Source organism: Shewanella sp. 8A, from assembly GCF_023475945.1.
GTDB classification, from domain to species: Bacteria; Pseudomonadota; Gammaproteobacteria; order Enterobacterales; family Shewanellaceae; genus Shewanella; species Shewanella xiamenensis.
The window spans coordinates 1-57671 of sequence record NZ_JAMDJP010000018.1; the positions used below are offsets into that span (position 1 = coordinate 1).

Consider the following 57671-nt stretch of genomic DNA (forward strand, 5'->3'; position numbering starts at 1 on the left):
CCCTTGCCATTCGCTAGTAGTTAACGTTTAATAACAGGATGTTATTGAACGGTGACCTTCCTACAGAGGACTTTCACCTCATTAGTTCATGCCCATGCTGGGCGTACACAAAGCAATCAAACGGATGGCTTTTAAGTTGCACTTTTGCCATTCCGCTTCGCTCCATTTTATGGCAAAAGTGCAACTTAAAAACCACCGTTTATCGCGGCGTTAGGTGCTTACGTGTTATGCCAAATATCTCCGTAAAAATCTTGCGGTTCATCAACAGTGAGTTTCCAGGCTGGGTCGAATGCGTTTTGTTTGACGCAAATGGGCAATCTCACTTTTTCATCGAAAAAGCACCAGTAGTCAGCAGCGAGAATCTCTCAGCTTCATCTAATTATCCGCGTCACGGAGTTATCGGGTGTGAACTAGAATCGCAGTGGGCAAACGGCGCAGGCCAAATGCTGGCTTGCGTTTGCACTGATCTCCCATGGGGCATTGAGTCAACAGCAGGAGCTACACGCTTTGTTGTTCTTTCATCACAAATTATTTGCAGTGAGCCAAGCACCTAACTATATGTTCAAATCGTTCGCTTCGCTCTCTGGGACGGCGTGCCGCCGCCCCTTAACATAAACGTTAAACCCATAGAAATTTTAATCCGAAACTCAAAAATTAGTGTTGGGGATCTAACACGCTTTTGTCCCAAAACGAGACAAGTACCTTCTTTCAAACCGACAGATTACGCCAATACTAAAAAGGTGAGCCATGGAGATTAGCGAGACGACCGTCCGCCCCATGGACGGGGCGGTCGAGCATCCAAGGACGGACTTGCTGCGCGTCGGGGAGCAAGTGCCATGGCTCATCCATCAATCTTCCGCAGCTTTCAATTGACCAAATAAGTGATTTAGCCGTATAGGTATTAGCACTCCTATTTTAACGCTTTTACCCTACAAACTCCCAAATACAAAAAAGCGGTAGTGCTTTATGCCCTACCGCCTTTTACAACCGATAACCATTGGAGTCGAGAATTACAATCTGCGCGCTTCTATCACGCTATCGACTTGGGAGAGCTTAGATAACACCCGCGATAAGCCATCGAGGTTGTATAGCTCTAATTCCAGCTCGATGGCTGCCGTCTGATTCTTAATATCCGATGACGAGCTCATGGCGAGCACATTGGATTTTTCGGCGGCAAGTACTGAGGTGAGATCCCGCAATAATCCGCTGCGATCATGGGCCAAGACGCGCAGGCGCATGCGATAACCACCTGAATAGTTCTCGCCCCAAACCACATCGACGCCACGTTCTGGATGAACGCGCATTAACTCTTTCACCTGCTCACAGTCGGAGCGATGCACCGAAATACCGCGCCCTTTGGTGATGAATCCTAAAATCTCATCCCCAGGCACGGGCTGGCAGCAACGGGCGATATGACTGAGTAAGTTACCCACGCCATTCACCTCAACCTGCCCACGGCTGTTGGTACCAGATTTAGATTGGCTCTTTTTAACTAATTCTTCTACCGCATCTTCTTCGCTCGCCTCATCGAGGCGCAACTTACTTTGAATATGGTTAACGACCTGATGTAAACGCACATCCCCGCCGCCGATGGCCGCAAGCAAGTCGTCCATACTCGCCATATTAAAACGCTCAACGGCGATGGCAGCATCTTTGATTTTAAGGCTCACTCGCGCCAACTCGGCTTCGAGCATTTCTTTACCGGCGATAATGTTTTTATCGCGGTCCTGCTGCTTAAACCAATGCTGAATTTTCGAGCGCGCCCGCGAGGTGCGGATATAGCCTAAGTTTGGATTGAGCCAATCGCGCTTAGGATTAGGGTGCTTCGAGGTAATGATCTCGATACGCTCACCCGTTTCAACCTGATAAGTAAACGGCACAATGCGGCCATCAACCTTAGCGCCGATGCACTTATGGCCGACCTGCGAGTGAATATAGTAGGCAAAGTCGAGCACGGTTGAGCCGAGTGGTAAATCGACCACTTCACCGCTTGGGGTAAACACATAGACTCGGTCTTCAAACACTTGGCTGCGGACTTCTTCGACCAAGTTGCCGCTTTCGACCACGTCTTCCTGCCATTGCAGAATTTTACGCAGCCAATTGATTTTTTCTTCGTAACCGCTTTGCTTACCGGAGTGATTACCCTCTTTGTATTTCCAGTGCGCGGCAACCCCAAGCTCTGCATCTTCATGCATATCTTGGGTACGAATTTGAATTTCAACGGTTTTACCCTCAGGCCCCACCACAACCGTATGGATGGATTGATAACCGTTAGGTTTAGGGTTGGCCACGTAGTCGTCGAACTCGCGTGGAATATGATGCCAAAGAGTGTGCACTACGCCTAAGGCGCCATAACAGTCCTGCAAACGCTCTGTGACAATCCGCACGGCGCGCACGTCAAACAACTCATCAAACTTGAGGTGTTTGCCCTTCATCTTGCGCCAGATGCTGTAGATATGTTTTGGACGACCATACACCTTAGCGCGGATATGATCCTCATCGAGGCGCTGCTGCAACTGTTCAACAAATTTTTCGATATAGACTTCGCGGTCTAACCGTTTACCATCAAGCTGTTTGGCAATGTCCTTGTAGGTATCTGGATGCAGATAACGGAAGGAAATATCTTCTAATTCCCACTTTAACTGACCAATCCCCAAACGGTTAGCGAGCGGCGCATAGATATCGGCAATTTCGCGGGCCAGCAAGACGCGGGTTTCTTCGTCGGCATTTTTCACGGCGCGCAGCAAACAAACACGCTCGGCCAGTTTTATCACCACGGCGCGCACGTCTTCGACCATCGCCAGCAACATGCGGCGGATATTGTCGATTTGCGGCTCGGTTGAGCGGCTATTGGGATTGATTTTTAACGCGCCAATGGCATCCATGGTCACCACGCTGGCGACTAACCGCGCCAGCGGCTCACCAAACTTTTCTTTGATCGCTTCTTCGTCTAATAAACCGGCATCAAACACCACAAACAGGATGGCCGCTTGCAGCGTCTCAATGTCCATATTCAGCGGCGCGAGGATTTCAATCATCTCGCGGGCACGTTCAAGCAGTTCTCTTTTCGCGGCAGGACTCTTAGCGGGTAAAGCATCGACCTGCTCAATCAGGGCGAGTAAGGTTTGCGCCTCATCGACATGACTAACATAGCGAGCCACCCACTCTTCAAGATGAAAATCGGGATCATTAAAGTGCGCTTCGCGAACAGAGACCATCTAATTTATTTCCTTATTCGTGCTCAAAGAAAAGTGGCACCACCTCGGCACTCCTATCTTCAGCATTGGCACGGACTTGTCAAACCCAACGAGACGAAACTTCACATTTTTTACGTTATTCAAACGCTTTGCTTACTTTACACACGAATAACGCGGGCAAATGAGAAAACCTTGCCCGACATACAAGACTTATTTTGCAAGCTCAAACAACGCCATGGCTTCGATATGATGTGTCTGCGGGAACATATCGATTAAGCCTAACTTTTGTAACTTGTAGCCACGTTCGAGCAACACCGCACTGTCGCGGGCTAAGCTCGCCGGATTACAAGACACATACACCACTCGGCGAGGTTTCATTTTCTTAAGCCATTGCAAACTCTCAAATGCACCCGCGCGCGCAGGATCGAGTAGCAATTTATCAATCTTGCCCATCCAAGGCTCGCAGGATAAATCGGCACTTAAGTCGCCATGGTAAAAGGTTAAATTGCTTAAGCCATTTGCCGCCGCGTTTTCACGGGCTTGGCTAACCATTTCTGGCACCCCTTCAACCCCAATCACTTCGGCGCCCAGTTTAGCTAAAGGCAAACTGAAGTTCCCCATACCACAGAAGAGATCGAGAATGCGCTCACCCGGCTGCGGTGCTAACCAGTCTAACGCCTGCGCCACCATGGCCTTGTTAATTTGCGCATTGACTTGCACAAAGTTGCCAGGGGTAAAGGTTAAGCTCACAGGTGTTGCATCGGCTTTATCATCGAGCAGCTGATAGACGGGCAATAACAGCGTGCCATTCACCCCATGGAACTCGCCGTTGTTGTCTTGCAAACAAATATGGATTTGATGCTGCTCGGCAAACTGCACAAGCTTAGCCATGTCCTTATCATTTAAGGATTTAGTGATTCGAATTACCGCAAAATGACCATTGTCGGCGTCAATCAATTCTAAGTGCCCAAGACTCGATTTGGCCGCAAGTTGATTAAGTAACTTAGCAAAGGGCGTGATTAAATCAGCTAAGGGCTTAGCCAAGACTAAACAGCTATCAATAGGCACCACTTGGTTGCTGCTCGATGCACGAAACCCTAAGCTCAACTGCTTGGTATTTTTATCAAATAACGTTGCAAGGCGTGCGCGGCGGCGATAGTGCCAGCCATCGCCGGTCAATGCGGGCACTGAGTTGCCTTCGGCGCCGGCAAATTTGGCCATAATATCAATCAAGGCCGCCGACTTATGCTCACGCTGACCCGTTAATGACATATGCTGCAAATCACAGCCACCACAGCTTTGGTAGTGTGGACATAACGGCGTGACTCGCTCAGCGCTTGGCGTCTCGACTTTAATCAGCTTGGCTCGGGCATAGTTTTTCTTTTGTTCGGTCAGCTGCGCCTGCACGGTTTCACTGGGCAAGGCGCCGGGGATAAATACGACTTTTCCCTGATGTTGTGCTATACCTGCCCCAAGGTGATCGAGCTGTTGCACGCTAAAGGATTGCTTCGCGGACAATTGCTTGGAACTATTTGGTTTTGCTTTAAAAAATTGTGCCATTTCGGCCTCTAAATCAATAAAAAACTGGTCAAGACCGCCCTTTTTCTGGCAGTCTTATAAAATTATATCGTCCCTAGAACTTAGGAAACTGCGCTGCGGCTATGAACCCTGTCAACAACATGACCAAATACAGCTTACGTTCCTGGGTTCTGGTGCTTGCGCTTGCGCCGACGATCTTAGTCGGTATTCTGCTGGGCAGCTACTTTACCATAAATCGCTTCTATGAACTCGAAGATACGCTGATTGAACAGGGCAGTAATATTATCGAGCCTTTAGCGATTGCCAGCGAAGTGGGACTGGTCGGTAATGATAGGGAAGCAACAAAAAGACTCCTTGCCGCAGCCCAACTCAATAAATCCACGCTGGTTAAATCGATTGCGATTTTTGATATCCATAATCAACTCTTTGTTACATCGCACTACCATAAAGATTTCGAGATCATGCGCTACAAAGAGGCGCTAACCAATCTGCATAAAACCGAAATTGAACATGTAGGCGACAGCCTTATTCTACGCACACCGATCTTTGCAACCGCTCAGCCTACGGGCGGCGAGCCTGCAAATTTTGATATCCAAACCGATAATGGCGAGCTGCTCGGCTATATTTCGGTCATTATCAATAAAGAACGCGCCTTGCTCGAGCAACACAGGGCCGCAGTGGCCGCCTTTATTATTGTGTTGATTGGGGTGCAATTGAACCTGTTGTTTACCTTTCGTCTGGTTAAAAACGTCACCCAGCCGATTACCGAAATGGTGCGGGTGGTCGCCAAAATCCGTGAGGGTAAACTGGATGCGCGGCTCGAAGGCAATCTTATTGGCGAGCTGGATCTGCTGAAACGCGGCATTAATGCCATGGCAGGATCATTATCGGAATACCACGATGAGATGCAGCAAAATATCGATCAGGCGACATCGGATCTGCGGGAAACCTTAGAGCAGATTGAGATCCAAAACGTTGAGCTCGACTTAGCCAAAAAACGCGCGCTGGAGGCCAGTCGTATTAAGTCGGAATTCTTGGCGAACATGTCCCACGAGCTGCGCACCCCATTAAACGGCGTGATAGGATTTGCCCGTCAGCTCGTTAAAACCCCGCTGCACTCGAGCCAAGTCGATTACATTAACACCATCGAGCGTAGCGCCACCAACCTACTGGCGATTATCAACGATATCCTCGACTTCTCGAAACTTGAAGCCGGTAAAATGGTGCTAGAAAGCATGCCATTTGGCTTAAGGGAAACCTTGGGTGAAACCATCACCTTAATCTCCGGCAGTGCGCAGGCCAAAGGGCTGGAATTGGTCGTCGATATTGCGCCCAACGTCCCCGACAACGTTAATGGCGATGCGATGCGTGTGTGCCAAATTATCAATAACTTAGTGGGCAATGCTATTAAGTTTACCGACTCAGGCAGCGTACTGGTTAAATTAGAATTACAAGCGCAGACCGAAGAACAAGTGGTGCTGCGCTGTGATGTTATCGATACCGGGATTGGGATTGATGAAAGTCAGCAAGACTTCCTGTTCCAAGCTTTTGGTCAAGCGGACTCCTCGATTTCCCGCCGCTTTGGCGGAACAGGGCTTGGATTAGTCATCACCAAACGCCTCGTCAATCAAATGGGCGGCCAAATTGGCTTTACCTCTTCGGTGGATAAGGGCTCTAACTTCTGGTTCACCCTACCATTAGGCCTTGGTCAATTCCAAATTGGTGATTCACTACCGCTTGAAAAACTGAAAGATAAAACCGTGCTCTTTTATGAGCCCAGAGTACTCACCCATTCAGTGATTAGTCGCCAACTAACACAGTGGGATACTAAGGTCACTCATCATCAACATATTCCTAGTTTGCAGACAACCCTATCAACGACTGAGCATCCGTTTGATTATGTGTTATTGAGTTGCCATGGATTTAGCAATCCCAATCAATTGGTGAGTACGTTAAATCTAGCCAAGACAAAAACAGATTGTTTAGTCGTGCTATTCGACTGCCAAGAGCAAGACATGTTAAGTCAGTTTATTCGCCCCAATGCTGACGTGGTATTGTCTCTGCCAGTAAGCGAGCACCAACTGGCGCGTAATATGCTCTATCCACCAATGGAATATGACCTATTACCACCCGCAAGTATTACAGTTCCAGCGGCGCGCCAATCGCTTACCGTATTAGCGGTGGACGATAACTTCGCCAATTTAAAACTGATTGATACGCTGCTTAACGAACTAGTCACTACCGTTATCGCCGTCAATAGCGGTGAAGAAGCGGTAAAACAGGCGAAGACTCGCACTTTTGATCTTATCTTTATGGATATCCAGATGCCAGGCACCGATGGCATCAGCGCGACCAAGCAAATTCGCCAAGGGTCGATGAACCGCAATACGCCGATTATTGCCGTGACCGCCCATGCAATTGCCGAGGAACGTGAGCTAATTTTAGGTAGTGGCATGGATGGTTATTTGCCCAAACCCATAGATGAAGCCGCACTTAAAGCAGAGATTAACCGCTGGATTACTCGGCCCAAATTCACTCACTTTGATTTACATACCCTCAACTGGGATCTTTGCTTAACCCAAGCTAACCATAAGTCTGACCTAGCATTAGATATGCTACGCATGTTATTGGAATCGTTACCTCAAACGGTCTCGGCGATAGAGACGGCACTGAGTCAAAACGATCAAACCACGATGCTCAGCACTATCCATAAACTTCATGGCGCCAGTTGCTATTGCGGGGTGCCGACCACACAGCGATTATGCCAAGAGATTGAATCGGCATTGAAACGTGATGCCCGTGTCGAAGATCTCGAACCGGAAATACTAGAGTTACTTGATGAGCTAACTAAGGTAGAATCGGCGGCAAAACAAGTGCTATCACAGCTATCAGCGGAAATAACAGATGACCAAAAAAACGGGCTTCTTTAAGCGTTTAAAAGCGCTAGAACTACCACAGAAAAAACTCTTTGCCATTGCCCTTTGCCAACGAATGTTGCCTAACTATCAACTGTTTTCAGAGGTTTGTGAGTTTGGTGATCCTGCGGTATTAAGCACTGTGCTCGAGCTTCTTTGGCAATCCCAGTACGACAATAAGCTGAAATTCAACATCGATGTGCATCTGCAACGCTTAGAAGATAACACCCCAGATCCTGCCGATTTTGATAGCTATGGCGTATACCCAGCAATGGATGCCGTGGTTGCGCTTTCCACTTTGCTTGGGGCGATTCAAACCAACCTTGAGGAAGATATCACCAATATCAGCAAGTTATCCTCAAGCACCGTGGCGAACTATATCGAGACCATCAGCGATGTGGATTTAACCGATGATGCCTTAGATGACTACGTCTTCGCCCATGAAGTGATGGAAGAAGAGCGCGCGCTACAAAATACCCTGCTGGAAATTATCGAAGAAAATCCTAAGATTACTGCCGAATTAGTGAAGGGTTTACGCAAAGAGATTATCGAAGCGGGTGTATCGAATATCGGGATCAGCGTCGCATAATAAACCCTTTTAAGGTCTAGGGTTTATCTCTTCAGTTGCCTTGAAAATCCGGTGATGTTACCTAACATTTTTACTGCTTAGGTAGCATCAGCTACGGGTTTGAATCACCGGAGGATAGAGTTAACTCTATAACCCATTCAATATGAAAAAAATTGTTTATCAAGGTTTTATTTTAACCAATAGCGAAGGCCTTACCGATACCTGGAAACTCACTATAGGCGGGCAAAACCGTATTGGTTCTCTATTTGAATTACGCCGTTTAGTGAATTATTACCGTGAGCTTGGGATTGTGCCAGCCACCCGCGCGAGCCTGCAAGATGCTAAGCAAACGCAAAACTCCATGAGCCAAAATACTTTAAAACCCCGTAAACGTTAATCTTAAGCCATTGAAAAAAGTTCAGGCGCTTTGGATTGCATAAACTCGATAAACACCTTCACTTTCAGCGGTTGCTGACTACGCTGGTGATAAAGAATCGAAATTCTACGTTGTTCGCCAATCCATTCCGGTAAGAGCACTTTTAAACGCCCTTCTTTAATCTGTTGTTTTACGAATAATTCTGGCCCATACAGAATACCACCATGATCTAAGGTCGCCTGAATCGCGCCATGGAGATCCGTGAGCGTGAGTTTTGTTGGGCCATTAAAATAGAAAGACTCGCCATTAGGATGCTTTAAATGCCAATTAAACAGCGGCCAAACTTTGATCAACTGATGGTTTTCAAGATCATCGGGATGGATCAATTCAGGGGCATGGGCTAAATATTCCGGCGTCGCAAACAAACGATAATCAAGCTCACCTAAAGTACTCGACACCCAAGAAGAATCAGGCTGTGCACCACCGACAATCGCGACATCAATCCCTTTATCAATTAAATCCACTAACTCATTGCTTTGGGAAATGTGTAAACGAATATCGGGATATAAACGGCCAAACTCGTTTAATGCGTGAATAAAGATAATTGAAATAATTGAGATTGGCGCAGCTATCCGCAATGTGCCTTCAGGTTTATCGCTGCCAATGCCACTGAGTTCATCGAACTGCGCAATCACACTCTGATATCGCTGAAATAACGCTAAACCTTCCTCGGTTAATCGCAGCTTGCGGGTACTTCGCATAAACAATTGCTTATCGAGTTTTTCTTCAAGCTTGGCCAGCTTACGGCTCACAGTAGCGATAGGCATATCGAGCACTTTCGCGGCTTGAGAAAAACTGCCCGCATTCACCAAATGCACAAACAGATAAATTAACTGCAGCTCAGCGCCAACATCATCAGCCATGTTCAATCCCATCGTTTAGCGTGAGTGCCGCTCACAGGTATAAGGCACTAACTCATTGTGTTTTAAACGTAGAATTATTCATTTCTACGACCATAGCGCAATAGCTTCCAAGGTTAATCCTATGCTATTTTGCCAATAAGTTTACTGCGCTAACACCGATTATCGTCAATTACCCTAGGTATTATTCCCTGCTAGCGCACCCACAACGTCTTCTTGCGGGAAAGCAAAAACACAAAAGGATGAGTGAGGGATATGACCATTTTAACCCCTCTGTTTGCCGTCTTCGGGATCATGCTGCTCGGCACACTTGTACAAAAACTGCGTTTTCTCCCAGTAGAAACCGACCAAGTGCTCAATCAATATGTCTACTATATTGCGTTTCCTGCCATTCTCCTGATTGCACTGGCCCAGCAACCGATTGAAGAAATTCTGCAATGGGGATTTATTGCAGGCTATAGCGCCGCCATGCTGATGATTTATCTGATTTGTGTTGGTATATCCTTACTTTTCAATCCCAAACAGCATGCAATTGCCGCCGTGCGCGCCTTAAATGCCACCTTTGGCAATACCGCATTTATTGGAATTCCGCTGCTGGTGATTATATTTCCTGAACAACAAAGCGCCCTAGTTGCCGCCGCCATAGCCAGTTTATTGTCCGTGCTTATGTTTGCCGTGGCCTTGGTCTCGCTGGAGCTTACGACAAATACCCACAGACAACACCACGCCGTAGTGATCATGTGTTTAGCTGTGGTTAAAAATCCCATCGTTATCGGCTGCTTTATCGGCATTGCAATTTCGGCATTGGGGATAACACTGCCCTCTGGCGTAGCCATGATGATCCAACAAATTGGCAATACCTCAAGCCCCTGCGCTTTATTTGCCGTTGGCATGGTATTAGCCAAAGCCATGCGCTACCAAAAAGATAGCAAGGTATTTAGCCTGACGAATCTTATCGAACTTAGCCTTATCAACCTCTTTAAATTAATCCTACAACCCGCATTGGTTTTCTTCATGCTTAAAAGCGTTGGCGTTAGTGGAGATTACTTAGTGATGGGTGTAATCCTCAGTGCCTTACCTACGGCGGCCAGCGTCTATTTACTTGCTCAGCGCTATAACACCCAAGCCTCAACCAGTGCGCAGGGGATATTATTTGGCACTATAGTGACTTTTTTTAGCTTACCTATTTTAGAACAACTTGTTAAAACCTATTCATAAACAAGCGATTAAACTCTAGCTTATTGCAATGTGTCGAATATTTACCCAAAGCCACTTTACTGTATATAAAATCAGTATATACTGTTTATCAATACAGTGATTTGGTAAGTTTTGCGACAGGAACTCATTATGCTTTGCCAACTCAGCATCAATAATTTCGCTATCGTCCGTTTTCTCGAACTGGATTTTCGTCCCGGTATGACCAGCATTACTGGTGAAACTGGCGCAGGTAAATCCATCGCTATCGACGCCTTAGGTTTGTGCCTAGGTAATCGTGCCGATGCCAGTAGTGTTCGCCCTGGTGCAAGTAAAACCGAAGTCAGTGCTCGATTTTCACTACACGATGTTCCCCTTGCCAAACGTTGGCTCGAAGATAACGATCTCGAACTTGATGATGAGTGTATTCTGCGTCGAACTATTGGCAGTGATGGCCGCTCACGCGCCTACATTAATGGCAATCCTGTGCCGTTAACTCAACTGAAATTACTCGGGCAATTGCTGGTCGGTATCCATGGTCAGCACGCCCACCACGCTATGCTAAAGAGTGAGCATCAACTCACCTTGCTCGACAGCTACGCCAATCACAGACTACTGATAGACACAGTGGCAGCAAGCTATCAACGCTGCAAACAAATCGAAGCCGAACTCAAGCAATTAGAAGCCTCACAGCATGAACGTATTGCCCGAAAACAGCTGGTGCAATATCAAGTTGAAGAGCTAGATGAATTCGACCTCAAGGTCGGTGAATTTGAGGACATTGAGCAAGAGCATAAACGCCTCGCCAATGGCACTGAACTGGTGGATAGCTGCCAAGCCAGCCTATATTTACTCACAGATGGCGAAGAGAGCAATATTGAGTCACTGCTTAACAAAACTGTAAGCCTTGCTGAAAATTTGCAAAGCTATGATCCCGCATTAACCAATGTCAGTACTATGTTGAATGAAGCCCTTATTCAAGTACAAGAGAGCGCGGGAGAATTACAGCATTACCTGAGTAAACTCGAACTCGATCCCGCGCATTTTGCCTATTTAGAGGAACGACTCTCAAAGGCTATGCAACTGGCCCGTAAGCATCATGTTAGCCCTGACAAATTAGCCGAACATCATTTGGCACTCAAAGCGGAACTCACAACCCTCGATGACGATGAAACTAAGTTAGAGGAAATCCAACTCCAAGTTGAAGCGAGTAAAACCGCTTACTTAGCGAACGCACAAAAACTGAGCCAGAGCCGCGCCCGTTATGCGAAAGAACTGGATAAGTTAGTGACTCAATCTATCCACGAACTCAACATGCCCAAGGGTAAGTTCACCATTGAAGTGAATTTTAATCCCGAGATTATGTCGGTAAATGGCAGCGATAATATAGAGTTTATGGTCACAACCAACCCTGGACAGCCTTTACAACCGATTTCACGGGTTGCCTCTGGCGGTGAATTATCGCGTATCGGTTTAGGCATCCAAGTGATTACTGCAAAAAAGGTTGCCACTCCTACCCTGATTTTCGACGAGGTGGATGTGGGAATTTCAGGCCCGACCGCTGCTGTGGTTGGCAGAATGCTGCGTAGTCTAGGAGAATCGACTCAAGTACTTTGTGTAACCCATTTACCTCAAGTTGCTGGTAATGGCCATCAACATATGTTTGTGAATAAATTCAACAAGGCGGGCAGTACAGAAACCACTATGATGCCTTTGGATAGGGAGCAACGTATCCAAGAATTAGCCAGACTTCTTGGTGGCGATACAATTACTTCTAACACTCTCGCCAATGCACGAGAACTATTACAGTAAAAATACAGTAAGCCACCGCAACGAAAATAAAGCTTTATAACCAATGCCTTATCTACAGCAGATAAGGCATTGGCATTTATAGGGTAACGAACTTTAGTTTGGGTTAACTAAAGATATTATTGGCTAATAAAGACAATTACTTGCAGACAAATAAGTGCAAAAATACCAGCTAACACATCGTCTATCATAATGCCAAAACCACCTTCAACTTTGGCATCAAGCCATCGAATCGGCCAAGGTTTTAGGATGTCGAATAGCCGAAACAGCACAAAACCGACAGCGAGCCACAGAATACCAGCGGGGGCGGCAATCATAGTGATCAATAAACCTGCAACTTCATCCCATACAATCGCGCCATGGTCATGTACGCCCATGTCCTTAGCGGCCTTATCGCAGATATAAATCCCCGCGAGTACGCACACTAAGGTCAGGGCTAAATACCAACTCAAGGGCAACTGGGCCAATAATAAATAGAGCGGGACTGCCGCCAAGGTACCAAAAGTACCTGGAGCCTTAGCCGCTAAACCACTGCCAAAACCGAGGGCTAAAAAATGAATAGGATTTTTAAGGGACAGGCGCGACAGCGCCTGATCTTGGGATAACAACTTCATTAAAAATGCTCAAAACCGTGGTACGGTGGCGTAAATAGCTCACCATTAAGTTGCAACTTAAGCTTACTGCCCGCACAGATTTGCCCAACACGGACAAACTTAGTACCAGCATGGCTGAGGGCGGTTTCTAACGCACCTTTTTGTGCCTCAGGCACGGTAAAGAGCAGTTCATAATCCTCGCCCCCCGTCAGCGCATAGCCTAATGCATGTTCTTCGCTCACGGTATCTTGCATCGCGCGCGACAAAGGAATCGCCCCCACATCGACTACAGCGCCAACCTTTGATGCCTTGAGGATATGCCCAATATCCGAGATAAAACCATCGGATAAATCGATGGCACTGGATGCCAAAGAGCGCAATGATTGCCCAGCCAATACTCGAGGAGTGGGTCGATAATGGCGATTAATCAAAAACTCTTTATGCTCCGCTCGCGCATGTTGCACGCCGCGGATCAAGTCCAGCCCTAACGCAGAATCACCAAGCGTACCCGTTACATAAATCCAGTCACCGGCCTTAGCGCCATGACGGGTCAAGGCTTTACCATGGGGGACTTGCCCGTGCACTGTGATATTAATCGCCCTAGGCCCGCGAGTTGTGTCACCACCTATCAAGGCGATGCCATAATATTCTGCCGCTTCAAACAGGCCTTCACTAAAACCACTCAGCCAGGTCTCGTTAACCTCTGGCAAAGTGAGTGCAAGCGTCATCCACGCAGGCTCGGCCCCCATTGCCGCTAAATCAGAAAGATTTACAGCTAAGGCTTTGTAACCTAAGGCTTGAGGTGGAATATCGGGGAAGAAGTGAACATTTTCGACTAAGGTATCGCAGGAAATGGCGATCGACTTATTTTCGGCGGGCTGCACAAGGGCGCAATCGTCGCCAATACTCAATTTGACATCACGGCGTGCTGGGCCGCGGTGATTGAAATAACATTCAATAAGCTGGAATTCTTTCACTGTACAGTTTGGCGCGACTCACATCGGCCACCTTTGTTAGCAATGAAAAACGGTATCCTAAGATACCGTTTGTCCTTATTACTTACGTGCAACCAGTTTGTCGAGTAATCCATTAACAAACTTATGGCTTTCATCCGCACCGAAAGCTTTAGCCAATTCAATCGCCTCGTTAATGGCAACTTTAAATGGCACATCTTTACGGAAAGTCAGCTCATAGGCCGCTAGGCGTACTATGGCTTTCTCCACTGGAGACACCTCATCAATAGGGCGATCTAAGTGTGGAATGATCAACTCATCCAATTGGGTTTTCTTAGTTGCTACGCCTGCAAATAGCTCACGAAAATAAGCTACGTCTACACCATCGAGACTCTGTTCAGTTAAAAACTCATGCTCGACATCGGCAATATTATTCCCGCTTAGTTGCCATGAATAAATGGCTTGAACGGCTAAACGGCGGGCCTTGCGGCGCTCAGAAGGCTTCATTATTTTTCCTACTATTACAACTGTTGTTCAAGCTGTTGCAAAACGTTGACCATTTCAAGCAAGCTTAGCGCAGCTTCGCCGCCCTTGTTACCCGCTTTAGTACCTGAACGCTCAATAGCTTGTTCAATGGTATCTGTAGTCAATACACCGAAAGCAACCGGCAGATCGAACTCTAATGCAATTTGAGCTAGACCTTTGTTACATTCGCCTGCAACAAAATCAAAGTGAGGGGTACCACCTCGGATTACCGCACCAAGTGCAATAATGCCGTCAAACTTACCACTTGCAGCAACACGACGTGCCGCCAGCGGTAACTCAACCGCACCAGGTACACGGACGACAGTGATGTTTTCATCACTGACTTGGCCAAAACGTTTCAGCGTGTCAAGTGCACCTTCAAGCAGGCTTTCTACTAAAAAGCTGTTAAAACGCGAAATTACAATCGCAACTTTGGCATTCTTCGCTTCGATATTACCTTGAACTACGTTCATTTTCTTACCTAATTTAGCTAAAGCACCCGGCTCGGGGCGAAAAGTGGCGACATGATACCACAGTCAATTGCCCACGGCCTTATGCAAATGATAGAAATGGTGAATTTTACCTTAGTGGAACCTATTAAAAGCTTAGCCTGTTACTCAGCCACGTACTCTGTCACTTCTAGGCCAAAGCCTGATAGTGAATGGTAACGCTTAGGCGAGCTTAAGAGTCGCATTTTGGTCACGCCTAAACTGGCCAGAATTTGTGAACCTACACCGACACGGCGTGAAGTACCTTGCCATTTGGCTGACACGGGCGTCTGACCTTGATCTTCCGCCTCAAAGGCTTTGACCTTGGCGAGGATTTCACTGGGATGTTCTTGATTGCCAAGCAATACTAACACACCACCTTCGGCAGAAATCCGCGCCATCGCTTTTTCGAGCGGCCAGCTGCGTTGCTGATCGCGCTCAGAATGGAGTAGATCGTTAAACGTATTCTGTAAATGCACCCGCACTAAACAGTCTGGTTTCACCTCACCCTTCACTAAGGCAAAGTGTAATTGGTTGTCAATAGTATCCCTAAAGGTCACCATATCGAACTCACCAAAACGGGTTGGCAGTTTGCATTTTGCTTCACGCACAACGGTCGTTTCTTTGGTGTTACGGTATTCAATCAGCGCCGCAATAGTGCCGATTTTAACGCCGTGTTTTTCAGAGAAAATCTCTAAATCTGGGCGGCGAGCCATGGTACCGTCTTCATTAAGGATCTCAACAATCACGCCCGACGGCTCAAGCCCCGCTAAACGGGCTAAATCACAACCTGCTTCTGTGTGGCCAGCGCGGGTTAACACGCCGCCGTCCTGCGCCATTAATGGGAAGATATGCCCAGGCTGGACTAAATCCGACGCTTTGGCATCTTTAGCCACGGCAGCTTTTACCGTTACGGCGCGATCATGGGCCGAAATCCCGGTGGTTACGCCTTCGGCAGCTTCAATCGATACCGTAAAGTTAGTCGAGAACTGCGCATTGTTATTGGTTACCATCAAGGGCAGATTTAGCTGCTGGCAACGGGCCTTGGTCATGGTTTGACAGATTAACCCGCGACCGTATTTCGCCATAAAGTTAATCGCTTCTGGCGTCACCATTTCGGCCGCCATAATCAGGTCGCCTTCGTTCTCTCTGTCTTCGTCATCCATCAAAATAACCATTTTGCCTTGACGAATATCCTCGATGATCTCTTCTATACTGTGCAGCGCCATTGTAGGACCTTTATGATTTTACTGTTGTTATGAAATTCTATACCTAAGTGAGCTAAGTGCCAGTGCCCTAACGCACAAAGCCAGCACGGGCTAACATTTCCATGGTCACCCCACCGCCTTGGGTTTCTTTAGTATCAAAGCGCATTAAACGCTCTAAATAGCGGGCGATTAAATCCACTTCAATATTCACCTTATCGCCGGCTTTCAAATCCACCAATGTGGTTTCACCCGCGGTATGGGGCACTATGGTTAATCTGAAACGATGGCCATCGACTTCGTTTACCGTGAGGCTCACACCATCGATGGTGATAGAACCTTTATGAGCAATATAACGTGCCAGCTCCGCAGGCGCCGCTAACCAAAACTCAATCGCTTGGCCCCGCGCCAAACGCTGCTCAACGGTGGCAATGCCATCCACATGGCCGCTGACCATATGGCCGCCTAAACGTGTGGTTGGGGTGACGGCCTTTTCAAGATTGACCTTAGTGCCCACTTTATAGTCGGCAAAGCCTGTAAGGCTGACGGTTTCTGCTGACACATCCGCCACATAGCCATCGGCTAATTGTTGCACCACAGTCAAACACACACCATTGGTGGCGATACTGTCGCCTAAACGCACATCGCTTAAATCCAGTTTGCCACTGGCGACCGTCAAACGAATATCATCGCCTTTGCGTTCAAGCTTTCGCAGCGTGCCAACGGCCTCAATAATCCCAGTAAACATGGTTAACTCACTTATTCGCTAAAGATGGATTGGACTTGAGCCTCAAGGTGAAACGCGTATCCGCGCCCACTTTACGCTCATCGACCAGTTTGAGGGTCGGAATATCGGCCATCATTTGATAATCGGGTAGTTCGAGTAGATTACGTCCCTGTGCCCCAAGGATTTTCATCGCTTGATATAGCACTAACTCATCAGCTAATCCCGCACCGATAAAGGCACCCGCTAAGGTCGCGCCCGCTTCGATAAGCACCTGATTACAGCTTTTGCCTAAATAGCTTAATAGTGCAGCTAAGGAGATTCGACCATCAATCGCCGGTAATTGAAGACAAGTCACATGGGCGGGTAATTGCGCCGTAAAGTCTGACGAATAGCTCACTGTCGAGACTAATAAAATCGGTGATTCAATTGTAAACAAGGCTGCCGTAATCGGCATACGGGCACGACTGTCTAAAACCACTCGCAGCGGTTGTAAAACCTGCGCTTCACTCAATTGCGAGGTAAGACTACCAAGCTCTGAGTAGCGCACATTTAGGGATGGGTCATCGGCCAATATGGTTTCAATCCCAGTCACTATGGCGCAGGCGCGCAAACGTAAACGCTGCACATCGCGGCGCGCTTCGGGGCCTGTAATCCATTTGGACACCCCGTTTGATAACGCGGTTTTACCATCGAGACTCGCGGCCAGTTTGACCGTCACCCAAGGTAGACCCGACTCCATGCGCTTCATAAAACCAAGATTTAAGGCATAGGCCTCATCGCGATGTAATCCCACATCCACTTGAATACCCGCATCGCGCAGCATTTGAATACCGCGCCCGCCGACCTGCGGATTAGGATCTTCCACCGCAACGACTACACGTTTAATACCGATATTGATCAACGCTAAGGCGCACGGCGGTGTGCGGCCATAATGGCTACAAGGTTCTAAGGTGACATAAGCGGTCGCGCCACGGGCAAGCTCGCCAGCCATGCGCAGTGCATGCACCTCGGCGTGGGGCTCGCCAGCTTTTTGATGATAACCTTCACCGACAATCTGGTTATCTTTTATGATAACGCAGCCCACACTGGGATTGGGGCGAGTGGTATAAAATCCTTTGTGAGCCAGTTGTATGGCTCGGCTCATCATCTGGTTGTCGAGTTCTGACCAATTCATATAAACCCTATGAAATCTTGAGGAAGCGTGCCGAATGCGGCGCAAAACGAGGCACTAACCTAAGCACGAACCTAAGCACTAACTTAAGAGAACCCACGTTACTTTTGCAGTTTCGCAATCGCCTCACCAAATTCGGAGACGTCTTCAAAGGCGCGATAAACCGAGGCAAAACGAATATAGGCAACCTTGTCTAGGCTCATTAACTGTTCCATCATCAAATTGCCTATCATCTCGGATGGCACTTCACGCTCGCCAGTCGCCCGCAGCGTTGACTTGATTTTACTTAAGGCCTGCTCGATTTCATCCATGGACACGGGGCGTTTTTCGACCGCGCGTAACATACCTGCTTGCAGCTTTTCTTCATCAAAGGGTTGACGCGTGCCATCACGTTTAATCACCCGTGGCATCACTAATTCGGCCCCTTCGAAAGTGGTAAATCGTTCGTGGCATTCGGTGCATTCTCGGCGACGACGCACTTGATGGCCTTCCGCCACTAATCGGGAATCGATCACCTTAGTATCTGTCGCGCTGCAAAATGGACAATGCATTGAGCCTCCTGCCGTGAATGGAATAAAGCCTATGGCTTTCGCTGTTTCTCGCTTAAACCGAGCGGGTTTAAGTCTACGATTTTAGCAATAAAAATGGCCGCTTAATGCGGCCATGGGATTTTATCCTATTTATCGGCTGAGGTTAACCACCTAAGAGTGACACCCTAAGCAGTTGTGAACTCAGCCGCCATATCTGGATAAATTAACTAATTAACCGTAAACAGGGAAACGGGCGCACAGAGCCAATACTTGGCCTTTTACGCGCTCGATGACCGCTGGATTGTGGGCATCGTCGAGGATGTCACAGATCCAACTGGTTAACTCTTTCGCTTCAGCTTCTTTAAAGCCACGGCGAGTGATCGCAGGCGTACCGATACGTACACCAGAGGTCACGAATGGAGAGCGTGGATCGTTTGGCACAGAGTTTTTGTTTACTGTGATGTTCGCGCTACCTAACGCGGCATCGGCTTCTTTACCGGTTAAGTCGCGACCAATTAAGTCCACCAGCATTAAGTGGTTGTCAGTACCGCCTGAAACGATTTTGTAACCGCGTTCTAAGAACACTTCAACCATGGCTTTAGCGTTCTTAACCACTTGTTGTTGGTAAGCTTTAAACTCTGGCTCTAAAGCTTCTTTGAAGGCGACCGCTTTACCCGCGATAACGTGCATCAAAGGACCGCCTTGACCGCCTGGGAATACCGCAGAGTTCAGCTTTTTGTATAACTCTTCATCATCGGCAGCAGACAGAATAATACCACCACGAGGGCCAGCTAAGGTCTTGTGAGTGGTTGAGGTCACAACGTGCGCGTGTGGCACTGGGTTTGGATACACGCCAGCGGCGATAAGACCCGCAACGTGTGCCATGTCGACAAACAGATAAGCACCGATTTTGTCTGCGATTTCGCGCATTCTTGCCCAGTCAACGATACCTGAATAAGCAGAGAAACCACCGATCATCATCTTAGGCTTATGTTCAACCGCCAGACGTTCCATTTCGTCGTAGTCAATTTTGCCTGATTCATCGATGCCGTAAGGAATGATGTTGTACAGTCTACCGGAGAAGTTAACAGGTGAACCGTGGGTCAAGTGACCACCGTGAGCGAGGTTCATACCTAAAACGGTATCGCCTGGTTTTAACAATGCCATGTAAACGGCGCTGTTTGCTTGAGAACCTGAGTGAGGTTGCACGTTTGCGTAGGTCGCACCAAACAGTTGTTTTGCACGCTCAATCGCTAAGGTTTCAACTACGTCCACATACTCACAACCACCGTAGTAACGCTTGCCTGGATAGCCTTCGGCGTACTTATTGGTTAGTTGTGAACCTTGCGCTTCCATCACGCGTGGACTGGTGTAGTTTTCAGAAGCAATCAGCTCAATATGCTCTTCTTGACGCAGAGTTTCGTTCTGAATCGCGTTAAACAGTTCCGGATCATAATCTGCGATATTCATATCTTTTTTCAGCATTGCTTACTCCAGCTGCCAATTCTTGTAGGTAGGGTTGCGCGGTATTCTACTCGTAACGAGCCGACAATCCCAGTCTCTGAAACATGAAAATCCTACAGTTTTAGCTTGAATGCGCCTCAATGCCGAGTTGAGTTCGGCGCGCAATCGAGTAGAATTAGCCGCATCATTAGTCACTTATAGATGCAGAAAAATGGCTCAGTTTGTTTACAGCATGTTGCGGGTGGGCAAGGTTGTTCCGCCTAAGAAGCAGATCCTTAAAGACATTTCCTTAAGCTTTTTCCCCGGCGCCAAGATCGGTGTGTTAGGTCTTAACGGTTCAGGTAAATCCACCCTACTGCGCATTATGGCCGGTATCGATACCGAGATTGAGGGTGAAGCGCGCCCAATGCCAGGGCTGAAGATTGGTTACCTGCCACAGGAACCCAAACTCGACCCAACGCAAACCGTGCGTGAAGCGATTGAAGAAGCGGTTTCTGAAGCCAAAAATGCTCTCAAACGCTTAGACGAAGTCTATGCCGCTTATGCAGAGCCTGATGCTGACTTCGATGCGCTTGCCAAAGAGCAAGGTGAACTTGAAGCGATTATTCAGGCACAGGACGCGCACAATCTGGACAACATCCTCGAGCGCGCGGCGAATGCGCTGCGTCTGCCAGATTGGGATGAAAAAATCGAAGTGCTATCGGGTGGTGAGCGCCGCCGAGTAGCGATTTGTCGTCTGCTGCTGGAAAAACCAGAAATGCTGCTGCTCGACGAACCAACCAACCACTTGGACGCTGAATCCGTCGCGTGGCTCGAGCACTTCCTGCAGGAATACTCGGGCACCGTTGTGGCGATTACCCACGACCGTTACTTCCTCGACAATGCTGCGGGCTGGATTTTAGAACTTGACCGTGGTGAGGGTATCCCATGGGAAGGTAACTACTCTTCATGGCTAGAACAAAAAGATGCCCGTTTGAAGCAGGAATCTGCCGCGGAAAGCGCGCGTCAAAAAACCATTGCGAAAGAATTAGAATGGGTTCGCCAAGGCGCGAAAGGCCGTCAGTCTAAAGGTAAAGCCCGTATGGCGCGCTTTGAAGAGCTGAACACTAACGATTACCAAAAACGTAACGAAACCAACGAGCTGTTTATTCCGCCCGGACCGCGTTTAGGTGACAAAGTGATTGAGGTTAAAAACTTAACCAAATCCTATGGTGACCGCGTCCTTATCGACAACCTGTCGTTCTCTGTACCTAAAGGCGCTATCGTCGGTATTATTGGTGCTAACGGTGCAGGTAAATCGACCCTGTTCCGTATGTTATCTGGCGCAGAAACCCCTGACAGCGGCAGCATTGAGATAGGTGAAACGGTGCAATTGGCGTCGGTTGAACAGTTCCGCGATTCGATGAATGACAAAAACACCATTTGGCAAGAAATCTCCGGTGGTCAAGACATCATGCGCATCAACAACATGGAAATTCCAAGTCGCGCCTATGTGGGCCGCTTTAACTTCCGTGGTGCAGATCAGCAAAAGATTATCGGTACTCTATCGGGCGGTGAGCGCAACCGTGTTCACTTAGCTAAACTGTTGCAGGCTGGCGGTAACGTACTGCTCCTCGACGAGCCGACCAACGACTTAGACGTTGAAACCCTGCGCGCACTGGAAGAAGCGATTCTCGAATTCCCAGGTTGCGCTATGGTGATCTCGCACGACCGTTGGTTCTTAGACCGTATCGCGACCCATATTCTGGATTATCGCGACGAAGGCCAAGTTAACTTCTACGAAGGTAACTACACCGAATACTCGGCGTGGTTGAAGAACACCTATGGTGCCGATGTGGTTGAGCCACACCGCCTGAAATACAAGCGCATGACTAAATAGATCGAGAATCTAGAATCTAGAATCTAGAATCTAGAATCTAGAATCTAGGCAAGCGTGTATCTGAGGAGGTTAACTCGAAAGGGTTAAGCTCCTTTTTATTGCATTGAATTTAGGGTGAGGATTTTCCGTTATTTCAGGCTGGCACAATGTTCATGCTGGTTCATGCTAGCAAAGTAGGCCACTAGCATATCCATCATCACTCTTAAGGCGGGCTGCATATGTTTACGGGATTGATACACCCCATATACGCCCAAGGATTGAGGTTTAAACTCCTGCAGCAGTGGCACTAATGCCCCCGAGTCGAGATGCGGTTTAACCGCCCACAAGGGCTGCATAGCAATCCCCTCGCCGGCCAAGGTGGCGTTTAGTACCACCATAGAATCATTGGCACTTAAGTTACCTCTTACGGGAATATTAAAAAGCTGCCCCGCCTCGATACCATCTGGATGAATAATTTGGGTAAACCGCCACATCACATCGCCAAAATAGGAATAGGTTAAACAGTTATGCCGAGTTAAATCCTCGGGATGGCTAATAAGTGAATGGGTGGCAAGATAACGCGGCGCAGCGCAGACCACGGACTCACATTCCCCTAAACGTCTGGCGATTAGACTAGGATCGAGCTCATTAGTGATACGTATGGCAAGATCAATACGTTCGGCAACTAAATCAACGGTTTGACTGCTAACATGAAAGTTCACACTCGCCTGCGGGTGTTGGGCTAAGTAAGGACGCACGACCGTGGGAAGGAGTAAATGGGCCATAAATTGCGAACAACTGATCCGCAATAATCCTCGCGGTTGGGCGCTTTGTACATGGCTGACCGCGGGGACTTCCTGCGCTAATTCAAGCAAGCGCTGGCAATAATCGAGCACTTGCTCGCCCGCGCTGGTCAGGCTCAAACGTCTTGTCGAACGGTGCAGTAAGCGTGCACCTGACCATTCTTCCATCTCACTTAAATAGCGGGTTACCATAGAGCGAGACATATCCAACGCTTCGGCGGCGCCAATCATGCTGCCCCGCTCAACGATAGTCACAAATACCTTTGCCGCTTCGAGTCTATCCATGGTTTATCCGCCCCTTGTGTTGATTGCCTTGCACTAAATAATCAGTTTCAAACGTTGATTCATCCGAATTATGCAACAAATAAGCGCAATTATCCGTGTTTATCTAACGTTTTTTGCAACCTAAACTAAGCTCACTTTTGCAGCAGTGCAAATCACCGAATCCTATTTGAATGAATAAGTGAGAACAGAAATGACACTATTGAATGCTCTAAAATTAACCTCTTTGAAACCCCAGTTAGCCGCAACCATGCTGGTGGCGGGAATGGCTACTGCTCAGGCAGCACCTTTGCAAGTGAGCCATTTTAATCCGGGCGAAAACAGTATTTTTGCGGTGTCTTCAAGCTTTATCAGCGGCGAGCATGAAATGATGCTGGTCGATGCTCAATTTCAAAAAAATGATGCCCAGACCTTAGTGGATACCATTAAAGCCAGCGGTAAAAAGCTTACCTTGGTGTATATCAGCCATAGCGATCCGGATTTTTACTTTGGGTTGGATGTGATTAAACAAAACTTCCCCGAGGTCGAAATCGTCGCCACTCAAACTACGGTCGATGACATTAAAGCCTCGATGGACGGCAAGCTCGCCTACTGGGGACCGATTTTAAAGGACAATGCTCCGAGCCAATTAGTGCTGCCAAAAGTGGTCACCACCAATCGCTTTAGTATCGACGGTGAACAAGTGCTGATAGAAGGGCTAGAGGATGCTCACCCTAAGCATACCTTCCTGTGGGTACCGTCGGCTAAAACCATCACTGGTGGCGTTGAAGTGTTTGATAACACCCATGTTTGGATGGCAGATACCCAAAGTGTTGAGTCGCGTAAAGCCTGGTTAACCCATTTAGAAAAGATGGAAGCCTTATCTCCCAAAGAGGTTATCCCTGGACATTATCTCGGTGATGCCAGATTTGATAAGCGCGCCATCGCTTTTACTCGCGATTATATTAATGCCTTTGAAAAGGCAGCCAAAACAGCAAAAGATTCTGCGGACTTAATCGCCAAGATGCTCAAGCTCTACCCACAAATTCCTTTAGATGCAGGGCTTGAGATCAGTGCCAAAGTCATCATGGGTGAAATGCGCTGGCCAATGTAAGGGAATAGGGGCATGGATATCTCCATGCCCCATTCAATCTGACATTCGCGCTTAGGCTAGCCCTTAAGCCAAAAAGCCAGAACAAAAGACTGTTTTTTGTAGGAATAATTGCGATGAACCCAACTATCAATACCACCATGAAAGCGAAGGCCGTGTTACATGCCATTATCGATCCCTTGTGCGGTTGGTGTTACGCAGCCGCACCGCTGTTTGATGCAGCAGCCGCTGCCGGATTTACCATCAAACTCCACGCAGGTGGCATGCTCACAGGACCAAGGCGCAAACAGATTGATAACCAATGGCGCGATTATGTGATGCCCCATGATCAACGGATTGCCGCGATAACCGGACAAGCCTTTGGTGAAAACTATTATGAAGGCTTATTACGTGATACCAGCATTGTACTGGATTCTGCGCCCCCCATTAGAGCTATGCTTGCCGTTGCAGCCTTAGGGGGCAATGAGCTAGCTTACCTACATGCAGTGCAACTCGCCCATTATCGCGATGGCAAAAGCGCCAGCGATGAACAGAATCTACATCTTTTAGCGGAAAAAATGGGAATAGATGGCGCTGCCTTTACGAAGGAATTTGCCCAAAATGAAGACGCGTTTTACCAGCACATTTTGGCATCACGGGCGCTGATGAATCAGCTGGGTGCCCAAGGTTTCCCTTCAGTAGCACTCACAACAAGTGAGGGAAATCTGCATTTACTCAATCACAGCCGTTTTTACGGTCATCCGAGCAAGTGGCTTGAGTATCTGAATGAACAAGTGTCTTAACACGCCACTTTCTTGAAAGTGTGCCAGTCTTACGTTTTACGTATGAAGACTCAAACCTTGGCTTTTTGAGTTTGGGGTTTCCCCCTTAAACGATGGGATAAGTCACTATAGGATTTATCCCATCGGCATTTTCAATGTTGATACCACAGGCCAAGTTAACCCTGATTCTCGAGCGCAAGCTCGGCTTGTTTTGCCTCTTCAAGCGTAAAAGGCTCACTCATTTTTACACACTCAAGTACCGCTTTCGCATAGAGTGGAATCGGCTTATCCCGAGGTAAACGCGGTAGCAGTGTACCGGGTAAGGTAAGCTGATACTCATTGACTTTGGATTCAAACCATGAGAAACGCATCAACTTAAACCCTTGATTAGTTTCTAAATAGCATTTGTAATCCTGTCGCTTCTCTGTTTCTGTCGCCAGCGCTGACCATTGGAATCCCGCTAGCAGCAACAAACCAAGAGTACCGTATTTCATCATAAGGCTATTACTCATCTCGACTCGTTAACTCTTTACATCATTGACTGATGTAATAATAAATTTTGTTCGTTGTTGGCCCGCCCCCAATACACTTAGGGTTACCACTTTCACATGTCGCCTCATCTGGCACCGCATTACCGATACCAATCAAAAACATATCTGGCGTTGGTACTTTAGCATCCGGGTCCTTAGGCTGCTCGGCGGGCGGGATCACCAGCTGCGGCGTATCCAGTACCAGCTCACCTGCATACAAATAATCCGTTTTGTAACCACGAGTGCCCCTGTGTAAATTCTTTTTATAGAGATACCCCTTACCCGAACTCAAGCATTGATTTACCGAGCCATCACTACCGGGCACAAAACTGGTGAAATACACTTCCCCCCCGACTATGGTCGCGGACGCAAGGCTCTTTTCGCCTTTACGAGGGAAGTTATAATACCAACCGCGTTTTTGACCAAAGGCTATCTCGCCGGCTTGATCGCTTGGCGCCGTTGCCGTGACATCATATAAGTCAGTTAGTTGCAGCGTTTTAGGCACAGGCTTTTGATTCGACTTACCTTGGAATGATTGGGTTACAATGTTTCTATCTTGCAATGTAAAAAACATATCCGAGCGAGACACATCACTTGGTTTTGCCCTATGACCACTGCCTATAACAATTGCGTCGTAAGGAATATTCTGTGACGTGACCACTTTGGTCGATTTTCCATTAACGACTTTAGTCAGCTCAAAGGTATTGGAAATCAAGGTTTGCGCCACTATTGGCCCTGAAAAGAATCGCCGATCGCCCGCTACTGAACTCTTATCCCCTAATGCGGCAAACTTAAATCCTGACCAAGTCGCAGTATTCGCAGAAGGCATATCCATTCGCCACACATTACCTTGTATATCAGTGGCATAAATCCTATCAGTACGACCATCGCCATTGCCGTCTAATACAGCAACACTGCTTGGAATACTGTTGGCAATACCTGGCAATGGCGTGTTAGCCCCACTGCCGCCGAATTGATGGATTAACGCCCCCGTTTGCGCATCGACAATAAACACGCCACGGCCACTGCTGTCATCAGTACCAATCTCAGCGCCATCTTTAGTTGAAGGGGAATATCCACCACCAAAAATCAATACAGGCTTATCGCCAGTCGCACTCGGAATTGTCGTCACCACAGGCGTCGACCAAGATTGCCCTAACTCGCCCATACCGGGTGAGCTGGCATCTATCTTCCACATAAAACTGGGGTTATCAGGTGTGGTCACATCGAGGGCGTAATACGCATTGCCGCCTCGGCGCATTCCCACAAATACCCATGCCTTTTCAATCCGTTTGCCCTGCATTTTGGTGTAGGCAACTGGCGAGCCATCAATACCGTATACCGAGTGTACGCCCGTCGGCGCGTTAGCCTTGAGATCGCGAAAATTCGGCAGTAGCTCATAGGGGATAAATCCCCAAGTCTCAGACACGCTATCACCTTCATCCTTAAACATATGCAGGAACCCATGGTTCGTCCCGACAAGAATTCGAATATCAGGTTTAGCTTCAGAACCAAAATTGAGTGCTAAGGGCTTGGAATGTAGAGCATCTCCCATTATATCGGCGCGCCAATTTGGGGTTGCGCCACTGGCAGTACTTAAGTCCTGATTTTTATCGTTATCAACATCGATTCCCTTCGCCCAGTCAAATAGCCCAGTGAGTTCTGTTTCATCGACCCCCATATAGGTGGCTAAACGCACATTATCCCCAGCTTTTCGAGCTGCATTTGACAGAGTAAAAGCGCTCAATCCACTGCCAAAATTACTGTATAAAGTGCGACTAGTCGCCTGCTGCATCGCGGCGAGCACCCCGCCACGCTTAACATCGTTACCATCACCGCTGCTTCCGCATTCTTCAGCTGATGTCCAATAGGAGCAAGCATCGGCTTTGATATTGCCATCTTCGCCTATCACATTTTTGCCTTTGCTATCAACGATATCACCGTCACTGGTCACCTTGAACTTTTTAATATTCCCTAGCCATCTTGGTCCCTTATTAGGCAAGAACATAGAATAATATGCTGAATCAAAGGTTTGAGTACGATTGAAGTTATTGCTCGCTACCGAGGGGGAAGTAAAGCTGGCATTTTTTTCGAGGATATTATTTAAAGCCGTTTGCAATGAAGAACGTAATTGACTGGCATCGGTGGCATCAAAATACTTACCACCGCCATTATCGGCGGTTTGCTTCAGTAGGTGCTCGGCACTGGCTGCACCTTCACTAAACCCAATGGTAAAGGTTCTAACGGTTTGTTTTCCGGCTAAATTAGGATTCACATCCTCAGTTCGCATCCAGCCAGAAAGCGCACTGAGATAACTTTTCGGGTTGGAGGTATGCTTACCTACACCATTGGTTAAACGCTCAATAATGCCATCGGCCGCGTTATCAAGCGTCGGCTCGCCGTCGGTGATGTAGACGATATACGCTTCATTTTGGCAAGGCTTAAACGGCGAATTGTACGTATTACTTCCAATAATAAGCGCAGCTGGGTCAGTAAAGGGATTAGAACTGGCGTTGTAGGTACCTTGGTAACGCCCCCTATTATCGTAGTAATTATAATCGCTATCATCATCACCAAAATACTGTTCCTGCCCACCAAAATAACGATAGGCTTCGTAGAGCGTTTCGCATAGCGGCGTATTTTGGGCATAACTAATAAGATTGACCCTTTTCAATAAATCAATTTTGGCTTGGGCGGACATAGTCTTAATCCCAGAGATAATCCGCCCACCGTCACGCGCACCATCACGTGGCCCATTCATATTAAAAATAGCTAAACCAAAATCCACCCCCGGCGTAGTTAAAACCACACTTTCAATCGCATCTTGCGCCAGCTCTAGACGGGTTTTATTGACCTTCTTTTTAGTACCATGGTGCCATTTTAAATAATCTTCGGTATAAACTGTGACCACTTTGCCGGAGCCAAAACCTGTTTTCTGCGCCTTTGCCTTCGCGCTTGCCTTAGCACTCTCGGATGAGTGAATATTGACTGCCGTGTACCGAACGGGTTTAGCCGCAGAGCCTAAACTGTCAACGGGTAAACCGTTAGCCTCTCCTGCTGCATTACCGAGTCTTTCCTCTTGGATATCTTCAAAGCAATCGACAGCAGCTATCGAGCTACCATTTAGTTCAGAAAATTCTTTCCACGCACCAGTCCCCCCCGAAAAACCATACTCACGAAAGAAACCAGTGAAGGTGCCATACCTATTGAGGTAATCCCACGAGCTTTCACAGCCATTGAGTGCGGCATTAAACTGACGCATTTCACGCTGAGAGGCAGGATTAGGTAACTCAGCATTATCAGCCGAACCTCGGCTATAAAATAGCTTTCCCGACTGGGCATAGTTAGCATTACGTTTATTCTCGTAAGGAGCATCGACCCCATAGGCAAGATTACTCATACTGCCGGAGTTATCGAAAATGATCAGCACCTGCGGGCGCGAGCCATTACGGGCGGACGCTTCGAACACATAAAGCTCTGTATCATCAGCAACGCTTGACGCGGTAAATAAACTCGCCGCGCCGACAACGAGGCTCGAAATAATAAAAGCGACTATTGATGTTAACGTCTGGCGGACGTTTTGAAGGCGAGATTGACAAATATGTTTCAATAAAACGTAATTAAGCGAAAAGATCATCAACGACTTTTTCTGACATTTAAATAAAAACTGACTCATACAGTATGCGCATCTGTTATTAAGGAATAATAAAAGCACCTGCATTTACAAAACTAGGATTTAAATTGTTTAAAAAGGCCAAGTTAACCGCACAACAAACAGTAAGTTAACCGAACGTAAAACAGTAAAATCATAAACTTAGGCTACTTTCAGCAATTATTACCATTATGCACACCGAATTGACAACAAATAAATAAAAAATGTAACCAATAAAAATATCACCATCATAGTAATGAGCTAAAAATAAAAAACAGTGACACTTATGATATTGAGAATGCGCTATTACGTTATAGGAAATAAAGGAGAACACCTGCCAAAAAAATATAAAAAAATGCTATACCATTAATTTAACTTGCCAAAACAAAACAGGCTGAACAACAAACATAGAGATAAAGCGTTCTCACCATGAAAATATCCCAACATAGGATCCCTTGCCCTACCAAGTTATTAACATTATGCTAACCAACCCCACATAAGCCACGTTTAATAACTCAGGAGCTTTGAATGCACGCGCTCTTCCGCCATGGTTTCGGTCACTCGACACCTCAACCACAGAATATATCTTCGCTCACATTGAAGAAGAGACTCACTTCAGCTCAGGCTACACTGTTTACTTTGCTAAGTTTATTTTCTGTTGGCGCATTTAGCACTGAGCTTACGCCATCATCCGTGACCGATGGTCCTTATGTTTTCCTCGACCAAGGTAACCAAAATACCGCCTACTGGATCTGCCAGAGTCAGTTAAAACAAACCCCTATCGCAAACAATCAATTGGCTCGCCCAAATGATTGTGGCAACTTGCCACAGCCCAGACGCCATACCGATGCTCCCAAAGTTGAAGCTGATACCTACACTCATACAGGCAAGATAGTGGCCTTAAGCGATGTGCATGGGCAATTCGATGTGATGATTAACCTGCTGAAAGCCCATCAGATTATCGATGAAAATAATCACTGGGCCTTTGGTGACGGCCATATGGTCATGACGGGAGATATGTTCGACCGTGGTCACCAAGTTAACGAAGTTCTGTGGTTTTTATATGAGTTAGATAAGCAAGCCCAAGCCGCAGGTGGTCGATTACATTTACTTATGGGCAACCACGAGCAAATGGTGTTTCGCGGCGACTTACGTTATGTGAATGAGCGTTATCAAACCTCGGCGGAATTACTCAATCGCCGCTATGATGCACTGTACAACAAAGACACCGAAATCGGCCGTTGGCTTCGCAGTAAAAACACTCTAGTAAAGATCAATAATCTGCTGTTTATGCACGGTGGAATAAGCCCTGAATGGGTCGAGCGTAAACTCAATATCAGCGATGCTAATCAGTTATTCCGTCAACATTTAGACGATAAAAAAGAAGATTTAAAACAAAACGATCTGTTGAATTTCCTGTTTTTCACTAATGGCCCCACTTGGTACCGTGGCTACTTTAAAGATGCACTCGCTGACCCCGAGATCGACCGAATCCTAAACTACTTTAAGGTTGATCATATTATCGTCGGCCACACTTCACAGGAGCGAGTACTTGGACTTTACCATAATAAAATCATTGCAATAGATAGTAGTATTAAGGATGGTCAGTCAGGAGAATTATTACTGATAGACGACAATAAACTCACCCGCGGGCTATATAAGGGTGAGCAAGTAGCACTTTAAATCGATTCAGGGCTTATAGGTTTAATCCATAAGCCCTTTTTATTATTCAATAAAAGGATAACGAGTCGACTCCATATCGAGTAAGCGATAACTTACCTCTCTATACAAAATTCAACTCATCGGCTTAACACCCCCTATACTCAGCAAATAACGCTTTAACGTTAGGGATGCGTATGGACTTCAAACTGCTGATAAATTTAAGCCTTGTATTGCTGTTGTTAGGATTGCCTTCCCGCAGTTTTGCAGGACGAGATTTAAACTTAGTTGCGACCAATTATCCACCCTTTTATGCCGATTCATTACCCGAGCAAGGTGGCGTTGCCCAAGTCGTTAAAGAGGCCTTTAAACGCCAAGGCTACAATGCCAGCGTTAAGTTTTATCCCTTTGCGCGAGCAGCATTACTGGTAAAAACCGGCCAAGCCGATGGCATTATTGGACTTTGGTACCGCAAAGAACGTGAGCAATGGGCGCATTATTCTGCACCGATACAAGCCGTACAGATTGTCTTCTACAAACGTAAAGATAATCCGTTACGTTTTAGTCAATTAAGCGAACTTAAGCCCTTTACCATCGGCATTGGCCGCGGTTACGCCAATCCACCCGAAATAGCCGCCACAGGACTCACGACAGAGGAAGGTAATTCCGACGAAATGAATCTTAAGAAATTGTTTCTAAAACGCATTGACTTAGTGTTAATCGGCCACAATCTTGCTCAATATTTAATCAAGCAAAATCAAAGTGAATATGCCGATACTTTCGAGCAGGTGGGAGACCCCATCGCCACAGAGGTATTCCATCTGGGCGTCTCTTTGGCGATAACGGATCAGTCCACCTTGATCGACGAATTTAACAAAGGCCTTGAAAGCATGGGCCAAGATGGTCGTCTTGAGGCAATTTTAAGCCAGTATCCGCAAATTCAATCAGCCGTAGATCCGATAGAAAAAATACGAACACAAGCACATCCTTAGCAGAATAACTCAGCTATCGTATGCACTTCGAATGGGGCGAATGAGATTGCCATGGGGTATCTCGACACAAAACACAATTTCTTTCACTTTCGAGTGCTTAACTTTACAAACTTTTACCCACCTGATGACGGTTATTCACTAGAATAGCGCCATTAGTGCTAACGCCTGTTAACCGTCTTTGTGCGAGATAATTATTCCAATGAAAAAAACCATAATAGCCATTGCCTTAGTTGCGGCGGTTGCCGCCGCTGTGAGCTTTAGTGATGTATTGCAGGCTGCCAAACCCGAAAGTGCCCCCCAGCTTATGCGTACCGTGCCGGTTGTCACAGGGGAAGTGGTTGAACATCCACTGGCTCAATCTATTTCACTGATTGGTAAACTGGCCGCTGAGCGCGCAGTGGTGATCGCGCCGCAAGTCACCGGCAAAATTAAACAAATTGCCGTGACTTCGAATCAAACAGTGAAAAAAGGCCAGTTGCTAATCGAACTCGATGATATGAAAGCTCAAGCCGCGGTGGCTGAAGCCAATGCCTTTTTAAATGATGAAACCCGCAAGCTCAGAGAGTTTGAAAAACTTATCAGCCGCAATGCCATCACTCAAACCGAAATCGATGCTCAAAAAGCCAGTGTCGATATTGCCAGAGCACGCTTAGCCTCTGCGCAAGCAGATTTACATTATCACTCACTGATCGCACCTTTTGCCGGTAAAACCGGCCTGATTAATTTTAGCGAAGGTAAGATGGTAAGTATTGGCACAGAGTTAATGACCTTAGATGATTTATCCAGCATGCGACTGGACTTACAAGTGCCTGAACATTTTCTGTCACAACTTAGCATTGGCATGCCAGTATCGGCCACCAGCCGAGCTTGGCCAGGACAAACCTTTATCGGCAAAGTGGTCGCCATCGATCCCCGCGTGAATGAAGAAACCTTAAACCTGAAGATCCGCGTACAATTTGAAAACAGCGATAATCGCTTAAAACCAGGCATGATGATGTCATCAACCATCACCTTCCCACCGATTTCAGCCCCCATAGTGCCAGTGCAAGCCCTAGAATATTCAGGCACTAAACGCTATGTGTATGTGGTTGGTGAGGATCATATCGCCCATCGCACCGAAGTGATTTTGGGTGCCCGTGTTGGCGACCAAGTGCTTATCGATAGCGGCCTTAAAATTGGCGATAAAGTGGTGGTTCAAGGGCTTGTGAATATGCGCGATGGCTTAAAAATCAATGAAGTCGCTCTTGAAGCTAAGAATAATAATAACCGCCCAGCCAAGTCAGACGTCAACACTGCGGAGACGAAATAATGTGGCTGTCCGATGTCTCAGTTAAACGCCCCGTCGTTGCAATTGTTTTAAGCTTACTGCTATGCGTGTTTGGCTTAGTGTCCTTTACTAAACTTTCAGTGCGGGAAATGCCCGATGTTGAAAGCCCAGTGGTGACAGTCAGCACCAGTTATTCCGGTGCATCGGCAGCGATTATGGAAAGCCAAATCACCAAGACCCTCGAAGATGAACTCACGGGGATCAGCGGTATCGATGAAATCACCTCTACCACTCGTAATGGTAGCTCGCGGATCACGGTCAAATTCCTCCTCGGTTGGAACTTAACCGAAGGGGTGAGTGATGTGCGTGATGCCGTGGCCCGCGCCCAGCGCCGTCTGCCGGAAGACGCTAACGATCCTGTAGTATCGAAGGACAATGGCTCAGGCGAACCCTCCGTGTATGTGAACTTAAGTTCAACCGTGATGGATAGAACCCAGCTGACCGATTATGCCCAGCGGGTTTTAGAAGACAGATTCAGTCTGATCAGCGGCGTGAGTTCCATCAGCATTTCGGGTGGTCTTTATAAGGTCATGTATGTCAAGCTCAGACCCGAGCAAATGGCGGGGCGCAACGTCACCGTCACCGATATTACCAGCGCCCTACGTAAAGAGAACATCGAAACCCCTGGCGGCCAAGTGCGTAACGATACGACAGTGATGTCGGTGCGTACCAAAAGGCTCTATTACACCCCAAAGGATTTTGACTATTTAGTCGTACGCACCGCCAGCGACGGGACACCTATCTATTTAAAAGATGTGGCCGATGTTGCCGTGGGCGCACAGAATGAAAACTCCACCTTTAAAAGTGATGGTATTGTTAACCTAAGCTTAGGGGTGATCACTCAATCCGATGCAAACCCATTAGTAGTCGCTCAGGAAGTCCATAAAGAAGTCGATAAAATTCAAGACTTTTTACCCGAAGGTACCAGTCTTGTGGTCGACTTTGACTCCACCGTCTTTATTGACCGCTCAATCAACGAGGTCTACAACACCCTCTATGTCACTGGCGCCCTCGTGGTGTTAGTGCTGTATATCTTTATCGGTCAAGCAAGGGCAACCCTTATCCCCGCGGTAACGGTTCCAGTATCTTTAATCTCCGCCTTTATTGCCGCCAACATGCTAGGTTATTCAATTAACCTACTGACATTAATGGCATTAATCCTCGCCATTGGTCTCGTGGTCGACGATGCGATTGTGGTGGTCGAAAACATTTTCCACCATATCGAAAAAGGCGAAGAGCCGCTGCTTGCGGCTTACAAAGGCACACGGGAAGTCGGCTTTGCGGTCGTGGCAACCACCGCGGTGTTAGTCATGGTGTTCCTGCCGATTTCATTTATGGATGGCATGGTCGGTTTACTCTTTACCGAGTTTTCCGTGATGCTGGCAGTGTCTGTTCTGTTCTCATCCCTCATTGCCCTCACGCTAACGCCGGTATTGAGTAGCAAATTACTCAAAGCCAATGTAAAACCTAACCGTTTCAATCGCATCGTGGATAGTGGTTTTGCGCGCATGGAAAGGGTTTACCGTGTGGGTGTGACCCATGCGATCCGCTTTAGATTACTGGCACCACTGGTCATTCTCGCCTGTATTGGCGGTAGCGCATGGTTAATGCAGCAAGTCCCCTCGCAATTAGCGCCGCAGGAAGACCGCGGTGTACTTTACGCCTTTGTGAAAGGCGCCGAGGGCACTAGCTATAACCGTATGACGGCGAACATGGATATCGTCGAAGACAGATTAATGCCACTCCTTGGCCAAGGTGTATTGCGGTCTTTCAGTGTGCAAGCCCCTGCCTTTGGTGGTCGTGCTGGCGATCAAACTGGCTATGTGATCATGCAGCTAGAGGATTGGGAACATCGCAATGTCACGGCGCAACAGGCGCTCGGGATTATAAGTAAGGCATTGAAAGATATTCCCGATGTGATGGTTCGCCCTATGATGCCAGGCTTTAGGGGGCAATCGAGTGAGCCAGTACAATTTGTACTGGGTGGCTCTGACTATGCGGAACTCTTTAAATGGGCACAGGTGTTAAAAGAGCAAGCCAATGCCAGCCCGATGATGGAAGGCGCGGATCTGGATTACGCCGAAACCACACCGGAACTGATTGTCAGCGTTGATAAAGAGCGCGCAGCAGAACTTGGGATCAGCGTCGATGACGTCTCACAAACCTTAGAAGTGATGCTCGGCGGTCGTAAAGAAACCACCTATGTGGATCGCGGCGAAGAGTACGATGTGTATCTGCGCGGTGATGAAAACAGTTTTAACAACGTCGGCGATTTAAGCCAAATCTATATGCGTTCAGCCAAGGGCGAATTAGTCACGCTCGATACGGTTACCCATATCGAAGAAGTGGCCTCAGCGCAAAGATTGAGCCATACCAATAAACAAAAATCCATCACCCTTAAGGCCAACATCAGTAAAGGTTACACCTTAGGCGAGGCCTTAACGTTCTTGGAAAACAAGTCCATAGAGTTATTACCCAAGGATATTTCCATTGGCTATACCGGTGAATCAAAAGACTTTAAAGAAAACCAAAGCAGTATTTTTATTGTGTTCGGTTTAGCACTACTGGTGGCTTACTTGGTACTCGCTGCGCAATTTGAGAGTTTTATCAACCCCTTAGTGGTGATGTTTACCGTACCAATGGGAGTATTTGGAGGTTTCCTCGGCCTGTTAGTGACCAGTCAAGGTATTAACATCTATAGCCAGATCGGCATGATTATGTTGATTGGCATGGTGACCAAAAACGGGATCTTAATTGTCGAGTTTGCCAACCAACTGCGTGACCGAGGTTTAGCCTTAGATAAAGCCATTATCGATGCCTCAACCCGCCGTTTACGCCCGATTTTGATGACGGCCTTCACCACCTTAGTCGGCGCGATACCGCTGATTTTCTCAACGGGCGCAGGCTCTGAGAGCCGGATTGCGGTAGGGACTGTGGTGTTTTTCGGCATGGCCTTTGCGACCTTTGTCACCCTGTTCGTCATCCCAGCAATGTACCGTTTAATCTCGGCCGCGACCCATTCACCGGGTTATGTTGAAGCAAAACTCGAAGCGGCCATTAAAGCACAAGAGTTAGCGGCACAAGAGGCAGCCAAACAGCAGGAACAAACGGCAAAAGCCTAATTTATCGCCATGATGTAAACAGGCGCGAAATAATGCGTTTGCTTAAATCATAAAAGCCAAGGGAGCAGTCCCTTGGCTTTTTCATTTAGGTTTCAGATGAGTTCCTTCTATGTTTTATCCAACCTACATGATCTGCAAAATCAAGTCCGACGCATAACAGTGACAGCCCCTTTATCAGTTTTTTTAAACAATATACCAGCACAACACCGGCGCAATACTTTAAATAATCAATCCATTAACCTAACTAAAAATCCGTTAAGCAAAGCTAAACTCGGCCATTACCGACTAGATCCATTGCTGTTTTTGCCTGCTCGCGCCATTAGCTACCTTGCTGTGCTATAGTGCGCAGAGTCTTCCAACTGATAGCCATAACTTATCCCTTGAAAAGAATCGCCCTCTTTGTCGATGTGCAAAACATTTATTACACCTGCCGTGAGGCCTATCAGCGCCAGTTTAACTATCGTAAACTCTGGCAACACTTGAGTGCGCAAGGAAATATTGTCAGTGCTGTCGCCTATGCCATTCATCGAGGTGATGATGGCCAGCTTAAGTTTCAAGATGCTTTGAGACATATCGGCTTTGAGTTAAAACTTAAGCCCTTTATCCAGCGCAGTGACGGATCAGCAAAGGGAGATTGGGATGTGGGGATCACAATTGATGTACTCGATACCGCTCCCAATGTGGATACCGTAATACTGCTTTCTGGCGATGGTGATTTTGCAATCTTGCTTGAGAAAATAACGCAAAAATATGACGTTAAGACAGAAGTCTATGGCGTCCCCCAACTGACAGCAAAATCACTGATGGATGCAGCAACACAGTTTAATCCGATTGATGATGCTTTACTGCTCTAACAACAATGAATATTAAGCTGAAAATTCTTGGGTTGATAATTGATAAAAATTATCTATATCTGCCAACAAAATACTGTAAACACCTGCATCTAACTGCCCTTTATCGACCATGGGCTGCATAATGTCGCCAATCTCTGATAGCGATAAAGAGCCTCGATAGGGGCGCTTTTGAGTCAACGCCTGAAAAACATCGACCACAGCAAGAATACGCGAAGGTAAATCTAATTGTTCCTGCTGCTTACTGAAGGGATAGCCTGAACCATCGAGACGTTCATGGTGATTTGAGGCCCATTCGCCTATTACAGACTTAGGGAAAAAACGATGTAAAGTATGCTCTGTATCAACGGTATGACGTTTGACAATCGAATACTCTTCCTTTGTTAATTTGCCTTCTTTATGCAGCAACAGGTCAGGCGTTTTGAGCTTACCGACATCATGTAACAATCCCGCAACGTACAATAATTCAGCATCGGTATCTGATACACCGCAGTCCTTTGCCACTAATTTTGCTAACAGTGCGACTTTTTCTGAATGGTGAAATGTAAAGGGACTCTTAGCATCAACTATTCGAGCTAAAAATCGCGCTAACTGCTTTACCCCGTCAATATCTAATTCTTTGTCGTAAAAGTGATTAGCTTTGAACTCCAGACCTAATAACTCAATATGAGTTGCATCCATGTTGTACCAAAAGCCATCCTTTTTGACCAGTTGACACATTGCATTGACCATTTCTGGTTCAAATAAGGTTCCACTATGGGCCAATAAATTCTCTGCGACCATACTTTCATGCAATGTAATCAGCTCCTCATGACAACCATGCGTATATCTGGCTCTTAAAAAGTCGGTACGATCCGCTAAGAAAATCAGTGCTGCAATATCACGGTCAAATACGGAAAGCTCATGGGATTGCAACTCAAGCCAAGGTGTGTGGTGGTAAAGAACGACAGGCGCAAAAACATCTAAAATCGGGCATTTAAGCAATGCCTCATAGCCACGTTGACTATGGCACTGCGCATCTTCTGGCTGCATTAATTTGAGCAGACGTAAGTGCTCTTCGGAGGAAGAAACGCCGCAATCATGAATAAGTCCGGCAAAATAGGCGAACTGCTTTTTTTCATCGGGCCAGCCGAGCACATTCGCACATTCGTAAGCCATATAGCCAACCCGATGTCCGTGGTGCAAATCGTCCACCCCAACAAAATCCAATGCCGTCGCAACGGCTAATAAAGCATGCCTTACATCAATATTGACTTTGAAGTCATGGGGCTGAAAGGCATTCATTGAATTTTCCTAATAAATTATTTGTCCCTCACTAAAATATAATCAATACCTTGATAATTAGCTGCAAAATACAAAAAAGACCTGAAATTTCAGGTCTTTTTATCGATATAAAATAGAACTTATAACACAGCCAAGTTAGACCTCCGATGCTGTACTATGACGGGCGCGTTTTGCTAAGGCATAGTAAAACAATGGTGTAAGGATCAAACCAAACAGCGTCACCCCTATCATACCGGCAAATACTGCCACGCCCATGGCTTGACGCATTTCAGCCCCCGCGCCCGTTGAGAACACCATAGGCACCACGCCCATAATAAAAGCGATAGAGGTCATCAAGATGGGGCGTAAGCGTAAGCGCGCTGCCTCAAGAATCGCCTTCATCACTTCCATACCATGGTCTTGTTTTTCTTTGGCAAATTCGACAATCAGAATCGCGTTCTTGGTCGCTAAGCCCACGAGCACGATAAGACCAATCTGGGTGAAAATATTATTATCACCGCCATAGATAAGCACGCCACTGAGCGCCGAGAGTAAGGTCATTGGGATAATTAAGATAATCGCCAATGGCAAACTCAAACTCTCGTACTGGGCGGCGAGCACCATAAACACCAGCAGGATCACCAGAGGGAACACTAACAAACCTGTGTTACCGGCGAGGATTTGCTGATAGGTCAGCTCAGTCCACTCGTAGGTCATGCCTATCGGCAAGGTCTCGGCGAGGATTTTCTCAATCGCCGCCTGCGCTTGACCCGAACTCACACCGGGTGCTGGGCCACCGTTAATCTCAGCCGTGGTGAAACCGTTATAGTGCATCACACGATCGGGCCCCGCACTCTGGCTCACATTGATAAAGGAGCCGAGTGGGATCATATCGCCATTCACATTCGGCACTTTTAGCTGACTAATCTGCTGCGGGCTTTGACGGAATGCTTCGTCGGCCTGCATATTCACCTGATAGGTTCGACCGAAACGATTAAAGTCGTTGACATAGGTCGAGCCCATATAGGTTTGTAATGTCTGGAAAATTTGATCAAGCGACACTGCCTGCTGTTTCGCTTTAGTCCGATCGATATCCAGTTCAAGTTGTGGCACGTTCACTTGATAGCTAGAGAAAATCCCCGCTAATTGTGGATCGGCCCACGCCTTGTACATCACTTGTTGGGTCACCTGATACAAGGCCTCATAACCAAGGTTGGCTCTGTCTTGAATTTGCAGACGGAACCCTCCAATAGTGCCGAGGCCTTGCACAGGTGGCGGCGGGAAGATGGCAATAAACGCATCCTGAATACCAGCAAATTGCTGATTTAATTGGCCGGCAATCGCATTCGCCGACAGTTCAGGACGCTTACGTAACTCAAAATCATCTAGGGCAACAAACACGACGCCCGAGTTAGGACTATTGGTAAAACCGTTGATACTCAGACCGGGGAAGGCAATAGAGTGCGCCACACCGGGGTGATTTAAGGCGATGTCGGACATTTTCTTGATCACCGCATCGGTACGCTCGAGTGAGGCCGCATCCGGTAATTGGGCAAATGCCACTAAATACTGCTTATCCTGTCCTGGCACATAGCCCGTTGGGGTATTTACAAATTGCACGCCCGTAAGCGCAACCATCCCCAGATACACCAGTCCGATAATGCCGCCAAAACGGATCACCTTACGCACTAAATAGCCATAACCCTCTGATGCTCGGTTGAATAAGCGGTTAAAAGGCGTGAACAACCAAGCACCGAACAACTTATCCATTAGGCGAGTTAAACCATCCTTTGGCGCATTATGGCTCTTGAGTAACAATGCCGATAACGCTGGGCTCAAGGTGAGCGAGTTAATGGCCGAAATAAAGGTCGAAATCGTGATAGTCAGCGCGAACTGCTTATAAAACTGCCCGGTTAATCCGCTCATAAAAGCGGTCGGAATAAACACCGCAGCCAACACTAAAGTGGTTGCCACAATCGGCCCAGTCACTTCCTTCATGGCTTTTTGTGTTGCGGCAATCGGGCTTAAACCCGAGGCGATATTTCGCTCCACGTTTTCTACCACTACGATGGCATCGTCTACCACTATCCCGATGGCCAGCACCAGACCGAACAGCGACAGCGCATTAAGCGAGAAGCCCATCAAGTGCATAAAGGCGAAGGTTCCCACCAAAGACACAGGCACGGCCACCAGTGGAATAATCGAAGCGCGCCAAGTCTGGAGGAACAGCACCACCACTAACACCACTAAGAGCACGGCTTCGAGCAAGGTTTTCACCACCGCTTGGATAGAACCACGCACAAACACGGTCGGATCGTACACAATTTCGTATTGCAGCCCTTCGGGGAATGACTTCGCCAGTCTTGCCATTTCGGCGCGCACATCGTCGGAGATTTGAATCGCATTTGAGCCCGATGCTTGGAATACCGGAATAGCGACCGCATCCTTGTTATCCAGCAATGAACGCAGCGCATAGCTGGTTGCACCGAGTTCGACACGCGCCACATCCTTAAGACGGATCACCTCACCGTTTTGACCGACCTTGATAATAATGTCTTCGAATTCTGACAGTTCAGTCAGACGCCCCTTAACGTTAATCAAGAGTTGGAAGTCGGCATTACCACTAGGCTGCGCCCCTAAACTGCCCGCTGCCGCTTGCTGATTTTGCTCACGTACGGCGGCAATAATTTCAGCTGGCGACATGCCAAGCGCCGAGACTTTATTCGGGTCAAGCCAGATCCGCAGACTATATTCGCCCGCACCGAATAAACGCACCGCGCCCACGCCTTTGATGCGTGCTAACTCATCTTTTACGTTGAGCGCCGCGTAGTTAGACAAATACAGCATGTCATAACGGTTATCCGGCGACAGTAAATGCACCACCATGGTTAAATCGGGGGATGATTTTTCGGTCACAATCCCGAGGCGTTGAACCTCCTGCGGCAAACGCGGCATAGCACGGTCTACCCGGCTCTGTACTTGGGTTTGCGCTCTGTCCACATCGGTGCCAATGGCAAAGGTGATGGTCAAGGTCATGCGTCCATCGGACGTCGCCTGCGATGACATATACAGCATGTCTTCGACGCCGTTGATTTCCTGCTCTAAGGGCGAGGCAACCGTTTCAGCGATGACTTTAGGGTTAGCGCCAGGGTAGTTGGCGGTGACCACGACCGTTGGTGGCACCACTTCAGGGTATTCGGTAATAGGTAACTGCCAGACGGCAATCGCCCCTGTGATAAAAAACAGCAGCGAGAGAACGGCTGCAAATATCGGTCTTTTAATAAAAAACTGCGACAACATTCTGTTGGATTCCTTAACCGCGGCTCGCTACTTCAACGTCTGGGGTGGTGATATTTTCTTGATGTTTATCAAGTAGTAATTGAGCTTGACGAAGCGCCTCTAGCTGTTCGCTGTCGGCCATATCGACCAGGTGTGGCTCAATTTGCATCTTAGGACGAACCCTTTGCATGCCATTGACGACGATTTTGTCGTCTGCCGCTAAACCTTGCTTAACAATGCGTAAACCTTGAACTTTTTCACCTAGGGTGACACCGCGATACTCCACGGTGCCATCGTTTGCCACCACTAAGACGAACTTATTGTTCAGATCCGTACCCACGGCTTTATCGTCGATTAAGATGCCATCGTAGGCGCCGCTACCTGCGGTACGTAATCTGGCGAACAGACCTGGGAGCAAGCTGTTGTCTTCATTGCTAAACGTGGCACGGACTCGAATAGTGCCCGTCTGTCTGTCCATCGAGTTATCAACAAAGTCCACTAGGCCTATGTGTTGATATTCGCGTTCGTTAGCCAGTGCCATATACACGGGATTATCGCCTGCACGAGGGTCGTTACGCTTTTTCTCGGCAGTTAACTTGACGTATTTCAGATAGGTTTGCTCATCCACATCGAAGTAGGCATACATGCTGGCGGTCGACACTAAGCTGGTTAATACACTCTGCCCCGCAGACACATAGTTACCCGCAGTGACATTGGCGTAGGAGGCTCGGCCATCAATCGGCGCGCGCACTTGGGTGTAATCTAAGTCCAACTCGGCGCGCAGCAGCGCCGCTTTCACAGAGGCTACGGCCGCCGTGGTTTGACGTTTGTTAGACTCACGGGTATCGAGTAATTCTGCAGATACCGCCTTTTGGGCAAAGAGTTTGCGGGCACGTTCTAAGTCGTTAGCGGCCAGTTGCTCAGCAGAGAGCGCGCTAGCAAGATCTGCTTTTAACCGGGCCACTTCCGCTTCGAACACACTCGCATCGATATGGAATAGCACATCGCCTTTTTTCACTAAGGCGCCTTCTTTAAAGTTTACCGACGCGATATAGCCAGACACACGTGGCACTAAGGTCACACTTTCTGGCGCCTGCAAACGACCAGTAAATTCATCCCACTCGGTAACGCGCTCATGCAATACCTGCGCAACATCGACCTTAGGTGCACCTTGAGCAGGGCTTTGCTGTGCAGCTGGTTCACCACAGGCCGAAAGGACAAACGCCGCCACGGCAGTCAACATCAATATCCGTAAAGGTGGGTTACTTTTCATCTTACAATCCTCATGTGGCAGGCATTTATCTCGTTTAAGACAGACATCAATGATGGACACTCGGTCAACACCAATAAATACCGACTGGTAAAAAATATTATGTACTGAGCGGTAATATATAGTGTAAAATGACCCTGTCAACTTATTTTGTACCGATAGGTATTTAATTTTTGTGACAGCTTGAAACCATGCAGTTAAGCCTTTGAGGTAATTAGGGCGTGTTGACGTTTCGAGATTAGATTTTGTTCGTTCTGGCAAGCACGTGCTCGCGAAACGAGGAATGATGTGTAGTTATTCTACTCAAATGACGAGTGACAAAGAGAACGAGCTTGCTAGACGAACCCTTCGGGCAGCGTTTGGCTGGCGTTTCTGCTGCGTTATCGTCCGTTTATGTAGAATAACTACACTGTACGGACTTTACCTTGCATAAACGCCAGCCAAACTGCTGCAAAAATAACCCTGAAACGTCAACACGCCCTAGCCACAGCGAACGTGCTATGTGGGCTTGAATGGACGATATATTTTGGAGAGTTACGCACCTAAACCGCAGACAGCAGGCAAGAGTGGCTGGACATGAGCTAAACCCATGTCTATCCTAGGGGCAATTGAGAATTGAGGAGCCTAATGATGTCAACCGTCACCCAGACGCCCTGCGTAGGTCGCCCACGAGCCTTCGATGCCGACGATGCATTGGCCAAAGCCTTAGAAGTCTTTTGGCGTAAAGGTTTTGAAGGTACATCGTTAACCGATCTCACTCAGGCCATGGGCATCAACAAACCCAGCCTATATGCCGCCTTTGGTAACAAAGAGCAGCTGTTTCTGAAAGCGATCGAGTTATACGAGCAGCGCCCCTGTGCATTTTTCTATCCTTCGCTTGAAAAAGAAACAGCCTATCAAGTGGTTGAGTCCATGCTCTATGGCGCAGCATCCTCCTTAGTAGATGAAAACCAACCCCATGGCTGCTTGATTGTCCAAGGCGCTCTCGCCTGTAGTGAAGCTGGACAAGCCATTAAAGAAACCCTGATCACCCGTCGCCGTGATGGTGAGCAAGCATTATGCGAACGCCTGCAACGCGCAAAGGATGAGGGCGATCTCCCCGAAGATGCCGATCCACTGCTGCTATCTCGATACATTGGCACAGTGCTACAAGGCATGGCCGTACAAGCAACCAATGGCATTTGCCCCAATGAATTACGTAAAGTGGCTGAGTTAGTATTAGCTAACTTTCCGAAAAATAACCCGTAATAGCACGATTAGCATATAACGATTGACATAAACCCCAGTGAACACTGGGGTTTATGCTTTTAAGACGCTAAAAAATCGAGATGAGTATCGAGTTAACACTGGACTTGATGAGTGACCAGACTTGGACGCAGCAGATTGTCATGGACGGGACAACGATTACACACAGTATCTAAAAACTCATTCTTTTGTGCGTCGGTTAAGTCGGCGTCTATGCTGGCATTGATGGCGATTTCTTTAAATCCAACAGGATCGTCCGAGGGTTGGCCTAATAATCCCGCCGAATTCATCACGGCTCTCACATGCACATCAAACCGGTGAATAGTGATATTACGTTCACGCGCAACCATCTTAGCTATCGCCGAAATACAGCCACCAAGCGAGAATAAAAAGGTCTCTAAGGGGTTAGCTCCTTCATTGGTAGCGCTGGGTTGATCAATAACCAGCAAATGCTCCCGCACCTGCGCTGTAACCTTCCAACCGCTTCCCATATGTGTGGTGACTTCAACAACTTTTTCAGCCATAACAAACTCCATTAGTTTTTTTTCAATCAGATTACTCTAATAGTGTTAACATGAAAAGTCACAAGCGAAGATCACAGTTTATAAAGTCAGGTTAGGAAGTCGGTGTATGGGTTTAACCTAGATATCTAGAGTGTAAGGTTTTAATAAAATCGCGATAAATGTCAGTTATTCTGCACAGCAAACCAATGAAAATCCAAAACATCGAAGTAAAAAAGGCAATAAAAGGCCCCTTCCAATAACATTGAAAGAGGCCCAAGTATGCGTTAAAGCGTTATCGCACTATCCACTTATAGCACTATCCACGTTGCCTTGATTTCAGTGTATTTATCAAAGGAGTGTAGAGATTTATCTCGGCCATTACCCGATTGCTTATAACCACCGAAAGGTGCCGTCATATCACCGCCATCATAATGGTTAATCCACACCATACCACTACGCAATGCTTTAGCCGTTTTATGCGCCTTACTGATATCCGCTGTCCAAACACCTGCCGCTAAGCCGTAAATGGTATCGTTAGCGATCGCTATCGCCTCCTCCATACCATTGAATTCAATGACAGATAATACAGGGCCAAAGATTTCCTCACTGGCAATTTTCATTTGGTTTTTCACATTTGAAAATACCGTTGGCTGCACATACACACCGCCCGTTTCGGCCAGCACTTGTTGTCCACCATGCACTAAGCTCGCGCCCTCATCTTGGCCCGCCTTGATATAGCTTAAGATGGTATCTAATTGCTGCTTATCGACCACAGCGCCGCTAACGGTAGCTGGATCCAGTGGATGCCCAGGCTGCCACGAAGCGAGCTCTTCTGCTATAAGTGCAATCAGCTGATCTTTAACACCAGCTTCCACCAGCAAGCGTGAGCCCGCAGTACAAACTTCACCCTGGTTAAAAGCAATGGCTTCAGCGGCAGCCACAGCCGCGGCTTTAAGATCAGGCGCATCGTTAAATACGATGTTCGGGCTTTTACCGCCCGCCTCTAACCAGACCCGCTTCATATTCGACTCGCCCGCATAAATCATTAATTGCTTAGCGATTTTTGTTGAGCCAGTAAAGACTAAGGTATCCACGTCCATATGCAGCGCCAGTGCTTTGCCGACGGTATGGCCATAACCGGGGAGCACGTTTAGTACACCTTTAGGGATCCCAGCTTGAACGGCAAGCTCGGCAATACGAATGGCGGTGAGCGGTGATTTTTCAGAGGGTTTAAGGATAACACTGTTCCCCGTCACGAGTGCTGGGCCTAACTTCCAACAGGCCATTAGCAGCGGGAAATTCCAAGGCACAATCGCTGCCACCACGCCCACGGGTTCGCGAGTAATCATGCCGATTTCATTATGTGCCGTCGGCGCCAGCTCATCGTAGAGTTTATCAATGGCCTCCCCCGACCAACGAATGGCACGGGCAGCGCCGGCAATATCTACCGCCTTTGAAAAACGTATCGGTTTACCCATATCCAAGGTTTCTAACAGCGCGAGTTCATTGGCATTTTCTTCCAATAACTCAGCGAAACGGATCATCACTTGTTTACGTTTAACAGGCGCAGCCTTTGACCATACCCCAGACTCAAAAACCTCACGAGCATTAGCCACGGCGATATTGGCGTCTAGCAAATCGCAACTGGCGACTTGCGCTAATAAACGACCATCGATTGGACTGATGCAATCAAAGGTTTTGCCTGATGCCGCATCCCGATACTCGCCGTTAATAAAAGCCTTGCCATTGATTGCTAGGCTTGCAGCGAGGTTTTCCCAATCGCTCCGTGTTTTAGGTGTACTCATGATGACCTCTTAATCGTTTGTATTCGTTTATTTTATCTTTATTGGGATAAGGGCTATCTCGACTAACAACTGCCAAAGATGACCTAAGGCTGTAACTGCTGCCTAGATTACGCTTTTAAGACATCAAAATTCAATATTTTTTACAAAAATAGCATTTTTGCCACAAATAACTGCACACGCCTCTTCCATGTTCATTATTTCTAACATAGCATAGCAAATATTAGCCACCCTTAACGAAGACCTGACCCCATTTAACAAGGAAAAGGACAAGGTAAACATCTATGGCCGACTCACCCAACAATCTCGCCCACGAGCATCCTTCACTTGAACACTATTGGATGCCTTTTACCGCCAATCGCCAATTTAAAGCGAGCCCTCGATTACTCGCCAAAGCTGAAGGCATGTATTACACCGATATCAATGGCAACAAGGTATTAGACTCAACCGCGGGGTTATGGTGTTGTAATGCGGGTCATGGTCGACGTGAGATCAGTGAGGCCGTCAGCAAACAAATTCGAGAAATGGATTACGCCCCCTCCTTCCAAATGGGCCATCCCATCGCTTTTGAACTGGCCGAACGTTTAACCGAACTGAGTCCAGAAGGACTCAACAAAGTATTCTTTACCAACTCAGGCTCTGAGTCGGTTGATACCGCCCTTAAAATGGCACTTTGCTATCACAGAGCTAATGGCCAAGCGTCACGCACCCGCTTTATTGGCCGAGAAATGGGTTACCATGGCGTAGGATTTGGTGGGATCTCGGTGGGTGGTTTAAGCAATAACCGTAAAGCCTTCAGCGGCCAGCTATTGCAAGGAGTGGATCACCTGCCCCACACCTTAGACATTCAACATTCCGCCTTTAGTCGTGGCTTACCAAGCCTCGGTGCTGAAAAAGCAGAGGTATTAGAACAATTAGTCACACTCCATGGCGCCGAAAATATTGCTGCCGTTATTGTTGAACCCATGTCGGGTTCGGCAGGGGTGATTTTACCACCACAAGGTTACTTAAAGCGCCTACGCGAAATTACCCAAAAATACGGCATCCTATTGATTTTTGATGAAGTTATTACCGCATTTGGCCGTGTAGGTGCCGCATTCGCCAGCCAACGTTGGGGCGTTATCCCCGACATAATCACCACAGCTAAAGCCATTAATAATGGCGCCATCCCCATGGGCGCCGTGTTTGTGCAGGATTATATCCACGATACTTGCATGCAAGGGCCAACCGAACTGATTGAATTTTTCCACGGTTATACCTATTCGGGCCATCCAGTCGCTGCCGCCGCAGCACTCGCCACGCTCTCAATCTACGAAAATGAGCAGTTGTTTGAACGCAGCTTCGAACTTGAGCGTTATTTCGAGGATGCCGTTCATAGCCTCAAAGGGTTACCCAATGTGATTGATATTCGCAACACCGGATTAGTTGCGGGTTTCCAGCTTGCGCCTAATAACGAAGGCGTTGGCAAACGCGGTTATCGGGTGTTCGAGCGCTGTTTTCATCAAGGCACGCTCGTGCGGGCAACGGGCGATATTATCGCCATGTCCCCACCACTCATTGTTGATAAACATCAAATTGACCAAATGGTAAATAGTCTCAGCGATGCCATTCATGCCGTTGGATGATGCACAATTTTCAATCACACGCCCAGAAATTAGGGAAAATAAAGGTTAGCTATGCTTAAGATTACCCACTATGTGAATGGCCAACACACTCCAGCGAGTACAAGAAGCCAAGATATTTTTGAACCAGCCACCGGCGAATGCCGAGGTCAAGTATCCCTCGCCAGCAGCGATGAAGTCGCTGCCGCTATTGCCAGCGCCAAAACGGCTTTTGACGCTTGGTCACAGGTAACGCCCCTTAATCGCGCTCGTGTACTCTTTAAATTCAAAGCGTTAGTCGAGCAGCATATGGATGAACTGGCGCAGCTCATCACCCTAGAGCACGGCAAAGTGCTCGATGATGCTAAAGGAGAGCTTATCCGCGGCCTTGAAGTCGTTGAATTTGCCTGTGGTATCCCACACTTGCTCAAAGGGGAACACACGCAACAGGTTGGCGGTGGTGTGGACTCCTGGTCCGTTAATCAAGCTTTAGGTGTTGTCGCTGGCATAGCGCCCTTTAACTTCCCCGTGATGGTTCCCATGTGGATGTTCCCAATCGCCATTGCCTGCGGCAACACCTTTATTATGAAACCCTCAGAAAAAGATCCAAGTTCAGTGATGCGGATTGCCGAGTTGCTCAAACAAGCTGGCTTACCTGATGGAGTGTTTAACGTGATCAATGGCGACAAAGAGGCCGTCGATACCCTGCTCACTCATCCAGATGTGCAAGCCATAAGCTTTGTTGGTTCCACTCCAATCGCTGAGTATATCTACAGCACCGCATCCACACACGGTAAACTAGTACAAGCCTTAGGCGGTGCCAAAAACCATATGCTGCTGATGCCAGACGCGGATTTAGATCAAGCGGTAAGCGCACTGATGGGCGCGGCCTACGGCAGTGCGGGCGAGCGTTGTATGGCGATATCGGTGGTGTTGGCTGTGGGCGATGTGGGTGACAAACTGGTCGACAAGTTATTACCGCAAATCCAACAATTAAAAGTGGGCAATGGTCTCACGCCAGAGATGGAAATGGGCCCCCTTATTTCCAAACAACACTTAGCCAAAGTCACTGACTATGTAGAAACTGGAGTTCAGGAAGGAGCAACCTTACTGGTAGACGGCCGACAATTAACCGTTGCCGATCATCAACAAGGTTACTTCTTAGGGGCCTGTTTATTCGACCATGTCACGCCGGATATGCGGATCTATCGCGAAGAAATCTTTGGTCCTGTGCTATCTATTGTTCGAGTCAACGATTATCCCAGTGCACTTACACTTATCAACCAACATGAATTTGGCAACGGCACGGCGATCTTTACTCAAAGCGGTGAGGCTGCCCGTCATTTTTGTCACCATGTGCAGGTGGGTATGGTCGGCGTTAACGTGCCAATCCCCGTACCTATGGCTTTCCATAGCTTTGGGGGCTGGAAACGCTCACTCTTTGGACCTTTGCATATGCATGGCCCTGATGGTGTTCGTTTTTATACCAAACGCAAAGCCATTACCGCTCGCTGGCCTGTAGGCAAACAGACTCAAGCTGAGTTTGTTATGCCCACCATGAAATAATCCGGAGCCATTTATGACAGTGAGCGTCACATCAATCATTCGCTTTGCCAGCGCACAACCGCCAGTGGAAAGCTATCAAGTCGCCCCTGAAAAGCGTATTGCAGGCAATCCCACCCAGCAATTACAAAATCATTATTCTAGCCCTTGTAATCAATTCCATAGTGGAATTTGGCAAAGTGAATCAGGCGCTTGGAAAATCAACTACACTGAATATGAGTATTGTGAAATTCTCGAAGGAACCAGTGTGATCACCGATCTTGAGGGACAATCTCAAACCTTTAGCGTAGGTGATCGCTTTATTATTCCAGCGGGATTTCAAGGTGTGTGGCAAGTCGTCACCCCCTGTCGCAAGGTGTATGTCATCTTCGAACAAAACTCACAGTAATACAGAGGTGCATTTTGCCTCAATGAACAAAGTTAAAGTGAGTTAGCTTTACCGCCATGAGGTCACAGCAACGGAGTTTCCTTGGCTGTTGTTTGGCAAATTATCGGATGTACAAACCTGTTTTAAAACATAAAAGAAGCTTGTGCATCCGTGTCAATCAAGAAAATGGGAGAAATACCGTGAATAACAACCTACAGAAAAAACGGCTAGCACAACTTGCTGGACTCGCGCTTACTACCAGCTTATTTTCCAGCATAGCCAGTGCAGAAGTGTCTGGTGAGATTAGCTTAACTAACGATTATCGCTTCCGCGGTGTCTCGCAAACCGCTGGAGATCCCGCTGTACAAGGTGGAATAGACTGGAGTTTTGAATCAGGATTTTCCGTCGGCGCCTGGGCCAGTAACGTCGACTTTGATGAACCTGGTTATAATGGCCCAGATGTTGAGTATGACTTCTATGTTGCCTACGGTGGTGATATCAGTGATAACGTCAGCTACGACGTGACACTGAACCGCTATAACTATTCGGGCGAGAGTGGTCTTGGCTATTTTGAAGTAACGGCTGGCGTCGAGTTTAGCGGATTTCGCGTAGCCTATTGGTATACCAATGACTACGGTGGCACTGATTTAGATTACCACTACGGTGAAGTCAATTATTCCTATGAGTTTGTCGAAAACTGGAATCTCGATCTGCATTACGGCTACAACGTTGGCGATGCATTAGATGATGGTGAAGGCTTCGATAGTTACTCCGACTATTCTGTTGGTGTCTCCACGGAATTAATGGGATTTGGCCTTTCACTTGCTTGGCTTGGCACAGATTTAAGTGGCGATCAAAAAGTCTCCGACGGTGTATACCAAAACGACGATACCGTCCTCGCGAGCGTTAGTTACGCTTTCTAATAGGGTTATCTCATTAGACAAAACACCCTAGTACAAAAGTCATTAAAAAGCCCTCTTTCGAGGGCTTAGTTATTTTTGTCATGAATGTATTATTAATTTGAAGACCAACTGCGCATCTTATGGCCTTTGACTGCATAGAAGAGAATAAACAGATAACAAGGTAACATCACCATATACCCGCCCTGCTGCCCCATATCCGTTGCCGAACTCATTAACCCCCAAGACACTGGACCAAAGGCACCGCCGGCAATCCCCATGATAAGGAGCGCAGAACCCGTACTCGTCAATTTGCCCATGCCCGACAAAGCAAGAGGCCATACGGCAGGCCACACAATCGCATTGGCTAATCCTAAGAAAGCAATCAATAGCAAGGTATCAGGTAAAGCTACGCCCCCAAAAGGCACCAACAAAGTGTTAGCAATAGCGTAGGAATTGTTATCCCCAAACAGAATGCCTAAGGTGAGTAATATGCCTAAAATTGCGGAAATCATCAGCGCTGTCGGTTGAGAAATAATGCGAGGGATAAGGATAATCCCCAGCGTATAACCCAGCACCATGCAAACCATAGTGTATGAGGTCATGACCCCGTAATGCTCAACGCCTAAAGATAACGCAAAGGTACCTATTGTATCGCCAGCGATCACCTCTACCGCTACGTACACAAACAATGCCAACACACCAAATGCTAAGTTAGGGTGAGATAACGCCGCTTTAATCTGGCTTTTATCTGTATGCTCAGCGACTTCATCTTCATTAGATAATTCTGGTAATGGGGATTTTTTCACCGCCAAGGCTAAAACACCGATAAACACCGCCATGCCTAAGTAAGGAAAAACCAAACTATTGGCCATTTCATCAATTTGTACTTGCGTTAATGTTGTGCCGATACGGTCTTTAAAACTATCTAAAATCAACGCTGAGAACACTAACGGTGCAATCACCCCCGCACCTTTGTTCAAAATACCCATCACGCTAACACGCGCCGCCGCTGACTCTTCAGGCCCAAGACGAACAACATAAGGATTTACTGCGGTTTGCAGTAACGTCTGCCCCGCCCCCATAACTAATTGGGCAAATAAAAATAGGGCGAAGACTTGGGTCTTCGCCGCTGGAATAAACAGTAAACCCGCGAGCATCATCACGCCCATGCCCAAGGCCATCCCATTTTTGTAGCCCACTTTACGGATAAGCCACGCCGAGGGCAGTGCAGTAAAGGTCACCGCGATATAGAAAGAAAACAGGATTAATGAAGCTTGGAAGGGATTGAGTTGCAAAATTTGTTTTAAATAGGGCATTAAAGAACCATTCAACCAGGTTGCAAACCCGAGGATGAAAAAGAGTGCTGCCACTATCGCCATGGGGATAAAACTGCTTTTCTGCTGGCTTTTATCGAGTGTCATTTCCATAAACCTGCTTCTTATAGTAATTAATTTTAAGGTGATTGCGGGACAAAAATCCGCTGAGTATTGCACACATCCCTATTGCAACTCATCTGCAATGGCTAATGTTATCATTCGAACTCACCATTGTTTCAGTGATGTTAAAACAAACAACACAAAAAGACAACGCTGTCATTTGCAATTTAATCCTAAAATACCGCGTTAAACGCCACTGTGGCTCCTAAACTTTCACTCACTACTGATTTATACCAATCACATTAAATATCTAATCAGTTCAGAGCCTCACAGGCATTTCAATCCAAGGCGCATTGACGCAGAAATGGTCATTCCCTTTTAAGTCAATGTAACACCGGAGTGGAATGCCTGTGTGGCTCCCAAAGGGCGGGTCTCAACACGCTTTATACTGCGTTTAAGGCTTTCGACAGAGCACCACTATGCCTTCAAGCCTTCGCCTTGTCTAAAGCGCGTTGAATTCCCGCTGAATGAACAGATATTTAATACGATTGGTATTAAAGCAAAAGACACATACGACGAATAACTCATGTGAAATAAAAAAGCCGCAGAGTTTACTCTGCGGCCTGTTGAAAGCACAAAATAACGAAAGATTAAATCCGCACAAAAATATTGCGACGATACATCCAATACAGCACTAACCATTGAACGGTGAGCAAACCAATCACGGCCGCTAAGGGCTGAGCATTTTCCGGTAATGCCGCGATAACGCCACCGAACATACTCTGGGCGATATACTTCCAATCCACTAGGCTGGAGGCAAGATAAATAATGATGGCGTTAGTACCTATTACCACAAACACAAAGGCGAGCTTTTGCCATTTCAGTACATCCACTAGGGCATAAAACAGTGCTAACAGCAGCATGCTCCAACCGCTCGTAACCAACACAAAAGAGCTTGTCCACAGATCTTTATTGACGGGAATGACCCCATCAAGCAACCAACCTAAGGCTAAACAAACACCACCGGCAACACTCAATATGCCGACTTTAGCCCACTCACCTTTAGGATGAGATTTCACAATAAAGTGACCGACAAACACACCCGCTAAGGCATTGACTACGGCGGGCAGTGTCGATAACAGGCCTTCAGGATCGGGGGTTCGTCCTTGATAGCTCACACCCGGCAATAACAGGCTGTCGACATAAGCATTGATTGACTCAGTGGGTGATAACACACCCGCCTGTCCACCAGGAAACGGTAACCAGAGTTGCGCCGCGCCATAGGCCACTAATATGCCTAGAGCCACCAGCACTTGGGTCCGTAAACGGGTATGCCACACCAGCAAGGCGGCAAAAAACCACGCAAAGGCAATACGGCCTAATACACTAGCATAACGGATTTTTTCAGGGTCGGCAGGTGCTCCCGCTCCCCAACCATGGCTATAAAGAATACCAAGCAACAATAGCAAAAACAGCCGCTTAACGCCATGACGATACACAGGCAGGCGCTCATGCATCGGCAGTTTATCTAAGCGTTTTGGCGATAATCCAAGGGCAACACCGGAGAGGAAAATAAACAGCGGAAAAATCAAATCATAGAAGCGAAAGCCATTCCACTCACTATGATGCATTTGGGTATCACCCCATTGCCAGCCCGCCCAGCCAGTCAAAATAAGCAAGGCGCCAAATAGGGCTTCGCCACCTAAAATCCAAAACATATCGAAGCCGCGCAAGGCATCGAGGGACATCAATCTTGGCTTTGGCTGACGCTTTTTCGCGGCAGCATCCTGAGCATTAACGCCCGTATTGGCGACAGATTCCGGCGCAGTCGTACTCATACCATTATCCTTTATTATTGTTATTTAAATTATTTTTCAAGATGTAGAGCAAAATGCAGACTGTACAATAAAAAAACTTAGCCCCTGTCATCAAAATACGACAAGGGCCAAGGTGAACGCTTTACGGACTCAACACACTAAGGGCGAACATAAACCGCATTTCCAGCAATATAGTTGGCCAGCACTTGATGCTGATTATCCAGCAGCACTAAATCGGCACGCTGCCCTACGGCTAACCGACCGACGCTCTCGGCAATGCCAAGGAACTCGGCTGGATACAAAGATGCCATCCGCAAGGCCTCACCGAGCGGCAAACCTAGCATATTCACCGTATTATGGACCGCACTTGCCATATCTAACACGCAGCCAGCCAGTTCACCCGTCACCGCATTTAATCTGTCGCCGACACGCAGCACCTGAGTACCAAACAGCTCAAAACTGGTTTCATCATCCAGACCCACAGGCGGCATAGCATCGGTCACCAACATCACTTTGCCACGAGGTTTGGCACGTAGGGCAACACGAGCTGCAGCGGGATGCACATGATGACCATCGACAATCAAACCACACCAAGCGGTTTCGCTCTCAATCGCTGCGCCCACCACACCAGGCTCGCGGGAACCTAAGGGTGACATCGCATTATATAGATGGGTAAAACCTGTCGCCCCAGCCGCTAATGCTGCAACAACGGTATCGTAGTCCGCATTGGAGTGGCCCAAACACACTTTAACGCCCGACGCCACCAACAGGCGGATCACCTCGGGCGAGACATTTTCAGGCGCTAAGGTGACAACGCGGATACCTAAATCCTGACGGCAAAAAATCGCCAGTTCAGCCTCGGTGATCCCACGGATAAAACCTTGTGGATGCACGCCTTTTTTAGGTACAGACAAATGCGGACCTTCGAAATGCACCCCTAATACACCTGCGCTCTTTTGCGCGACCGCACTAGCAACCGCATCGGCCGCCTTAGCCATCACCTGCACATTATCGGTAATCAGCGTGGGTAAAAAGCCTGTGGTACCAAAGCGAGCATGCGACTTGCCTATGGTTTCAATGCAAGCAACCGTTGGGCTGCTATTGAATAACGCGCCGCCACCGCCGTTAACTTGCACATCGATAAACCCTGGCACTAGGGTGCCTGGGTAGCGAATTTCCTTAGCACCCGATGCGGTGTCTAAGCTGGCTATCAGCCCATCTTCAATGGTGACTGGCACATCCCGATGGAAGGCTTCACCATCAAACAGTTGCTCGGCAATTAAGGTGAATTTCATCCAAACCTCTTTTCAAATTAACGCGGCGATAACGGCCAGCCATTACAGCGTTTGAGTGACTTTTTTCAGCCCTGCGGGTTGGTCAGGGTCAATACCACGGGCAATAGCGACGGCTGCCACGTCAATATAAAAACGTTGTAGCAGGGCTAACGGCGCCACACGTGGATGAATATCCGTCGATGTTTGATTTAAATGGACTAAATCGGCACCACGTTGGCTCACATTTTCAATCTGTTCGATATGGCTAGCGTAAGACTCATCGCCAATGCACACATCCACAATCGTGAGTTTTTTCTCAACTAAGGTCACGGGACCATGGAGAAACTCTGCGCTACTAAAGGCTTCAGCGTGGATTGAGCACACTTCTTTTAACTTAAGCGCAATTTCCTTAGACACCGCATAACCCAAGCCACGGCCTAACACGACTAAGTTTTTCACGTTTTCAACCGATGCTGGAGTCAATTGTGGCTCAGCATCAACCGCAGTTTGCAGTGCTTGCGGTAATGAGTTAACTGCTGCGGCAAGGGATTCGCTCTGCGTCCACGCCGAGGCTAATTGTAGAATCGCCGACAGAGTTGCAAGGTAGCTCTTTGTTGCGGCAACGGCTTTCTCTTCGCCGGCGCGTAATGGCACCACCACATCGACGATATCCTTAATTGGAGCGGTTTCATCGTTCACTAACGCCACACAAAACGCGCCAGCGTTTTTCGCCATACGCGCCTGGGCTAAAATATCAGGGCTGCGGCCAGATTGCGAAATCACAATCACTAATCCGCCTTCTAACTTCAAGGTTTTACCGTAAACGCTGGCCACAGATGGCGCGGCGGCAAACGTTGGCACGCCGACTTCAATTTCAAAAAGATATTTAGCAAATACACCCGCATGGTCCGATGAACCACGGCCCACAATCATCACAAAACGGGGATCGAAAGCACGCAGTTTTTCACCTAACTGCTGCATTAAATCGGCGTTAGCGGCTAACTGACCCGCAATCTTCTGCGGCGCGGTGCGAGCTTCTTGCTCCATAATAGTGTTTGTCATGTTATTTACCTTACAAATCAATACGGGTATTGCTTTAGCACTGATGCGCTAAAACGGCTTATTCATTAATGTTGACTGAGTTAAATTGCTGCTGAGCGAAGTACATGGCACCCAATTCTGGCGGCGCTAAGGTTTCAGAAATCTTGGCCACCACATCGCTGCCAAGCCACGCCTGTAAAGGTTCGGCAAGGCCACCGATCATCGAGAATCGCACTGGATTGAGGCTAAACAGCTTGCGTGCCATTTCACTGATGTAATCGGCTCCTTCCTGCACAATCCCGCGAGCGACTTCATCACCCGCGTTTGCACAATCGAGTACGCTTCTGGCTAATTCGGCATAGCAACTCGAAGACTTACCGGCGAGATGCTCGACGATGCCCAAGGCATCACTTACCCCAAAATGGTTTAACAGCATCTTGGTTAAAGCAGTCGGCGCGGCAAAACCATCGAGGGCGAGTAACACATGCTCGGCGGCTTTTAAGCCAAGCCAAGCACCGCTGCCCTTATCACCCAGCGCAAAACCGTGGCCACCAATACTTAAGCTGTCATCACCTACATGGGCATAACCGCAAGAACCCGTACCCGTAATGATCACCGCACCATCGGCGCCGCGGTGTGCACCGATACAAGCGGTATGAAGATCCGTTGTGACAAACATGGCAGCAAACGGATGCTGCCAGCTGATCACGTCCTGATACAGGCGCGGCACATTGACTCCCGCCAGCCCTAAGCCCGCGACGAGTAAATGGCTATCGGTTTCCTTCATGCCCGCATCCAACAGAGCTTGGCGAGTCGATGCTTCAATCGATGCAAATGCTTGTGCAAGACCATGCAGCGGATTAGCGCGCCCAGCAACACCTGTCCCTAAAACGGTACCGTCCGCAGTATAGATAGTGGCTCGGCACTTACTGCCGCCCCCATCAACACCGATAAACAGTTGTTGATCTTTTGTCTGGACTAACCCCATGACATCCCTCTTCATCTCTTAATGCAGCGCTACCGTTGCTTATACTTATGCCGTTAATACGACACCTAACTTTAGTTAACTCAATGTTACAGCAAAAATGACAGCGTTGTCATTTACTTTTTGAAGCAATTTCTAATCAAATGTCAGGCGAAAGAATTGACTGAAAGTGAAAAGAAAAAGGCTGTATTTTTCTTTAAAAATACAGCCAGATACATAACAGATTAATTAACGATTAAGCTTCTGCCTTTGCGGATACCATCAGCAGCAATAGCACGGATC

At 47.5% G+C, this 57671-nt stretch carries 45 protein-coding genes and 1 pseudogene (1 of these 46 running past the window's edge); 20 read left to right on the forward strand and 26 right to left on the reverse strand.

Annotated elements, in window-relative coordinates; all coding sequences use genetic code 11:
- The first annotated feature begins 227 nt into the window (after positions 1-227).
- The gene (locus tag M0413_RS14460) at positions 228-554 is read left to right on the forward strand and encodes a hypothetical protein (RefSeq protein ID WP_249554709.1); all 327 of its coding nucleotides are present in this window, start codon (positions 228-230) and stop codon (positions 552-554) included.
- A 456-nt stretch (positions 555-1010) separates the two neighbouring features.
- Here M0413_RS14460 and relA read toward each other — a convergent pair whose 3' ends face one another.
- Together relA and rlmD are read right to left on the reverse strand one after the other, a co-directional pair.
- Positions 1011-3218 carry a GTP diphosphokinase gene (relA, locus tag M0413_RS14465; RefSeq protein ID WP_172589568.1) on the reverse strand — a complete coding sequence of 736 codons (2208 nt, stop codon included), beginning with the start codon at positions 3216-3218 and terminating at the stop codon, positions 1011-1013.
- A 189-nt stretch (positions 3219-3407) separates the two neighbouring features.
- Positions 3408-4757, reverse strand: coding sequence for a 23S rRNA (uracil(1939)-C(5))-methyltransferase RlmD (rlmD, locus tag M0413_RS14470; protein ID WP_249554711.1), 1350 nt, complete (start codon positions 4755-4757; stop codon positions 3408-3410).
- Between the two features lie 101 nt (positions 4758-4858).
- Between rlmD and barA the strand changes: the two genes are divergently transcribed.
- The 3 genes from barA (at position 4859) to M0413_RS14485 (ending at position 8616) form a co-directional block, all read left to right on the forward strand.
- Entirely contained in the window at positions 4859-7666 is a 2808-nt protein-coding gene (barA, locus tag M0413_RS14475; protein WP_249554713.1) for a two-component sensor histidine kinase BarA, read from the forward strand.
- Positions 7641-8240, forward strand: a complete 600-nt coding sequence (locus M0413_RS14480; RefSeq protein WP_088586864.1) for a YjaG family protein — start codon at positions 7641-7643, stop codon at positions 8238-8240. Before barA ends, M0413_RS14480 begins: the two co-directional genes overlap by 26 nt.
- A gap of 142 nt (positions 8241-8382) precedes the next feature.
- On the forward strand, positions 8383-8616 hold the full coding sequence (locus tag M0413_RS14485; RefSeq protein ID WP_037421131.1) for a DUF3319 domain-containing protein: 234 nt from the start codon (positions 8383-8385) through the stop codon (positions 8614-8616).
- A gap of 2 nt (positions 8617-8618) precedes the next feature.
- Here M0413_RS14485 and lldR read toward each other — a convergent pair whose 3' ends face one another.
- A complete protein-coding gene (lldR, locus tag M0413_RS14490) occupies positions 8619-9518 on the reverse strand; it encodes a LysR family transcriptional regulator LldR (RefSeq protein WP_088586863.1) in 900 nt (299 codons plus the stop codon).
- Between the two features lie 252 nt (positions 9519-9770).
- Between lldR and M0413_RS14495 the strand changes: the two genes are divergently transcribed.
- The gene (locus M0413_RS14495) at positions 9771-10733 is read left to right on the forward strand and encodes an AEC family transporter (protein WP_037421125.1); all 963 of its coding nucleotides are present in this window, start codon (positions 9771-9773) and stop codon (positions 10731-10733) included.
- Between the two features lie 129 nt (positions 10734-10862).
- The gene (gene recN / locus M0413_RS14500; protein ID WP_249554715.1) at positions 10863-12521 is read left to right on the forward strand and encodes a DNA repair protein RecN; all 1659 of its coding nucleotides are present in this window, start codon (positions 10863-10865) and stop codon (positions 12519-12521) included.
- A 116-nt stretch (positions 12522-12637) separates the two neighbouring features.
- Here recN and M0413_RS14505 read toward each other — a convergent pair whose 3' ends face one another.
- The 9 genes from M0413_RS14505 to glyA all read right to left on the reverse strand — a co-directional run bounded on the left by M0413_RS14505 (position 12638) and on the right by glyA (position 20195).
- Complete coding sequence (locus M0413_RS14505) at positions 12638-13132, reverse strand: phosphatidylglycerophosphatase A family protein (protein ID WP_249554717.1); 495 nt, start codon at positions 13130-13132, stop codon at positions 12638-12640.
- A complete protein-coding gene (thiL, locus tag M0413_RS14510) occupies positions 13132-14088 on the reverse strand; it encodes a thiamine-phosphate kinase (RefSeq protein ID WP_047534785.1) in 957 nt (318 codons plus the stop codon). The genes M0413_RS14505 and thiL overlap by 1 nt, the downstream gene beginning before the upstream one ends.
- A gap of 78 nt (positions 14089-14166) precedes the next feature.
- A complete protein-coding gene (gene nusB / locus M0413_RS14515; protein ID WP_011073312.1) occupies positions 14167-14571 on the reverse strand; it encodes a transcription antitermination factor NusB in 405 nt (134 codons plus the stop codon).
- A gap of 14 nt (positions 14572-14585) precedes the next feature.
- Complete coding sequence (gene ribH / locus M0413_RS14520; protein ID WP_011073313.1) at positions 14586-15062, reverse strand: 6,7-dimethyl-8-ribityllumazine synthase; 477 nt, start codon at positions 15060-15062, stop codon at positions 14586-14588.
- A 140-nt stretch (positions 15063-15202) separates the two neighbouring features.
- Positions 15203-16306, reverse strand: a complete 1104-nt coding sequence (gene ribBA, locus M0413_RS14525; RefSeq protein ID WP_037421112.1) for a bifunctional 3,4-dihydroxy-2-butanone-4-phosphate synthase/GTP cyclohydrolase II — start codon at positions 16304-16306, stop codon at positions 15203-15205.
- A gap of 67 nt (positions 16307-16373) precedes the next feature.
- Positions 16374-17030: a riboflavin synthase gene (locus M0413_RS14530; protein WP_249554719.1), complete on the reverse strand. Its 657-nt coding sequence runs from the start codon at positions 17028-17030 to the stop codon at positions 16374-16376.
- A gap of 7 nt (positions 17031-17037) precedes the next feature.
- Positions 17038-18183 (reverse strand): bifunctional diaminohydroxyphosphoribosylaminopyrimidine deaminase/5-amino-6-(5-phosphoribosylamino)uracil reductase RibD, encoded by a 1146-nt coding sequence (ribD, locus tag M0413_RS14535; protein ID WP_249554721.1) that lies wholly within the window; start codon positions 18181-18183, stop codon positions 17038-17040.
- A gap of 98 nt (positions 18184-18281) precedes the next feature.
- Positions 18282-18731 (reverse strand): transcriptional regulator NrdR, encoded by a 450-nt coding sequence (gene nrdR, locus M0413_RS14540; RefSeq protein WP_011073317.1) that lies wholly within the window; start codon positions 18729-18731, stop codon positions 18282-18284.
- A gap of 210 nt (positions 18732-18941) precedes the next feature.
- Positions 18942-20195, reverse strand: coding sequence for a serine hydroxymethyltransferase (gene glyA, locus M0413_RS14545; RefSeq protein WP_055648585.1), 1254 nt, complete (start codon positions 20193-20195; stop codon positions 18942-18944).
- A 190-nt stretch (positions 20196-20385) separates the two neighbouring features.
- Between glyA and ettA the strand changes: the two genes are divergently transcribed.
- Positions 20386-22053: an energy-dependent translational throttle protein EttA gene (ettA, locus tag M0413_RS14550; RefSeq protein WP_249554723.1), complete on the forward strand. Its 1668-nt coding sequence runs from the start codon at positions 20386-20388 to the stop codon at positions 22051-22053.
- Positions 22054-22181: 128 nt separating this feature from the next.
- Here ettA and M0413_RS14555 read toward each other — a convergent pair whose 3' ends face one another.
- Positions 22182-23120: a LysR family transcriptional regulator gene (locus tag M0413_RS14555; RefSeq protein WP_249554724.1), complete on the reverse strand. Its 939-nt coding sequence runs from the start codon at positions 23118-23120 to the stop codon at positions 22182-22184.
- Positions 23121-23310: 190 nt separating this feature from the next.
- Here M0413_RS14555 and M0413_RS14560 point away from each other — a divergent pair, with 190 nt between their 5' ends.
- Both M0413_RS14560 and M0413_RS14565 read left to right on the forward strand, forming a co-directional pair.
- The gene (locus tag M0413_RS14560) at positions 23311-24210 is read left to right on the forward strand and encodes an MBL fold metallo-hydrolase (RefSeq protein WP_172588006.1); all 900 of its coding nucleotides are present in this window, start codon (positions 23311-23313) and stop codon (positions 24208-24210) included.
- 113 nt (positions 24211-24323) lie between these two features.
- Entirely contained in the window at positions 24324-24989 is a 666-nt protein-coding gene (locus M0413_RS14565) for a DsbA family protein (protein ID WP_249554725.1), read from the forward strand.
- 155 nt (positions 24990-25144) lie between these two features.
- Here M0413_RS14565 and M0413_RS14570 read toward each other — a convergent pair whose 3' ends face one another.
- Together M0413_RS14570 and M0413_RS14575 are read right to left on the reverse strand one after the other, a co-directional pair.
- Positions 25145-25480: a TapY2 family type IVa secretion system protein gene (locus tag M0413_RS14570; protein ID WP_249554726.1), complete on the reverse strand. Its 336-nt coding sequence runs from the start codon at positions 25478-25480 to the stop codon at positions 25145-25147.
- Between the two features lie 22 nt (positions 25481-25502).
- On the reverse strand, positions 25503-29135 hold the full coding sequence (locus M0413_RS14575; RefSeq protein WP_413740225.1) for a pilus assembly protein: 3633 nt from the start codon (positions 29133-29135) through the stop codon (positions 25503-25505).
- Positions 29136-29678: 543 nt separating this feature from the next.
- Here M0413_RS14575 and M0413_RS14580 point away from each other — a divergent pair.
- From M0413_RS14580 to M0413_RS14600, 6 genes and pseudogenes are all read left to right on the forward strand, one after another.
- The gene (locus M0413_RS14580) at positions 29679-30833 is read left to right on the forward strand and encodes a metallophosphoesterase (RefSeq protein WP_249554730.1); all 1155 of its coding nucleotides are present in this window, start codon (positions 29679-29681) and stop codon (positions 30831-30833) included.
- A gap of 173 nt (positions 30834-31006) precedes the next feature.
- A complete protein-coding gene (locus M0413_RS14585; RefSeq protein WP_047534748.1) occupies positions 31007-31801 on the forward strand; it encodes a substrate-binding periplasmic protein in 795 nt (264 codons plus the stop codon).
- Positions 31802-32000: 199 nt separating this feature from the next.
- On the forward strand, positions 32001-33110 hold the full coding sequence (locus M0413_RS14590) for an efflux RND transporter periplasmic adaptor subunit (RefSeq protein ID WP_249554732.1): 1110 nt from the start codon (positions 32001-32003) through the stop codon (positions 33108-33110).
- Positions 33110-36250, forward strand: coding sequence for a multidrug efflux RND transporter permease subunit (locus M0413_RS14595; protein WP_249554734.1), 3141 nt, complete (start codon positions 33110-33112; stop codon positions 36248-36250). The genes M0413_RS14590 and M0413_RS14595 overlap by 1 nt, the downstream gene beginning before the upstream one ends.
- 155 nt (positions 36251-36405) lie before the next feature.
- Positions 36406-36477: pseudogene (locus tag M0413_RS23035) on the forward strand (helix-turn-helix domain-containing protein); the annotation flags it as partial.
- Positions 36478-36630: 153 nt separating this feature from the next.
- Positions 36631-37104, forward strand: a complete 474-nt coding sequence (locus tag M0413_RS14600; RefSeq protein WP_055648309.1) for a LabA-like NYN domain-containing protein — start codon at positions 36631-36633, stop codon at positions 37102-37104.
- A gap of 12 nt (positions 37105-37116) precedes the next feature.
- Here M0413_RS14600 and M0413_RS14605 read toward each other — a convergent pair whose 3' ends face one another.
- The 3 genes from M0413_RS14605 to M0413_RS14615 form a co-directional block, all read right to left on the reverse strand.
- Positions 37117-38385 (reverse strand): HD-GYP domain-containing protein, encoded by a 1269-nt coding sequence (locus tag M0413_RS14605; protein WP_037421083.1) that lies wholly within the window; start codon positions 38383-38385, stop codon positions 37117-37119.
- A 135-nt stretch (positions 38386-38520) separates the two neighbouring features.
- Positions 38521-41664: an efflux RND transporter permease subunit gene (locus M0413_RS14610; RefSeq protein ID WP_249554736.1), complete on the reverse strand. Its 3144-nt coding sequence runs from the start codon at positions 41662-41664 to the stop codon at positions 38521-38523.
- Between the two features lie 13 nt (positions 41665-41677).
- A complete protein-coding gene (locus M0413_RS14615) occupies positions 41678-42916 on the reverse strand; it encodes an efflux RND transporter periplasmic adaptor subunit (protein WP_249554738.1) in 1239 nt (412 codons plus the stop codon).
- A gap of 624 nt (positions 42917-43540) precedes the next feature.
- On the opposite strand from M0413_RS14615, the gene M0413_RS14620 reads away from it, so the two are divergent.
- A complete protein-coding gene (locus tag M0413_RS14620; protein ID WP_140907386.1) occupies positions 43541-44161 on the forward strand; it encodes a TetR/AcrR family transcriptional regulator in 621 nt (206 codons plus the stop codon).
- Positions 44162-44253: 92 nt separating this feature from the next.
- Here the strand turns inward: M0413_RS14620 and M0413_RS14625 are convergent, their stop codons facing one another.
- Positions 44254-44682, reverse strand: coding sequence for an OsmC family protein (locus M0413_RS14625; protein ID WP_249554740.1), 429 nt, complete (start codon positions 44680-44682; stop codon positions 44254-44256).
- A 287-nt stretch (positions 44683-44969) separates the two neighbouring features.
- Entirely contained in the window at positions 44970-46466 is a 1497-nt protein-coding gene (locus M0413_RS14630) for an aldehyde dehydrogenase (protein WP_249554742.1), read from the reverse strand.
- A 281-nt stretch (positions 46467-46747) separates the two neighbouring features.
- Between M0413_RS14630 and aptA the strand changes: the two genes are divergently transcribed.
- The 4 genes from aptA to M0413_RS14650 all read left to right on the forward strand — a co-directional run bounded on the left by aptA (position 46748) and on the right by M0413_RS14650 (position 50917).
- On the forward strand, positions 46748-48088 hold the full coding sequence (aptA, locus tag M0413_RS14635) for an omega-aminotransferase AptA (protein WP_055648316.1): 1341 nt from the start codon (positions 46748-46750) through the stop codon (positions 48086-48088).
- Positions 48089-48139: 51 nt separating this feature from the next.
- A complete protein-coding gene (locus M0413_RS14640; protein ID WP_249554744.1) occupies positions 48140-49630 on the forward strand; it encodes a CoA-acylating methylmalonate-semialdehyde dehydrogenase in 1491 nt (496 codons plus the stop codon).
- A 13-nt stretch (positions 49631-49643) separates the two neighbouring features.
- Complete coding sequence (locus M0413_RS14645; protein WP_144376125.1) at positions 49644-50015, forward strand: cupin domain-containing protein; 372 nt, start codon at positions 49644-49646, stop codon at positions 50013-50015.
- Positions 50016-50194: 179 nt separating this feature from the next.
- Positions 50195-50917 (forward strand): TorF family putative porin, encoded by a 723-nt coding sequence (locus M0413_RS14650; protein ID WP_249554745.1) that lies wholly within the window; start codon positions 50195-50197, stop codon positions 50915-50917.
- A gap of 92 nt (positions 50918-51009) precedes the next feature.
- Here the strand turns inward: M0413_RS14650 and nagP are convergent, their stop codons facing one another.
- The 6 genes from nagP to M0413_RS14680 all read right to left on the reverse strand — a co-directional run.
- Positions 51010-52317: an N-acetylglucosamine MFS transporter NagP gene (gene nagP, locus M0413_RS14655; protein WP_172589575.1), complete on the reverse strand. Its 1308-nt coding sequence runs from the start codon at positions 52315-52317 to the stop codon at positions 51010-51012.
- A 605-nt stretch (positions 52318-52922) separates the two neighbouring features.
- Complete coding sequence (gene nagX / locus M0413_RS14660) at positions 52923-54110, reverse strand: transmembrane glucosamine N-acetyltransferase NagX (RefSeq protein WP_249554747.1); 1188 nt, start codon at positions 54108-54110, stop codon at positions 52923-52925.
- Between the two features lie 137 nt (positions 54111-54247).
- Complete coding sequence (nagA, locus tag M0413_RS14665; protein ID WP_249554749.1) at positions 54248-55384, reverse strand: N-acetylglucosamine-6-phosphate deacetylase; 1137 nt, start codon at positions 55382-55384, stop codon at positions 54248-54250.
- Positions 55385-55426: 42 nt separating this feature from the next.
- The gene (nagB-II, locus tag M0413_RS14670) at positions 55427-56425 is read right to left on the reverse strand and encodes a glucosamine-6-phosphate deaminase NagB-II (protein WP_047534407.1); all 999 of its coding nucleotides are present in this window, start codon (positions 56423-56425) and stop codon (positions 55427-55429) included.
- Between the two features lie 58 nt (positions 56426-56483).
- On the reverse strand, positions 56484-57392 hold the full coding sequence (gene nagK, locus M0413_RS14675; protein ID WP_047534403.1) for an N-acetylglucosamine kinase: 909 nt from the start codon (positions 57390-57392) through the stop codon (positions 56484-56486).
- 221 nt (positions 57393-57613) lie between these two features.
- Positions 57614-57671: the 3' portion of a beta-N-acetylhexosaminidase gene (locus M0413_RS14680; protein WP_249554751.1), read on the reverse strand. The gene runs 2633 nt beyond the window's last position; only the last 58 of its 2691 coding nucleotides appear in the window; its start codon lies off the right edge, out of view; its stop codon occupies positions 57614-57616.

Excerpts from the sequence above, each read along its gene's own strand:
- nrdR (WP_011073317.1), bottom strand. The coding sequence starts at position 18,731 with ATGCATTGTCCATTTTGCAGCGCGACAGATACTAAGGTGATCGATTCC.
- ribBA (WP_037421112.1), bottom strand. The coding sequence starts at position 16,306 with ATGGCGCTGCACAGTATAGAAGAGATCATCGAGGATATTCGTCAAGGC.
- nagX (WP_249554747.1), bottom strand. The coding sequence starts at position 54,110 with ATGAGTACGACTGCGCCGGAATCTGTCGCCAATACGGGCGTTAATGCT.
- M0413_RS14485 (WP_037421131.1), top strand. The coding sequence starts at position 8,383 with ATGAAAAAAATTGTTTATCAAGGTTTTATTTTAACCAATAGCGAAGGC.
- rlmD (WP_249554711.1), bottom strand. The coding sequence starts at position 4,757 with ATGGCACAATTTTTTAAAGCAAAACCAAATAGTTCCAAGCAATTGTCC.
- barA (WP_249554713.1), top strand. The coding sequence starts at position 4,859 with ATGAACCCTGTCAACAACATGACCAAATACAGCTTACGTTCCTGGGTT.
- M0413_RS14610 (WP_249554736.1), bottom strand. The coding sequence starts at position 41,664 with ATGTTGTCGCAGTTTTTTATTAAAAGACCGATATTTGCAGCCGTTCTC.
- nusB (WP_011073312.1), bottom strand. The coding sequence starts at position 14,571 with ATGAAGCCTTCTGAGCGCCGCAAGGCCCGCCGTTTAGCCGTTCAAGCC.
- M0413_RS14570 (WP_249554726.1), bottom strand. The coding sequence starts at position 25,480 with ATGAGTAATAGCCTTATGATGAAATACGGTACTCTTGGTTTGTTGCTG.
- relA (WP_172589568.1), bottom strand. The coding sequence starts at position 3,218 with ATGGTCTCTGTTCGCGAAGCGCACTTTAATGATCCCGATTTTCATCTT.
- ettA (WP_249554723.1), top strand. The coding sequence starts at position 20,386 with ATGGCTCAGTTTGTTTACAGCATGTTGCGGGTGGGCAAGGTTGTTCCG.
- M0413_RS14590 (WP_249554732.1), top strand. The coding sequence starts at position 32,001 with ATGAAAAAAACCATAATAGCCATTGCCTTAGTTGCGGCGGTTGCCGCC.
- lldR (WP_088586863.1), bottom strand. The coding sequence starts at position 9,518 with ATGGCTGATGATGTTGGCGCTGAGCTGCAGTTAATTTATCTGTTTGTG.
- M0413_RS14560 (WP_172588006.1), top strand. The coding sequence starts at position 23,311 with ATGACACTATTGAATGCTCTAAAATTAACCTCTTTGAAACCCCAGTTA.
- M0413_RS14530 (WP_249554719.1), bottom strand. The coding sequence starts at position 17,030 with ATGTTTACTGGGATTATTGAGGCCGTTGGCACGCTGCGAAAGCTTGAA.
- M0413_RS14620 (WP_140907386.1), top strand. The coding sequence starts at position 43,541 with ATGATGTCAACCGTCACCCAGACGCCCTGCGTAGGTCGCCCACGAGCC.
- M0413_RS14565 (WP_249554725.1), top strand. The coding sequence starts at position 24,324 with ATGAACCCAACTATCAATACCACCATGAAAGCGAAGGCCGTGTTACAT.
- M0413_RS14625 (WP_249554740.1), bottom strand. The coding sequence starts at position 44,682 with ATGGCTGAAAAAGTTGTTGAAGTCACCACACATATGGGAAGCGGTTGG.
- M0413_RS14595 (WP_249554734.1), top strand. The coding sequence starts at position 33,110 with ATGTGGCTGTCCGATGTCTCAGTTAAACGCCCCGTCGTTGCAATTGTT.
- M0413_RS14495 (WP_037421125.1), top strand. The coding sequence starts at position 9,771 with ATGACCATTTTAACCCCTCTGTTTGCCGTCTTCGGGATCATGCTGCTC.
- M0413_RS14640 (WP_249554744.1), top strand. The coding sequence starts at position 48,140 with ATGCTTAAGATTACCCACTATGTGAATGGCCAACACACTCCAGCGAGT.
- M0413_RS14580 (WP_249554730.1), top strand. The coding sequence starts at position 29,679 with ATGCACGCGCTCTTCCGCCATGGTTTCGGTCACTCGACACCTCAACCA.
- M0413_RS14615 (WP_249554738.1), bottom strand. The coding sequence starts at position 42,916 with ATGAAAAGTAACCCACCTTTACGGATATTGATGTTGACTGCCGTGGCG.
- ribD (WP_249554721.1), bottom strand. The coding sequence starts at position 18,183 with ATGAATTGGTCAGAACTCGACAACCAGATGATGAGCCGAGCCATACAA.
- M0413_RS14630 (WP_249554742.1), bottom strand. The coding sequence starts at position 46,466 with ATGAGTACACCTAAAACACGGAGCGATTGGGAAAACCTCGCTGCAAGC.
- nagA (WP_249554749.1), bottom strand. The coding sequence starts at position 55,384 with ATGAAATTCACCTTAATTGCCGAGCAACTGTTTGATGGTGAAGCCTTC.
- M0413_RS14460 (WP_249554709.1), top strand. The coding sequence starts at position 228 with ATGCCAAATATCTCCGTAAAAATCTTGCGGTTCATCAACAGTGAGTTT.
- nagB-II (WP_047534407.1), bottom strand. The coding sequence starts at position 56,425 with ATGACAAACACTATTATGGAGCAAGAAGCTCGCACCGCGCCGCAGAAG.
- M0413_RS14480 (WP_088586864.1), top strand. The coding sequence starts at position 7,641 with ATGACCAAAAAAACGGGCTTCTTTAAGCGTTTAAAAGCGCTAGAACTA.
- aptA (WP_055648316.1), top strand. The coding sequence starts at position 46,748 with ATGGCCGACTCACCCAACAATCTCGCCCACGAGCATCCTTCACTTGAA.
- M0413_RS14645 (WP_144376125.1), top strand. The coding sequence starts at position 49,644 with ATGACAGTGAGCGTCACATCAATCATTCGCTTTGCCAGCGCACAACCG.
- glyA (WP_055648585.1), bottom strand. The coding sequence starts at position 20,195 with ATGCTGAAAAAAGATATGAATATCGCAGATTATGATCCGGAACTGTTT.
- M0413_RS14505 (WP_249554717.1), bottom strand. The coding sequence starts at position 13,132 with ATGAAGTTGTTATCCCAAGATCAGGCGCTGTCGCGCCTGTCCCTTAAA.
- M0413_RS14575 (WP_413740225.1), bottom strand. The coding sequence starts at position 29,135 with ATGATCTTTTCGCTTAATTACGTTTTATTGAAACATATTTGTCAATCT.
- nagK (WP_047534403.1), bottom strand. The coding sequence starts at position 57,392 with ATGGGGTTAGTCCAGACAAAAGATCAACAACTGTTTATCGGTGTTGAT.
- M0413_RS14605 (WP_037421083.1), bottom strand. The coding sequence starts at position 38,385 with ATGAATGCCTTTCAGCCCCATGACTTCAAAGTCAATATTGATGTAAGG.
- M0413_RS14585 (WP_047534748.1), top strand. The coding sequence starts at position 31,007 with ATGGACTTCAAACTGCTGATAAATTTAAGCCTTGTATTGCTGTTGTTA.
- ribH (WP_011073313.1), bottom strand. The coding sequence starts at position 15,062 with ATGAACGTAGTTCAAGGTAATATCGAAGCGAAGAATGCCAAAGTTGCG.
- recN (WP_249554715.1), top strand. The coding sequence starts at position 10,863 with ATGCTTTGCCAACTCAGCATCAATAATTTCGCTATCGTCCGTTTTCTC.
- nagP (WP_172589575.1), bottom strand. The coding sequence starts at position 52,317 with ATGACACTCGATAAAAGCCAGCAGAAAAGCAGTTTTATCCCCATGGCG.
- M0413_RS14555 (WP_249554724.1), bottom strand. The coding sequence starts at position 23,120 with ATGGATAGACTCGAAGCGGCAAAGGTATTTGTGACTATCGTTGAGCGG.